The sequence below is a fragment of the Caballeronia fortuita genome (assembly GCF_001544835.2).
In the GTDB taxonomy this organism is placed as follows: Bacteria; Pseudomonadota; Gammaproteobacteria; order Burkholderiales; family Burkholderiaceae; genus Caballeronia; species Caballeronia fortuita.
This window is the reverse complement of the sequence record NZ_FCNX02000007.1, coordinates 1-56,659: the sequence shown is the minus strand read 5'-3', so window position 1 is coordinate 56,659 and position 56,659 is coordinate 1. Positions and strand designations below refer to the sequence as shown.

General features: G+C 63.8%; 50 protein-coding genes, 1 other RNA gene and 1 pseudogene (1 of these 52 cut by a window edge). 34 read left to right on the top strand and 18 right to left on the bottom strand.

All coding sequences use genetic code 11. The features are described from left to right. Positions 1 to 278: the 3' portion of a hypothetical protein gene (locus AWB77_RS14770; RefSeq protein ID WP_157694815.1), read on the top strand. 91 nt of this gene lie to the left of the window's left edge; the window shows 278 of its 369 coding nt (coding positions 92–369); its start codon lies off the left edge, out of view; its stop codon occupies positions 276 to 278. A 102-nt stretch (positions 279 to 380) separates the two neighbouring features. Here AWB77_RS14770 and AWB77_RS14765 read toward each other — a convergent pair whose 3' ends face one another. The 3 genes from AWB77_RS14765 to AWB77_RS14755 all read right to left on the bottom strand — a co-directional run bounded on the left by AWB77_RS14765 (position 381) and on the right by AWB77_RS14755 (position 4,068). After that, a complete protein-coding gene (locus AWB77_RS14765; RefSeq protein WP_061135199.1) occupies positions 381 to 1,697 on the bottom strand; it encodes an MFS transporter in 1,317 nt (438 codons plus the stop codon). A 143-nt stretch (positions 1,698 to 1,840) separates the two neighbouring features. Beyond that, on the bottom strand, positions 1,841 to 2,617 hold the full coding sequence (locus AWB77_RS14760) for an SDR family oxidoreductase (protein WP_061135198.1): 777 nt from the start codon (positions 2,615 to 2,617) through the stop codon (positions 1,841 to 1,843). An 11-nt stretch (positions 2,618 to 2,628) separates the two neighbouring features. Further along, positions 2,629 to 4,068 (bottom strand): aldehyde dehydrogenase family protein, encoded by a 1,440-nt coding sequence (locus tag AWB77_RS14755; protein WP_061135197.1) that lies wholly within the window; start codon positions 4,066 to 4,068, stop codon positions 2,629 to 2,631. Between the two features lie 209 nt (positions 4,069 to 4,277). On the opposite strand from AWB77_RS14755, the gene ppa reads away from it, so the two are divergent. Next, complete coding sequence (ppa, locus tag AWB77_RS14750; RefSeq protein ID WP_061135196.1) at positions 4,278 to 4,805, top strand: inorganic diphosphatase; 528 nt, start codon at positions 4,278 to 4,280, stop codon at positions 4,803 to 4,805. A gap of 52 nt (positions 4,806 to 4,857) precedes the next feature. On the opposite strand, the gene AWB77_RS14745 is transcribed toward ppa, so the two are convergent. After that, positions 4,858 to 5,151 carry a GIY-YIG nuclease family protein gene (locus tag AWB77_RS14745; protein WP_061135195.1) on the bottom strand — a complete coding sequence of 98 codons (294 nt, stop codon included), beginning with the start codon at positions 5,149 to 5,151 and terminating at the stop codon, positions 4,858 to 4,860. 164 nt (positions 5,152 to 5,315) lie between these two features. Between AWB77_RS14745 and AWB77_RS14740 the strand changes: the two genes are divergently transcribed. The 5 genes from AWB77_RS14740 (at position 5,316) to AWB77_RS14720 (ending at position 12,549) form a co-directional block, all read left to right on the top strand. Next, complete coding sequence (locus AWB77_RS14740) at positions 5,316 to 6,458, top strand: GNAT family N-acetyltransferase (protein ID WP_061135457.1); 1,143 nt, start codon at positions 5,316 to 5,318, stop codon at positions 6,456 to 6,458. 54 nt (positions 6,459 to 6,512) lie between these two features. Continuing rightward, complete coding sequence (locus AWB77_RS14735) at positions 6,513 to 8,567, top strand: NAD(+) synthase (RefSeq protein ID WP_061135456.1); 2,055 nt, start codon at positions 6,513 to 6,515, stop codon at positions 8,565 to 8,567. 128 nt (positions 8,568 to 8,695) lie between these two features. Beyond that, positions 8,696 to 9,034, top strand: coding sequence for a P-II family nitrogen regulator (gene glnK, locus AWB77_RS14730; protein WP_008342452.1), 339 nt, complete (start codon positions 8,696 to 8,698; stop codon positions 9,032 to 9,034). Between the two features lie 191 nt (positions 9,035 to 9,225). Next, positions 9,226 to 10,983 (top strand): cation:proton antiporter, encoded by a 1,758-nt coding sequence (locus AWB77_RS14725; protein ID WP_061135194.1) that lies wholly within the window; start codon positions 9,226 to 9,228, stop codon positions 10,981 to 10,983. Between the two features lie 153 nt (positions 10,984 to 11,136). Further along, a complete protein-coding gene (locus tag AWB77_RS14720; RefSeq protein ID WP_061135193.1) occupies positions 11,137 to 12,549 on the top strand; it encodes a gamma-glutamyl-gamma-aminobutyrate hydrolase family protein in 1,413 nt (470 codons plus the stop codon). A 78-nt stretch (positions 12,550 to 12,627) separates the two neighbouring features. Here the strand turns inward: AWB77_RS14720 and AWB77_RS14715 are convergent, their stop codons facing one another. From AWB77_RS14715 to AWB77_RS14705, 3 genes are all read right to left on the bottom strand, one after another. Next, on the bottom strand, positions 12,628 to 13,380 hold the full coding sequence (locus AWB77_RS14715) for a DUF2968 domain-containing protein (protein WP_061135192.1): 753 nt from the start codon (positions 13,378 to 13,380) through the stop codon (positions 12,628 to 12,630). Positions 13,381 to 13,434: 54 nt separating this feature from the next. Beyond that, the gene (locus tag AWB77_RS14710; protein ID WP_157694814.1) at positions 13,435 to 14,532 is read right to left on the bottom strand and encodes a hypothetical protein; all 1,098 of its coding nucleotides are present in this window, start codon (positions 14,530 to 14,532) and stop codon (positions 13,435 to 13,437) included. A 184-nt stretch (positions 14,533 to 14,716) separates the two neighbouring features. Next, positions 14,717 to 15,256 carry a GNAT family N-acetyltransferase gene (locus AWB77_RS14705; protein WP_061135190.1) on the bottom strand — a complete coding sequence of 180 codons (540 nt, stop codon included), beginning with the start codon at positions 15,254 to 15,256 and terminating at the stop codon, positions 14,717 to 14,719. A 171-nt stretch (positions 15,257 to 15,427) separates the two neighbouring features. Here AWB77_RS14705 and AWB77_RS14700 point away from each other — a divergent pair, with 171 nt between their 5' ends. Continuing rightward, the gene (locus AWB77_RS14700) at positions 15,428 to 16,723 is read left to right on the top strand and encodes an MFS transporter (RefSeq protein WP_061135189.1); all 1,296 of its coding nucleotides are present in this window, start codon (positions 15,428 to 15,430) and stop codon (positions 16,721 to 16,723) included. A 47-nt stretch (positions 16,724 to 16,770) separates the two neighbouring features. Here the strand turns inward: AWB77_RS14700 and AWB77_RS14695 are convergent, their stop codons facing one another. Then, entirely contained in the window at positions 16,771 to 18,630 is a 1,860-nt protein-coding gene (locus tag AWB77_RS14695; RefSeq protein ID WP_061135188.1) for a tetratricopeptide repeat protein, read from the bottom strand. 125 nt (positions 18,631 to 18,755) lie between these two features. Here AWB77_RS14695 and AWB77_RS14690 point away from each other — a divergent pair, with 125 nt between their 5' ends. Genes AWB77_RS14690 through AWB77_RS14680 form a run of 3 tightly spaced genes read left to right on the top strand, consistent with a single transcriptional unit; the run spans position 18,756 to position 21,934 of the window. Then, a complete protein-coding gene (locus AWB77_RS14690; protein ID WP_061135187.1) occupies positions 18,756 to 19,115 on the top strand; it encodes an ArsR/SmtB family transcription factor in 360 nt (119 codons plus the stop codon). A gap of 25 nt (positions 19,116 to 19,140) precedes the next feature. Then, positions 19,141 to 20,130, top strand: coding sequence for a cation diffusion facilitator family transporter (locus tag AWB77_RS14685; RefSeq protein WP_061135186.1), 990 nt, complete (start codon positions 19,141 to 19,143; stop codon positions 20,128 to 20,130). A gap of 43 nt (positions 20,131 to 20,173) precedes the next feature. Continuing rightward, entirely contained in the window at positions 20,174 to 21,934 is a 1,761-nt protein-coding gene (locus tag AWB77_RS14680; RefSeq protein ID WP_061135185.1) for an FAD-dependent monooxygenase, read from the top strand. A 35-nt stretch (positions 21,935 to 21,969) separates the two neighbouring features. Here the strand turns inward: AWB77_RS14680 and AWB77_RS14675 are convergent, their stop codons facing one another. Genes AWB77_RS14675 through AWB77_RS14660 form a run of 4 tightly spaced genes read right to left on the bottom strand, consistent with a single transcriptional unit; the run spans position 21,970 to position 27,198 of the window. After that, complete coding sequence (locus AWB77_RS14675; protein WP_061135184.1) at positions 21,970 to 22,215, bottom strand: formate dehydrogenase subunit delta; 246 nt, start codon at positions 22,213 to 22,215, stop codon at positions 21,970 to 21,972. A 3-nt stretch (positions 22,216 to 22,218) separates the two neighbouring features. After that, complete coding sequence (fdhF, locus tag AWB77_RS14670; RefSeq protein WP_061135183.1) at positions 22,219 to 25,140, bottom strand: formate dehydrogenase subunit alpha; 2,922 nt, start codon at positions 25,138 to 25,140, stop codon at positions 22,219 to 22,221. Positions 25,141 to 25,156: 16 nt separating this feature from the next. After that, the gene (locus tag AWB77_RS14665; protein ID WP_061135182.1) at positions 25,157 to 26,713 is read right to left on the bottom strand and encodes a formate dehydrogenase beta subunit; all 1,557 of its coding nucleotides are present in this window, start codon (positions 26,711 to 26,713) and stop codon (positions 25,157 to 25,159) included. Further along, positions 26,710 to 27,198: an NAD(P)H-dependent oxidoreductase subunit E gene (locus tag AWB77_RS14660; RefSeq protein ID WP_061135181.1), complete on the bottom strand. Its 489-nt coding sequence runs from the start codon at positions 27,196 to 27,198 to the stop codon at positions 26,710 to 26,712. Before AWB77_RS14660 ends, AWB77_RS14665 begins: the two co-directional genes overlap by 4 nt. Positions 27,199 to 27,326: 128 nt before the next feature. On the opposite strand from AWB77_RS14660, the gene AWB77_RS14655 reads away from it, so the two are divergent. Both AWB77_RS14655 and AWB77_RS14650 read left to right on the top strand, forming a co-directional pair. Beyond that, positions 27,327 to 28,397, top strand: a complete 1,071-nt coding sequence (locus AWB77_RS14655; RefSeq protein WP_061135180.1) for a substrate-binding domain-containing protein — start codon at positions 27,327 to 27,329, stop codon at positions 28,395 to 28,397. Positions 28,398 to 28,519: 122 nt separating this feature from the next. Continuing rightward, the gene (locus AWB77_RS14650) at positions 28,520 to 28,792 is read left to right on the top strand and encodes a hypothetical protein (RefSeq protein ID WP_061135179.1); all 273 of its coding nucleotides are present in this window, start codon (positions 28,520 to 28,522) and stop codon (positions 28,790 to 28,792) included. A 246-nt stretch (positions 28,793 to 29,038) separates the two neighbouring features. On the opposite strand, the gene ssrA is transcribed toward AWB77_RS14650, so the two are convergent. The 4 genes from ssrA to ompA form a co-directional block, all read right to left on the bottom strand. Continuing rightward, positions 29,039 to 29,397: a transfer-messenger RNA gene (gene ssrA, locus AWB77_RS14645) on the bottom strand. A 60-nt stretch (positions 29,398 to 29,457) separates the two neighbouring features. Beyond that, positions 29,458 to 30,222 carry a phosphoglycolate phosphatase gene (gph, locus tag AWB77_RS14640; RefSeq protein WP_061135178.1) on the bottom strand — a complete coding sequence of 255 codons (765 nt, stop codon included), beginning with the start codon at positions 30,220 to 30,222 and terminating at the stop codon, positions 29,458 to 29,460. 4 nt (positions 30,223 to 30,226) lie between these two features. Beyond that, a complete protein-coding gene (gene ubiG, locus AWB77_RS14635; RefSeq protein ID WP_061135177.1) occupies positions 30,227 to 30,925 on the bottom strand; it encodes a bifunctional 2-polyprenyl-6-hydroxyphenol methylase/3-demethylubiquinol 3-O-methyltransferase UbiG in 699 nt (232 codons plus the stop codon). Between the two features lie 192 nt (positions 30,926 to 31,117). After that, complete coding sequence (gene ompA / locus AWB77_RS14630; RefSeq protein ID WP_044041477.1) at positions 31,118 to 31,780, bottom strand: outer membrane protein OmpA; 663 nt, start codon at positions 31,778 to 31,780, stop codon at positions 31,118 to 31,120. A 694-nt stretch (positions 31,781 to 32,474) separates the two neighbouring features. Here ompA and gyrA point away from each other — a divergent pair. The 16 genes from gyrA to cysM all read left to right on the top strand — a co-directional run bounded on the left by gyrA (position 32,475) and on the right by cysM (position 50,320). After that, positions 32,475 to 35,120 (top strand): DNA gyrase subunit A, encoded by a 2,646-nt coding sequence (gene gyrA, locus AWB77_RS14625; RefSeq protein ID WP_061135176.1) that lies wholly within the window; start codon positions 32,475 to 32,477, stop codon positions 35,118 to 35,120. A 149-nt stretch (positions 35,121 to 35,269) separates the two neighbouring features. Further along, entirely contained in the window at positions 35,270 to 35,884 is a 615-nt protein-coding gene (locus tag AWB77_RS14620) for a DUF2059 domain-containing protein (RefSeq protein ID WP_061135455.1), read from the top strand. 195 nt (positions 35,885 to 36,079) lie between these two features. Then, the gene (gene serC / locus AWB77_RS14615; protein ID WP_061135454.1) at positions 36,080 to 37,162 is read left to right on the top strand and encodes a 3-phosphoserine/phosphohydroxythreonine transaminase; all 1,083 of its coding nucleotides are present in this window, start codon (positions 36,080 to 36,082) and stop codon (positions 37,160 to 37,162) included. A 26-nt stretch (positions 37,163 to 37,188) separates the two neighbouring features. Next, on the top strand, positions 37,189 to 38,271 hold the full coding sequence (gene pheA / locus AWB77_RS14610) for a prephenate dehydratase (RefSeq protein WP_061135175.1): 1,083 nt from the start codon (positions 37,189 to 37,191) through the stop codon (positions 38,269 to 38,271). A 34-nt stretch (positions 38,272 to 38,305) separates the two neighbouring features. Further along, positions 38,306 to 39,226, top strand: coding sequence for a prephenate dehydrogenase (locus AWB77_RS36860; protein WP_061135174.1), 921 nt, complete (start codon positions 38,306 to 38,308; stop codon positions 39,224 to 39,226). Positions 39,227 to 39,247: 21 nt separating this feature from the next. Continuing rightward, entirely contained in the window at positions 39,248 to 40,552 is a 1,305-nt protein-coding gene (aroA, locus tag AWB77_RS36855) for a 3-phosphoshikimate 1-carboxyvinyltransferase (RefSeq protein WP_061135173.1), read from the top strand. Between the two features lie 61 nt (positions 40,553 to 40,613). Continuing rightward, positions 40,614 to 41,294 (top strand): (d)CMP kinase, encoded by a 681-nt coding sequence (gene cmk, locus AWB77_RS14595; protein WP_061135453.1) that lies wholly within the window; start codon positions 40,614 to 40,616, stop codon positions 41,292 to 41,294. Positions 41,295 to 41,399: 105 nt separating this feature from the next. Beyond that, positions 41,400 to 43,130, top strand: a complete 1,731-nt coding sequence (gene rpsA / locus AWB77_RS14590) for a 30S ribosomal protein S1 (RefSeq protein ID WP_208601521.1) — start codon at positions 41,400 to 41,402, stop codon at positions 43,128 to 43,130. A gap of 22 nt (positions 43,131 to 43,152) precedes the next feature. Beyond that, positions 43,153 to 43,482, top strand: a complete 330-nt coding sequence (locus AWB77_RS14585; RefSeq protein WP_008342376.1) for an integration host factor subunit beta — start codon at positions 43,153 to 43,155, stop codon at positions 43,480 to 43,482. 281 nt (positions 43,483 to 43,763) lie between these two features. Further along, complete coding sequence (locus AWB77_RS14580) at positions 43,764 to 44,057, top strand: LapA family protein (RefSeq protein WP_061135171.1); 294 nt, start codon at positions 43,764 to 43,766, stop codon at positions 44,055 to 44,057. Between the two features lie 42 nt (positions 44,058 to 44,099). After that, a complete protein-coding gene (gene lapB / locus AWB77_RS14575; protein WP_061135170.1) occupies positions 44,100 to 45,275 on the top strand; it encodes a lipopolysaccharide assembly protein LapB in 1,176 nt (391 codons plus the stop codon). Positions 45,276 to 45,357: 82 nt separating this feature from the next. Beyond that, a complete protein-coding gene (locus tag AWB77_RS14570) occupies positions 45,358 to 46,761 on the top strand; it encodes a UDP-glucose dehydrogenase family protein (protein ID WP_061135169.1) in 1,404 nt (467 codons plus the stop codon). Further along, positions 46,727 to 47,701 carry a D-glycero-beta-D-manno-heptose-7-phosphate kinase gene (rfaE1, locus tag AWB77_RS14565; protein WP_061135168.1) on the top strand — a complete coding sequence of 325 codons (975 nt, stop codon included), beginning with the start codon at positions 46,727 to 46,729 and terminating at the stop codon, positions 47,699 to 47,701. The genes AWB77_RS14570 and rfaE1 overlap by 35 nt, the downstream gene beginning before the upstream one ends. Positions 47,702 to 47,720: 19 nt before the next feature. Then, a complete protein-coding gene (rfaD, locus tag AWB77_RS14560) occupies positions 47,721 to 48,713 on the top strand; it encodes an ADP-glyceromanno-heptose 6-epimerase (RefSeq protein ID WP_061135167.1) in 993 nt (330 codons plus the stop codon). A gap of 75 nt (positions 48,714 to 48,788) precedes the next feature. After that, positions 48,789 to 49,163, top strand: a complete 375-nt coding sequence (locus AWB77_RS14555) for a ComEA family DNA-binding protein (RefSeq protein ID WP_061135166.1) — start codon at positions 48,789 to 48,791, stop codon at positions 49,161 to 49,163. Positions 49,164 to 49,417: 254 nt separating this feature from the next. Next, positions 49,418 to 50,320, top strand: a complete 903-nt coding sequence (gene cysM / locus AWB77_RS14550) for a cysteine synthase CysM (RefSeq protein WP_061135165.1) — start codon at positions 49,418 to 49,420, stop codon at positions 50,318 to 50,320. Positions 50,321 to 50,393: 73 nt separating this feature from the next. Here cysM and mltB read toward each other — a convergent pair whose 3' ends face one another. After that, positions 50,394 to 51,566, bottom strand: coding sequence for a lytic murein transglycosylase B (gene mltB / locus AWB77_RS14545; RefSeq protein WP_061135164.1), 1,173 nt, complete (start codon positions 51,564 to 51,566; stop codon positions 50,394 to 50,396). A gap of 308 nt (positions 51,567 to 51,874) precedes the next feature. Here mltB and AWB77_RS14540 point away from each other — a divergent pair, with 308 nt between their 5' ends. After that, on the top strand, positions 51,875 to 52,798 hold the full coding sequence (locus AWB77_RS14540; RefSeq protein WP_061135163.1) for a histone deacetylase family protein: 924 nt from the start codon (positions 51,875 to 51,877) through the stop codon (positions 52,796 to 52,798). On the opposite strand, the gene AWB77_RS14535 is transcribed toward AWB77_RS14540, so the two are convergent. Then, complete coding sequence (locus tag AWB77_RS14535; protein ID WP_061135162.1) at positions 52,795 to 53,688, bottom strand: alpha/beta hydrolase; 894 nt, start codon at positions 53,686 to 53,688, stop codon at positions 52,795 to 52,797. The genes AWB77_RS14540 and AWB77_RS14535 overlap by 4 nt on opposite strands. Before the next feature lie 166 nt (positions 53,689 to 53,854). Between AWB77_RS14535 and AWB77_RS14530 the strand changes: the two genes are divergently transcribed. From AWB77_RS14530 to AWB77_RS14515, 4 genes and pseudogenes are all read left to right on the top strand, one after another. Further along, positions 53,855 to 54,889: a methionine ABC transporter ATP-binding protein gene (locus AWB77_RS14530; protein ID WP_061135161.1), complete on the top strand. Its 1,035-nt coding sequence runs from the start codon at positions 53,855 to 53,857 to the stop codon at positions 54,887 to 54,889. Continuing rightward, positions 54,879 to 55,532: a methionine ABC transporter permease gene (locus tag AWB77_RS14525; protein ID WP_061135160.1), complete on the top strand. Its 654-nt coding sequence runs from the start codon at positions 54,879 to 54,881 to the stop codon at positions 55,530 to 55,532. Before AWB77_RS14530 ends, AWB77_RS14525 begins: the two co-directional genes overlap by 11 nt. Positions 55,533 to 55,545: 13 nt before the next feature. Then, positions 55,546 to 56,340 (top strand): MetQ/NlpA family ABC transporter substrate-binding protein, encoded by a 795-nt coding sequence (locus tag AWB77_RS14520; protein ID WP_061135159.1) that lies wholly within the window; start codon positions 55,546 to 55,548, stop codon positions 56,338 to 56,340. 176 nt (positions 56,341 to 56,516) lie between these two features. Further along, positions 56,517 to 56,659, top strand: a pseudogene (locus AWB77_RS14515) (electron transfer flavoprotein subunit beta/FixA family protein); the annotation flags it as partial.

Below are 56,659 nucleotides of genomic sequence, written 5' to 3'. Positions count from 1 at the left end.
CTTCTGAAATGCTCGCGAAGTATCCACTTCAGGAGTGGCTATCCATTTCCGGAGATGCGATGCCCATCGAAGGCGGCCCCGAAGCGCTTGCTCGCCGTCGAGCGATAGAAACGGCTAAGCTCGCTTTGGATTCGGGGCTGTCGATTGCGCCAATCGAAATCAAGAGCGAAGTGGGTTCGGTCGGCAATCCAGTCAGTTATGGATCCGAAGGCCGATCGGCATTCGTTCAGTTAAGCATCGGATGCCCGAACAGCTGCTGCGAAAAACCTGCGAACTGAGTCGGAAGGCGCAATGTTCGATGACGCAGGACATCGGGCCGACGAGGGAATTCCGCTAAGCAGCTTTTGCATAGATGGAAAGTTTCATGGCGGCCAAGCCAATCACCGATTAACCAGCCGCCCCGGCACACTAAGCACCAACACCGCCCCAAGCAAGAGAAACCCGGCAAGCATGAACATCCCGCTGGCATTGGAAGCCGTCACCTGCTTCAACCACCCTACGAGATAGGGACTCAAGAACCCCGCAAGATTCCCAAGCGAGTTGATCATCGCGATCCCCGCCGCCGCGCCCGTGCCCGCAAGAAACGCCGTCGGCAGACTCCAGAACAGCGGCAGCGTCGTGAGAATGCCCATCGTCGCGAGCGTGAGGCCAAGCATCGCCAGCGTCGTATTCGACGCCCACACGACCGACAACACGAGCCCGATCGCACCGATGAACGCCGGAATCGCGATATGCCAGCGACGCTCGCCCGACCGGTCCGCGCTGCGCGCCGCGAGCAGCATGCCGATCACCGCCGCGCCGTAAGGAATCGCGGAGAGCAGGCCGACGTGCAGCGCATCCTTGATGCCCATCGACTTGATGATCGTCGGCAGCCAGAAGCTCACGCCATACAGCCCCATCACGAACGAGAAGTAGATGATGCTCATCAGCCAGACCTTCGGGCTCGACAGAATCTTGCCGAGCGAAAGGTCTTCCTTCTCGACGTTGTCCGCCGCGATATTACGTTCGAGCAGTTCGCGTTCTTCGTGCGTGAGCCACGAAGCCTTCGCGATGCGGTCATCCAGTTTGAGAAACACGACGATGCCGACCACGATCGACGGAATGCCTTCGAGCAGCAGCAGCCATTGCCAGCCGTGCCAGCCGTTCTTCATGTGAAACGCATCCATGATCCAGCCGCTGATCGGCCCGCCGATCAGACCGGACAGCGCGATCGCCGTCATGAACAGCGTCGTGATGCGTCCTCGCCGCTGCGCCGGAAACCAGTACGTCAGATAAAGAATGATGCCGGGGAAAAAGCCCGCTTCCGCCGCGCCGAGCAGAAAGCGCATGACGTAGAACATCGTCGGCGTGGTGATGAACATCGTGAGCGCGGAAATGATGCCCCACGTGATCATGATCCGCGCGATCCACACGCGCGCGCCGACGCGATGCAAGATGATGTTCGACGGTATCTCGAAGATGAAATAGCCGAAAAAGAAAATGCCCGCGCCGAAACCATACACGGCATCCGACAGTTGCAAATCCGCGGCCATCTGCAGTTTGGCGAAGCCGACGTTCACGCGGTCCAGATACGCCACCACGTAACAAATGAGCAAAAGCGGCGCGAGGCGCCAGACGACCTTCCGGTAAGTCGCTTCCTCGAATGCTGAAGGCGTGCCCGCGCCGGGACGCGGCATGGGATTGGCGGTGCTGGCCATGTGGCGTGTCTCCTATATTTTTGTGTGCGCCACGCGCGCGGATGGGCCCGCGCGCGATTACAGACGCGTAAGGATTCTAGCCCGCCTGCCGGGACGCTAAACGCCCGTTTCTACTAGGGAAAGCACGGATGCGCGGGCATCGCTCAGACGCAGCGTCCGCCGTCCACTTCGAGCGCCACGCCGGTGATGAACTCGGCATCGTCGGAGGCGAGATAAAGCGCCGCGTTGGCGATGTCCTGCGGCGTCGAAAGTCGGCCGAGCGGAATCGTCGCGAGAAACTTGCGGCGGTTTTCGGGCGTGTCTTCCATGCCCATGAACTCCGAGAGCAGGGCGGTCTCGCCCATCACCGGATTGATGCAGTTCACACGGATGCGATCCGCGCCCAGTTCCACCGCCAGCGCCTTGCTCGCGATGATGACCGCCGCCTTGCTGCCGTTGTACCAGACGAGCCCCGGACGCGGCCGCACGCCCGCCGTCGACGCGACATTGATGAACGCCCCGCCGCCTTGCTCCCGAAAATACGGCACGAACTGCTCGACGCTCCAGTAGATGCTCTTCACGTTCACCGCATAGACGCGGTCGAACTCGGCCTCGGTTACGTCGAGCACGGGCTTGTTGCGGTGCGTCGTTCCCGCGTTGTTGACGACGATCTGCACGCTGCCGAAGTCCTGAATCGCGGCATCGAAGAGCGTTTGCCAGTCGGTGCGTTTCGTCACGTCGCCCTGAACGGCGATCGCGCGGCCATGCTTCACTTCCGCCGACGACGCCAGCGCGATCTCGCTCGCCACGCGCTCCGCGGCCGGCCCGTTCAAATCGTTGACGACGACATTCGCGCCCTCGCGCGCGAACGTCTTCGCGATGCCTTCGCCGAATCCCGAGCCGCCGCCCGTCACGATGACCGTCTTGCCTTGCAGTCGCATGATGTCTCCCGTTAACCGTGTTTGATGGCGATGGTCTTGAGCGTCGTGAAGCCGTACAGCGCCTCGAAGCCTTTCTCGCGCCCGTGTCCCGAATGCTTCACGCCGCCGAACGGCAATTCGATGCCGCCGCCCGCGCCGTAGTTGTTGATGAATACCTGCCCCGAGCGCACGCGGCGCGCGAGGCGCATCTGGCGCGCGCCGTCGCGTGTCCAGATGCCGGCGACGAGGCCGTAGTCGGTGCCGTTGGCGAGCCGGAGCGCGTCGGCTTCGTCGTCGAAAGGCATGGCGGCGAGCACCGGACCGAAGACTTCCTCGCGCGCAAGCCGATGCGTCGGCGGGACATCGCGCAGCAAAGTGGGCGCCTGATAGAAGCCCGCTTCGGGCGCATCGCCGACGACTTCGCCGTGCGCGGCCATCGGAATGCCGTCATGCTGCGCATCGGATAAGAAGTCCCACACGCGCTGCTGCTGCTTCGCGCTGATGAGCGGGCCGCAGTCGAGATCGAGCGTGCTCGGGCCGACCTTCAGCGCCGCGAACGCCTCCGAGAGCCGGTCGAGAAGCGGCTCGTACGCCGCGCGCTCGATCAGCACGCGGCTGCCCGCCGAGCACGTCTGTCCGGCGTTCTGCACGATCGCCGCGACGAGCACGGGCAGGGCGGCGTCGAAATCGGCATCGGCGAACACGATTTGCGGCGACTTGCCGCCCAGCTCCAGCGTGACGGGAACGTGATTGTCGGCGGCCATTTTCGTGACGGCGGCGCCCGTCGCGGGCGAGCCGGTGAACGAAATGTGATCGATGCCCGGATGCCGCGCGAGCGCCGCGCCCGCTTCGTGCCCGTAACCGGTGACGATGTTGAGCGCGCCATCGGGCAAACCGGCTTCCGCCGCCAGTTCCGCGATGCGCAACAGCGACAGGCACGCGTCCTCCGCCGGCTTCACCACGCACGCGTTGCCGGCGGCGAGCGCGGCGGCCACGCTGCGCCCGAAGATCTGCAGCGGATAATTCCACGGCACGATATGGCCGGTGACGCCGTGCGGCTCGCGGATCGTGAGCACGGTGTAGCCGTGCTGATAGGGCAGGGTTTCGCCGTGGAGCTTGTCGGCGGCGCCCGCGTAGAACTCGAAATAGCGCGCGATGCCGGTGACGTCGGCGCGTGCCTGCTTGAGCGGCTTGCCGGTGTCGCGCGCCTCGACCTGCGCGATGTCCTCGTGGCACGCGGCGATCAGCATCGACAGTCGCGCCAGGATGCGCCCGCGCTCGGCGGCGCTCGTCGCGCCCCAGGCGCCATCGAAGGCGGCGCGCGCGGCGGCGACGGCGCGGTCGATATCGGCGGCGGTGCCGCGCGCAATCTCCGCAAAGATCTGGCCGTCGGACGGATCGACGACGGGAATCGTCTCGTTGCCCGATGCCGCAACCCAGCGGTTATCGATGAAATGTTTCGCGTCTTCCATGCATGTCTCCTTGAATCGGTTTTCTGTCTGCAAGTCGAATCGCTGCGTGTTTCGATTATCGCGCCATCCACCGGCACGCGCCTGCCGCCGGCCGTGAGAAGGCGTTTGGCTATAATGACGTATTCACGCGCCGACACACGCGACGGGCCGCGCAACACCGTCCGCCCGTGCGCTTCCATCTCCGACCTCAACTTCTCCAGAGAGTGCTCATGAGCTTCAACAACGTACCTCCCGGCAAAGACCTCCCGCAGGATTTCAACGTCATCATCGAGATTCCCGCGCAGAGCGATCCGGTCAAATACGAAGCGGACAAGGACATGGGCCTGCTCGTCGTCGACCGCTTCGTCGGCACCGGCATGCGCTATCCGGTCAACTACGGCTTCATCCCGCAGACGCTCTCCGGCGACGGCGACCCGGTCGACGTGCTCGTCATCACGCCGTTTCCGCTGCTGGCCGGCTCGGTCGTGCGTTCGCGCGCGCTCGGCATGTTGCAGATGACCGATGAATCGGGCGTCGACGCGAAGCTGCTCGCCGTGCCGCACGACAAGGTTTGCCCGATGACGGCGAACATCAAGTCGATCGACGACGTGCCCGAATTTCTGAAAGACCAGATCAAGCACTTCTTCGAGAACTACAAGGCGCTCGAAAAGGGCAAGTGGGTGAAGGTCGAGGGTTGGGCCGGCATCGACGCCGCCCACAAGGAAATTTCGGAAGGTATCGCTAACTTCAAGAAGTAAGCGCCTTTCTCCGACGAAACGCCGCCGCACGCAACCCGCGCGGCGGCGTTTTTCATTCTTCCTCGCTCGCTGCCGTCTGGGGCAACAGCGATTCCAATGTCCGCTCGCCCGCAATCAACGCGCGCTTTTGCTGCGCGGTCAATTGCTTCACGCGATACTCAGCGCGCAACGCCTCCGATCTCCCCGCCAATTCGAACGACGCCAGCACGCGCAACGGTTTCTTCGCCCGCGTATAACGCGCGCCCTTGCCGCTCGCGTGGGCGGTGAAGCGCGCCTCGACGTCCGTCGCGATGCCCGTGTACAGGCTGCCGTCGGCGCATTCGATCAGGTACAGAAACCAGGGCATGAGAGAACGATGGAAGATTTGCCGCGCATTATCGCCGAAAGCGCCGCGCCGGACGTTTTGTCCGCTTCGGCGTGCGGCTGCGAGTTGCGCGAGAATAGCCGCTTTCGGGCGCGTATTGCGTGGTATCGGGCGCGCTCGTCGATTTCTCACAGCGAGGTAGCCTGTTGAATCGCGAGGTCGAAATTCATGTGGTCGATGCGCTCGCCGACATCGCCGCCGACGACTGGAACCGGCTCGCCGGCGATAACCCGTTCGTGCGGCACGCGTTTCTCGCGGCGCTGCAAGAGACGGAATGCGCGGTGAAACGCACTGGCTGGCGCGCGCATCATCTGATTCTGACGCGCGGCGGCGAGTTCGCCGGCGCGATGCCGCTCTATCTCAAGTCGCATTCGCGCGGCGAGTACGTGTTCGATCACGCCTGGGCCGATGCCTTCGAGCGTCACGGTCTGCGTTACTACCCGAAGGCGTTGTCGGCCGTGCCGTTCTCGCCGGTCACCGGCCCGCGCCTCATCGCCGCGCATCACGAGGATCGCGTGCTGCTCGCGCGCGGCGCGATCGAACTGACGCGGCGGCTCGAATTGTCGTCGCTGCATGTGCTGTTTCCGCACGCACAGGATGTCGAGGCGCTCACCGACGCGGGCTACATGCTGCGCGAAGGCGTGCAGTTCCACTGGGAGAACCTGCCCGGCGATGGCTACGAAAGCTTCGACGCCTTCCTCGCGACGATGAGCCACGACAAGCGCAAGAAGGTGAAGCAGGACCGCCGGCGCGTGGCGGACGCGGGCGTCTCGTACACGTGGCTGCGCGGCGCGCAGATCGACGAAGCCGCGCTCGACTTCTTCTACGACTGCTACGACAACACGTACCGCGAGCATTGGAACGCGCCGTATCTCTCGCGCGAGTTCTTCGGCCGGATTCACGCCGATGCGCCCGAGTCGATGCTGCTCGTCATCGCCGAAGCGGACGGCGCGCGGCTCGCGTGCGCGCTCAACATGATCGGCGGCGACACGATGTACGGCCGCTACTGGGGCACGCGCGAATTCATCTCGGGCCTGCACTTCGAGACGTGCTACATGCAGGGCATCGCGTATTGCATCGAGCACAAGCTCGCGCGCTTCGAAGGCGGCGCGCAGGGCGTGCACAAGATGTCGCGCGGACTGTTGCCGACACCGACGTGGTCCGCGCACTGGATCGCCGATCGGCGTTTCGCGCACGCGATCGCCGAGTTTCTCGACGCCGAAACGCAGGCGATGGATCAGCATATCGAGAAACTCGAAGCGCACACGCCGTTCAGGAAGAAAACCTGAGATGCGATAATCGATCAGACTCTTCGCCGCAACGCGCGCACATCCATGTCGACCATGAGCAGAAACTTCTTCAACCTGTATAGCCACGACTTCGCGCGCGTCGCGGTCGGTGTTCCGTCCTGCAAGGTCGCCGATCCCGCGTTCAACGCGGCGCAGACGATCGCACTCGCGAACGAGGCCGCCGCGCGCGGCGCGGTGCTCGTCGCGTTTCCCGAGCTCGGCATCTCCGCCTATACCTGCGACGACCTTTTTCATCAGCGCGCTTTGCTCGATGCCTGCGAAGACGCGCTGCAAAGCATTGTCGACGCATCGAAGACGCTCGATATCGCGATGATCGTCGGCGCGCCGGTTCGCGCCGAGCACAAGCTCTTCAATTGCGCGATCGTCGTCGCGGGCGGCTTCATTCGCGGTGTCGTGCCGAAGAGTTATCTGCCGAACTATGGCGAGTTCTACGAAGCGCGTCAGTTCAGCCCCGCCGATGCCGCCGCCACGAACACCGTCACGCTATGCGGTCAGGACGTGCCGTTCGGCGCGTCGCTGCTGTTCCAGATCAGGAATCTTCCGCTCTTGCGGTTCCACCTCGAGATCTGCGAGGACGTCTGGGTGCCGATTCCGCCTTCGTCGTTCGCGGCGCTCGCGGGCGCGACCGTGCTCGTGAATCTGTCGGCGTCGAATATCGTCGTGGGGAAGTCGGCGTATCGGCATCAGCTCGTCGGGCAGCAGTCGGCGCGTTGTGTCGCGGCCTATCTGTACACGTCGGCGGGCAACGGCGAATCGTCGACCGATCTCGCGTGGGACGGGCAAGGTCTCATCTACGAGAACGGCGAGCTGCTCGCGGAATCCGAGCGTTTCTCGGACCGCTCGCATCTCATCTTCGCCGATGTCGATCTCGAACGGCTCTCGCGCGAGCGCATGCGGCAAACCACGTTCGGCCGCTCGACGCATCGGCATGCGGAGGAAGTCGCACAATTCGACGTAATCGAGTTTCCGCTGCCGATTCCCGTCGACGGCAAGCTGCCGCTCGAACGCCGCGTCGCGCGCTTTCCGTACGTGCCCGCCGATGCCGCGCGCCGCGACGAACGCTGCAACGAGGTCTACAACATTCAGGTGCAGGCGTTGCTGCAACGGCTGCAATCGTCGGGAATGTCGAAGGTGGTCATCGGCATATCGGGCGGACTCGATTCGACGCATGCACTGCTCGTGTGCGCGAAAGCGATGGACCGGCTCGGGCTGCCGCGCTCGAACATCCTCGCCTATACGATGCCCGGTTTCGCAACCAGTGACCGCACGCTCAAGCAGGCGCGCGAACTGATGGAAGTCGTCGGCTGCACGGCGAGCGAAATCGACATTCGTCCGAGTTGCGCGCAGATGCTCGCGGACATCGGTCATCCGCACAGCACGGGCGCCGAGCAATACGACATCACGTACGAGAACGTGCAGGCCGGCGAGCGCACGAGTCATCTCTTCCGGCTCGCCAACTTCAACAACGCGATCGTCATCGGCACGGGCGATCTAAGCGAGCTCGCACTCGGCTGGTGCACCTACGGCGTGGGCGATCACATGTCGCACTACAACGTCAACGCGAGCGTGCCGAAGACGCTGATCACGCATCTGGTGCGCTGGGTCGCGGAGTCGGGGCAGATCGGCGGCAATGGCAGCGATGTGCTCGAAAACATCCTCTCCACCGACATCAGCCCGGAGCTCATTCCCGGCAAGACGAGCGGCGTCGTCGAGCAGAAGACGGAGAGCGTCATCGGGCCGTACGAGTTGCAGGACTTCAATCTGTATTACACGCTGCGCTTCGGCTTCGCGCCGACGAAGGTCGCGTTCCTCGCGCTGCACGCGTGGCGCGATCGCGATGCGGGCGCGTGGCCGGAAGGTCCGAACGTCCCGCGCAATCAATACGACATCGGTGAGATCCGCAAGAATCTGCGCATCTTTCTAGACCGCTTTTTCCGCACGAGCCAGTTCAAGCGCTCGTGCATTCCGAATGCGCCGAAGGTCGGCTCGGGCGGTTCGCTTTCGCCGCGCGGCGACTGGCGCGCGCCGAGCGACGGCCAGGCGACGGTGTGGCTCGCGGACCTCGAACGCGTGCCGGCGAAAGAGTGATATCCGGCGCACGCGCGCATTTACGGACCGCCTGCTCGATGAAACGCGGCTAGAATCGAAGACATCTGTCCCGCGCGGGACACGACCTTTTTCGAACCCCTTGAATCGATCCTTACGCGAGGCACGCCATGAAACGCATCACCGCCATCATCAAACCGTTCAAGCTCGACGAAGTTCGCGAGGCGCTAGCCGAAGTGGGCCTCACGGGCCTGACGGTCACGGAAGTGAAGGGCTTCGGCCGCCAGAAGGGACATACCGAGCTCTATCGTGGTGCAGAGTATGTCGTCGATTTCCTGCCGAAGGTGAAGATCGAAGTCGTCGTCGCGAACGATCAAACCGATCAGGTCATCGATGCAATCATCGGCGCGGCGCGCACCGGCAAGATCGGCGACGGCAAGATCTTCGTCGCCGATGTCGAGCGCGTGATCCGCATCCGCACCGGCGAGGAAAACGAAGCGGCGGTTTGAGCGCCGCCGTCTTCATCGCTGTCCGAAGCCCGCCGTTCGTGCGGGCATTTTTCTTGACGCGCGCATGCACCAGCGCGATGCGCGCCGTCGTTCCTGATTTTTTCTCCGTTCTATTTCTTGCCTGAGGGCAGGATTGACGCGTGCGTGCGGTAACATCGAATTCCGGTTACATCTTTGTAAGGAATCGTTTGATGCATCACGCGATCGGCTTCATTCAGGATCTCGCGGTGATCATGGCCATCGCGGGCGTCGTAACGGTGCTGTTTCACCGTCTGCGGCAGCCGGTCGTCCTGGGCTATATCGCCGCGGGAGTGATCATCGGGCCATACACGCCGCCGTTCAACCTCATCCACGACGAAGCGACGATCCAGACGCTCGGCGAACTCGGCGTCGTCTTTCTGATGTTTTCGCTCGGGCTCGAATTCAGTCTGCGCAAGCTCTTCAAGGTCGGCGCGACGGCGTTCGTCGCCGCGCTCTCGGAGATCGTGCTGATGATCTGGGTCGGCTACGAGATCGGCCGATGGTTCGGCTGGAGTTCGATGGACTCGCTGTTTCTCGGCGCGATGCTCGCTATTTCGTCGACGACCATCATCGTGAAGGCGCTGTCCGAACTCGGCATGAAAGGCGAGCACTTCGCGCAGATCGTGTTCGGCATTCTCATCGTCGAGGACATACTCGCCATCGCGATGCTCGTGCTGCTTTCGGGCATCGCGCAGACGGGCTCGGTGAGCGCGGGCGTTGCAGTCGTGACGCTCGGCAAGCTTTTGCTCTTCATGACGGTATCGCTGGTCGTCGGCATTCTGACGGTGCCGCGCGCGCTCAATTACGTCGCGAAGGCGAAGAGCGACGAGATGCTGCTCGTCACCGTGCTCGGCTTCTGCTTCGGCTTCTGCCTGCTCGTCGTGAAGCTCGACTATTCGATCGCGCTCGGCGCGTTTCTCATCGGCGCGATCATGGCGGAGTCGCGGCATCTCGCGCGCATCGAGCATCTGATCGCGCCGGTGCGCGACATGTTCTCGGCGATCTTCTTCGTGACCATCGGCCTGCTGTTGAATCCGACGGTGCTCGTCGACTATGCATGGCCGATCGCCGTCATCACGATCGCGGTCGTGCTCGGCAAGATCGTGTCGTGCGGGCTCGGCGCGTTTCTCGCGGGCAAGGACGGACGCACGTCGATGCGCGTCGGCATGAGCGTCTCGCAGATCGGCGAGTTCTCGTTCATCATCGCGTCGCTCGGGTTGTCGTTGAAAGTCACGAGCAGCTTCCTGTATCCGATCGCGGTGGCCGTGTCCGCGCTGACGACGCTCTTCACGCCGTATCTGATTCGCGCCGCCGATCCGCTCACCATGCGCCTCTCCCGCGCGATGCCCGCGCCGCTCGCGCACACGTTCGGCCTGTATTCGCAGTGGCTCGCGAGCCTCACGCCGGCGTCCGGCGGCCCGACGCTCTTCTCGATGACGCGGCGCATCGTCGTGCAGATCGCGGTGAATCTCGCGCTCGTCGCGGCAATTTTCCTGTGCGCTTCGTATGCGGCGCCGTTCGCGTCGGGCTATCTCGCGCGCTGGCTCGACACCGACAACGCGCGGCGCGTCGTGCTGTGGAGCGCGGCACTCGTGATCGCGCTGCCGTTTCTGGTCGCGGTGTATCGCAAGCTCGAATCGCTCGCGCTCCTGCTCGCGGAAGTGAGCGTGCAGCCCGCCAAGGCGGGGCGCTTCACCAGCGCGATCCGCTCGGCCATTTCCGGGCTCATTCCGATCGTCGCGATGTTCGGCGTCTTTCTGCTCGTCGCGGCGCTCTCGGGCGGCATCCTGCCGCCGTTCGGGTTGATGGTCGGCGTGCTCGTGTGCGTCGCGCTCCTGCTGACGGTGCTGTGGCGCTGGTGCGTGAAAATCCACGCGACGATGCAGATCGCGTTGCGCGAGACTTTCGAAGAGCCGCGCGATCATTGACGGCTCTCTTCACAGAGCTAGTTCCGGCGCCGAAGCGCACCGGGTTCCCGCGATTATGTGAGCAAATGTGTGCTGGTTTGCGGCGTGCTGTTCCGAGGCGGATAATCGGCATGTGTCCATCCTCCCTATGGCGTTCGAGCGCCTGAATCAGGAATGAGCGATAACAAAACGTCCAACGACGCAAGCAGCACCGACGCGCGCCGAAGCGGCGCCGATTCCCAGGCTGCGCCACGCAGCGCGAATCCCACGGCGCCGCCCGAAGCGGCGGCAGCGGCCTCCGCGCCCGGGCCGAAAGCGAGCGCGACGGAGCGGGCATCGACGGATGCGCCTTCGAGCGCATCGAACGTCGAACCGGTGGACGTTGCCCAGGCGCGGCGCGACGACGCGCTGGAAGACGCCCGCGAAGCGCGCGCATCGGCGGCGAGCGCCACGGCCGCTCAGGAAGCGTCGGTGCGTGGACAGCAGCGCGCATCGACGCCTGCGAAGCCCAGGCCAAGTCTCGCGGAGAATTTCGAAGCCGCGACGGACGCCGAAGCCGCCAGCACGGCCAACGCGCAATCCGCCTCGTCCGATTCCCCGACGGGCCGCGCCACCGTCCTGCCGCCCGAATTCACCGAAGCGCCCGATTTCGGCAAGCTCAATCCGCCGCCGCTGCCATCGACCGAGCAGGCGAGCGCGCAGGCGCAGCCCGCGTATCTCAGGCAATCCGATTCGGCCTGGTCCGTGTTCGGCCGCGTGATCGCGGCGCGCGCGCGGCAGATTTTCGATCGCGCGGGACAGCGGATGACGCAGCGCACGTTGCGCATCGGCGTATCGGCGCGGATCTTTCATCCGGAGCCGGGCGCGAAGGGCTTGCGCGGCAAGACGCTGCAATACCTGGAGGAATCGATCGCGCATTGGGTGATGTCGCGCGACGTGCTCGTGTTCATGATTCCGACGGTTGGCAATCAGGGCATGCTGCACACGAGCAACATCCGTCTGCGCGATTACGCGAAGCATCTCGACGGGCTTCTGCTGCAAGGCGGCGCGGATGTCTCGCCGCAGTCCTACGAGGAAGCCACGACGCGTCCGGAATGGCCTGGCGACCGCGTGCGCGACATGTACGAGCTCGAGCTGCTGCACGAGTTCGTCGAATCGGGCAAGCCTGTGCTCGGCGTGTGCCGCGGCTGTCAGCTCATCAACGTGGCGTTCGGCGGCACGCTCTACGGCGACATCGCCACTGACGTTCCCACGGCGGGCATCCACGTCAACGAGCAATACGACCAGCATCGCCACTCGATCCGTTTCCCCGACGGCTCCACGCTCATCAACATGTTCCCGAATCAGCGCGAGGCGATCGTCAACTCGATCCACCATCAGGCGGTGAAGACGATCGGGCGCGATCTGAACATCGAGGCGGTGTCGGCGTCGGACGGGATCATCGAGGCGGTGCGTTACCGCAAGGCGCCGTTCGTCGTGGGCGTGCAGTGGCATCCGGAGTTTCATCGCGCGGGCGGCGCGGAGTTGCTCGATTGCACGCCGCTGCTCGATACCTTCCTGCGCGTCGCGCGCGAGACGCGCTTCTGACCGAAGCGTTTTAGCGCGTCATAGGCGTCGTAAAACAAGAAGGCCCGCTCGATTCGAGCGGGCCTTCTTCGTATCGGCTTAGCGCGATGGCGTTGCGCTTATCGGCGCGAGCCCGGCTTCCGTCTGCTTCTGAAGCTGTTCCACCTGCAACTGCAACGCGCGCAGCTTGCGTTCTGCTTCGAGCTTGTCCGTTTGCAGCACTGCCGATTCTGCCTGCAACTGCTGCTGACGTTGCGTGACCTGCGAATCCTGCTGCTGCGCGAGTTCGAGATCGGCGGTGAGGCGGTTCGCCCGATCCGCCGATTTCGCGATCACGCGTTCCAGCAGCGCCTTTTGCGCCTGCAATTGCGTGCGGCGAATTTCGCCATCGGCGAGTTCGAAACTCTTTCGCGAGAACTGCGAATAGATCGATTCGGCGCGGGCCGCATCCTGCGTCTTCACGACGCGCCACCAGCGCGCATCCTGCGACAGCGCGACGTAGTAGCACATTTCCTGCGCGAGGAAGAAGAGCCGCGCGCCGTAGCTGCCGTTGCGCGTCGCGCGCAGTTCCGTGAGGCTTCCCGCCTGCACGAGATTCTGCAATTCGGCGATGTTGCCTTCGACGCGCGGCGCGTTCGAATCGGCGTTCAGGTCGGACAGGTCTTCGGGCGCGGATTGCGCCGGTTGTGCGGCTTGCGCGGCTTGCGCCGGCGCGGGCTGGGCCGCGGCCTTCGCCGTCGCGGGCGCGGGCGCGGCGAACGCGCTCTTCATCGGCGCAAGAGGGCCGACGAAGCCGCAGAAGGACAGGGCGAGTGAGAGCGTCGCGTAACGGAGATAACGTAGTTGCTTCATGTTGGCGTCGTGGCCGGAATGGTTGATCGGGCTGGCGGTGTGCGTCACGCGGAGTTAGCGCGCGCTTTTCGTAGCGCCACGGCCGGACGAGGCCGCGTTGCTGTCGAGCGTCGGTGAATGCTGGAGCATGGAATAGAGCGTCGTCGGGTCCATCGACGGAAGCGGACTCGTCAGCCGGCTTGCGGCGCGATCGATCGGTGTTGCGTTCCTGCGACTCCCGATCTCGCGTTTCTCGCGATGCTCACGAATCGCGACGCGCTCGTTCGCCGGGCGAGCGCGCTGAAGAACTGGCTTCGCGTGCGGCTGTGCCACGGCTTCGATGTGACCGTTGTGCCTTCTATCCGCGGCAACCGCGATGGAACGCTTCGCCGACTTGGCCGACGCAGCCGACTTCGCCAGTTTGGCCGGTTCAGCCGGTTTGGCCGACTCGGCCGATTCAACCGGCATCACTGCGGCTTGCACAACCGGCGCGGCACGCACGGCCTCGATTCCCTTCGCCGCGGCGTCGTTGGCGGTTGCGATCTCCATCGCGTCGGTTGGCGGCGTCGTCGGCGCCGGCAGCAGCGGCTCGACGCTCGCGGATCGATCCGGCGCGGGCGCGTCGCCAGGCGTGAGCGCGGTCGTCGTGGTCGTCGCCGGCGGGGGTTCGGACGGCTGCATCGGCATCGCGGCTTGCCCTGCCGGTGCAACGCGCGTTTCATGCTGTGAGGCGGATTCGCGTCCCAGTAATAGCCACACGATGAGCATGCCGCACGCTGCCGCAACGGCGGTGGCGACCGGCTTGCTGAAGCGCAGCGTGCGCGCGCCAGCGGGCTCGGCGACCGACAGAGGGATGGGTTCGGCGCGCGCCTCGTCCGCGTCATCCGAAGCGTGCGCGTCATCGATGCGCAGCATCGCGCGCGGAATCTCTTCCTTGGCGAACACCGCCCACAGGCTCGCCGCGCGATAGGGCGAGTCGAGGTCGGACAGGCCAAGCGCCGGCACATAGGCCGTAGCGAAGCGTGCCGCGAGCAGCGCGAATTCGGATGGCGACTGAACGGGCCGCGAGCGAGCGGGCGACCACCGGAAACCGTAATTCAAGGACGGATCCGGCAGCGCGCGCAGCGTCGGCAGACGCAGATTGCCTTCCACTACGATCAGGGGTTCGGACATGAAGATTCCACTTGCATGAGCCCGGGCACGGGCAACGAGATGGCCCGCCCGGACCATCGTGGCGCTCGAAGACTGCGCCGCGGGTTCGGCGCGATATTGGCCGAAATTTCGACCCGCGATCATACGAAACGGTTACGCGCCCCGCGACCAGAAGATTCCTATTGTCGATTTTTGACAGGAATGCTTATTGACCGAGTTGGTCTTTTTGTGTTTGGTCGAGTGGGTAGAGGTAACGCAGAGAGAAGAGATCGATGCCCGCCATGTGGTCCGCTTCGCGTGCGGCGCGTCGCCATCCGCGCGATTCGTAGAAGCCGATCGCCGCCGTGTTCTGTTCGAGGACGAAAAGATGCAGTTGCCGTGCACCGCGCGCGCGGGCCCAGCGCGCCGCCTCGTCGAGCATGACGGTGCCGGTGCCGAGGCCGCGATGGCCAGGCAGCGCGTGCAGATTGTCGACGAGCACGCTGCCCGCTTCGTCCGGCTCGACGAGACACATGAATCCGACCGGCTGCCCCGCATGTTCCGCGATGAAAACGCTCGCCGCGCCGCTCGCGACATCCTTCATGCGCTCGGCCCAGTGCGCGGCGCGTTCGGCGTTCAGATCGTCATTGAGATAAGCGTTTGGCAGGATGCCGCGATACGCCGACGCCCAACTTTGCGCGTGCATCGACGCGATGAGCGCCGTGTCGTCTGGTGTTGCTGCGCGCAGCGCGATTTTCGAGTTCATGTTCGATGACCGTCGGCTAAAAGATAGGCGCGTGTAATGGAAACTAAAGGTACTTTAAACGATATTGAACGAAGTTCCGTGCAGTGTTGCAGGATGCGGCGTTAAGATTGAGGGCACGCATCAATGCTGCGCGTAGAACGCAAGTGCGCCCATCGCTCCTTTGAGAAAGTCATGTCCACAGCCCACGTAGCGCTCCCCAACGAATCAAAGTTCAAGACCGTGTTCCGCGTCGTCAGCGGAAACTTCCTGGAAATGTACGACTTCATGGTCTACGGCTATTACGCCTCGGCCATTGCCAAGACCTATTTCCCGAGCGGCAACGAGTTCGCGTCGCTGATGCTCGCGCTGTCCGTCTTCGGCGCGGGCTTTCTGATGCGGCCGGTCGGCGCGATCGTGCTCGGCGCGTACATCGACCATCATGGGCGGCGCAAGGGCCTGATCCTCACGCTGGCGCTGATGGCGGTCGGCACCGCGTGCGTCGCGCTCGTGCCAGGCTACGCGACTATCGGTGCGCTTGCGCCGATCATCGTGCTGGGCGGGCGGCTGCTGCAAGGCTTCTCGGCCGGCGTGGAGCTGGGCGGCGTCTCGGTATATCTGTCTGAAATCGCGACCAAAGGCAACAAGGGCTTTTATTGCGCGTGGCAGTCGGGCAGCCAGCAGGTCGCGGTCGTGTTCGCTGCGCTGATCGGCGTCATCATGAATCGCCTTCTGCCGCCCGAGCAGATGACCGCGTGGGGCTGGCGTGTGCCGTTCCTGATCGGTTGCCTGATCGTGCCGTTCCTTTTCATCATCCGCCGGTCGCTGCGTGAGACCGATGAGTTTCTCGCAAGAAAGCATCGGCCGGGCATGGGCGAGATCGCGCGCTCGATCGCGCAGAACTGGGGCGTCGTGCTGGCCGGCATGGGCATGGTCATCATGACGACGGTCTCGTTCTACATGATCACCGCGTACACGCCGACCTTCGGCAAGGAAGTGCTGAAGCTCTCCGCGATCGACGCGCTCGTCGTGACCGTGTGCGTCGGCATCTCGAATCTGGTGTGGTTGCCGCTGATGGGCGCAGTGTCGGATCGCGTCGGGCGCCGTCCGGTGCTGCTCGTGTTCACGATTCTCACCATTCTGACGTCGTATCCGGTGGTGCAGTGGCTCGTCGCGGAGCCGTCGTTCGTGCGCCTGCTCATGTGCGAGCTGTGGCTGTCGTTCCTGTACGGCAGCTACAACGGCGCGATGGTGGTCGCGCTGACCGAAGTCATGCCCGTCGATGTGCGCACGACCGGCTTCTCGATGGCCTATAGCCTCGCGACGACCATCGGCGGTTTCACGCCCGCGATCTCGACCTATCTGATTCACGTGACCGGCAACAAGGCGGCGCCCGGCCTGTGGATGGGGCTTGCCGCGATCTGCGGCCTGATCGCGACGCTCGTGCTGTATCGCTCGCCGGAAGCGCGCAATCAGTACAAGACGGCCTGACATAGCAGCGCGGCCAAAAAAAATCCCCTGTCTTGCAGGGGATTTTTTCATGCGGGGAGCGAAACGAGCGCGGCGGCCGCGTCTTCGATGACCTCGCGCCATCGGCCCGGCGCGCGCTGGCGCAGGAGCCGCGCGCCCGGATACCACGCGCTTTCGGCGGAATCCGCGCCCCAGCGCCAGTCGGCGGCGAAGGGCAGCAACACCTGAAGCGGCTTGCCGAGCGCGCCGGCCAGATGCGCGACGGAGGTATCGACCGATACGACGGCGTCCATCCGGTCGACGATCGCGCCCGTATCCGCGAAGTTTTCGAGGCGACTCTCGAGCAGATGTATCGACTTCGCGTTCGGATGCGCGCGCAGCACGTCGCGCTCACGGTCGGTGAGAAACGGCTGAAGCACGATCCAGTCGATGCCTTCCAGCGCGAACAGCGGCGCAAGTTCGTCGACGGGCACCGAGCGCGTCTCGCCGGGCTGCATCCGTCCCGACCACGCAATGCCGATCTTGCACCGCGCCTGGCCGCCGATCGAGCCGCGCCACTTGCGCCGGTACCCGGCGGGCACGACGAGATACGGCGCGCGCACCGGAATCGCATCGAGCGACGTCATGCCGAGCGCGAGCGGCAGGCTGAGCAGCGGGCAGAACGCGTCCGCCTGCACCGGCGTGCCGTCCGACTTGCTTCTCAACTCGACGCGCGCGGCGCGCGCCGCCGGTTCGAGCAGCGGCACGAGCGCGGGCTGGACGTCGAGCACGAGTTTGCCGACGCGTTTCGCCGCGAACGGCACGAAACGCGCGAACTGCAAGGTGTCGCCGAACCCCTGCTCGGCGCGCACGAGCAGCGTGCCGTTCGGCATCGGCTCGCCGTTCCAGCGGGGCAGACGCGGAGGCGGTTCGCTGCCGGGCGTCTGCAGACGCCATTCGTACGCCGCGAGACCGCGCGCGTAATCGCCGGTCGTGAGCAATGCGAGCGCGCGATTCAGATGCGCCGCGGGCATCGACGGATCGATGCGCAAGGCTTCGTCGAATGCACGCAGCGCCGCACGATGCGCGCCGAGCGCGAGATGCGCGTTGCCGAGGCAAAGCCACGCGACGCCGTATTTCGGATCGAGCCCGACCGCGCGTTCGAAGTGCGACACGGCGTTTTCGTGACGGCCGAGCTTCGCCAGCGCGTGACCGAGGCCGAAATAGCCTGGCGCGAAACGCGGCTGCAACGCGACGGCCTTTTTCAGCACGGGCAGTGCGTCTTCGGGATGGCCGTTTGTATCAAGCAGATTACCGAGATTGAAGTGCGCGGCGGCGTAGTTCGGCTCGGCATCGAGCGCGGCGCGGAAATGCGAGATCGCGCCGAGCGTGTCGCCGAGCGCGTTCAGCGCCATGCCGAGATTGTTGTGCGCGCCGGCGTGGCGCGGACGCAGCGCGAGCGCGCGCTTGAACGCTTGAGCGGCGTCCTTGAAGCGGCGCAGCGCGGAGAGCGAATTGCCGAAGTTGTTCCACGCGGCCGGATCGTCTGGCTGCAGACGCAGCGCCTTTTCGAAGGCATCGGCAGCATCTTCGTGTCGGCCCGCCGCCGTGTAGGCGTTGCCGAGGTTGTACTGCGCGAGCGGAAAACCCGGCGCGAGCGTGAGCGCGTTGCGAAAGCGCTCGATCGCGTCGTCGAGACGGCCGAGCGCCTTCAGCGCGTTGCCGAGATTGAGCTGCAGGCCGGCATCGGTCGGGCGCAGATCGACGGCGCGGCGCACGAGGTCGGCCGCTTCCGCGTGCTGACCCTGTTGATGGCGCAGCACGCCCAGATAATGCAATGCGTCGACGTGATGAGGTTCGGCGGCGAGCGCGGCCTGATAGTCGCGCTCCGCGTCGGTCAGGCGACCGTCACGATGGGCCGCGAAACCGCGGGCGAATACGGTGTCCATGACGGGGGAAGAACTTCGGTCCCGAGAAAGCAAACCCCGCATTTTCCCACACCGCGGCGCACGGCCCGCGAATGCCGGATTGACATGTTGCGGCGATGGCACTTAACATATGAACACCTATTCATATGTTGTCGATATCCGTGTCATCCGAACCATCCACCGCTACTTTTCCGGTCACCTCCGACGATCGCGTCGTGCCGCTCGCCGACCTGTTTCGTCTGCTCGGCGATCCGACGCGCCTGCGCATCGTGCTTGCGTGCGTCGAACAGAAACGCGCGGTCGGGGCGATTGCGGAACTGCTCGGGCTGTCCGCGTCGCTGGTGAGCCATCATCTGCGGCTTCTGCGCGCGGCGCGGATCGTGCGCGCCGAGCGTCAGGGCAAGCAGGTGTTCTACGTGGCGGCGGATCGCCATATCAGCGCGATGCTGGGCGAGTTGCTGGAGCACGTTGCGGAGCCGCAAGTCGACGGCGCGGATATCGAATGAAATCCACCGAACCACGAGTACGCCGATGAGCACGCATCAGCACGAAGAACACGATCACAGCGATCACCACGAGCATCACGAAGGACATGCGCACGCGCATGGCGGACATGGCCATCATCATCATCACGCGCCGCAGGAAGGGCAGGGCCGCACGTTCGCGCTCGCGGTCGGGCTGAACGTGCTGATCGTGGTCGTGCAGGGCGTCTACGGCTTCCTCGCGCATTCGACCGCGCTGCTCGCCGATGCCGGCCACAATCTCTCCGACGTGCTCGGCCTTCTGCTCGCGTGGGCCGCCGTGTGGCTCGGCAAGCGCAAGCCGAACGCGCGCTATACCTTCGGCCTCGGCAGCTCGTCGATTCTCGCGTCGCTCGCCAATGCCGCGCTTTTGCTCTTCGCGTGCGGTGCGATCGTGCTCGAGGCGATCCAGCGCCTTCTCGATCCTGCGCCCGTCGCGGGATTCGACGTGTTCGTCGTCGCGACGCTCGGCATGATCGTGAACGGCTTCTCCGCGTGGCTCTTCATGCGCGGCAGCAAGGAAGACCTCAACGTGCGCGGCGCGTTCCTGCACATGGCCGCCGATGCGGCCATCTCCGCCGCCGTCGCGGTGAGCGGTCTCATCATCATGTTCACGGGCGCGAGCTGGCTCGATCCGCTGATGAGCCTGATCGTCGTGTCGGTGATCGTCTACGGCACGTGGGGACTCGGGCGCGACGCGATGCGCCTCGCGATGGCCGCCGTCCCGCCTTCGGTCGACATGTCGCGCATCGAGCGATATCTGACGCAGCTTCCCGGCGTGCGCGACGTCCACGATCTGCACGTGTGGGCGCTATCGACGACCGAGAACGCGCTCACCGTGCATCTCGTGATGCCGCAAGGCCATCCAGGCGATGCGTTCGTGCAGGGCGTCGTCACGACGCTGCGCCGCGACTACTCGATGCATCACGCGACCGTGCAGGTCGAATTCGGCGCGGCGTGCCAGGCGTGCGTGCTGAACGAGCGCGGGCACGCGCACTGAGCGGCGTACACTAGCAGGCGTGACTTTCGGGAGGAACGACCGCATGTTCGCGCCAAAGCTGAATCCGAACGACAAGCTGGACGTGGCGCCCGTTCTGATCGTCGGCGCCGGTCCGACGGGCCTCGTCGCCGCGATGAGTCTCTCGCGCGCGCACATTCCGGTGCGGCTCGTGGACCGCGCGCGCGAGCCGTCGCCGTATTCGCGCGCGATCGGCATTCAGGCGCGCACGCTCGAACTCTTCGAGCAGCATCGCGTCGTCAAGCCGTTTCTCGAACTCGGTCATCGCGCGCGCGTCGCAAATCTCTACTCGAACGGGCAGCGCCTCGCGCGCCTCGACTTCGATCCCTTGCAGACGCGTTATCCGTATCTGCTCTTTCTCGATCAATCGCAGACCGAACGCCTGCTCGCCGAACATCTGGCGGGCTATCACGTCGACATCGAGCGCGGCGTCGAAGTGGTCGATGTCTCGCAGGGTTCCGCGGGCTTGCAAGCGACGCTGCGCCATCCGAACGGACGCGACGAGCTCTTGCGGCCTTCGTATCTGATCGCGGCGGACGGCGCGCATAGCTTCGTGCGGCATCGGCTCGGCATCGGCTTCGACGGCAAGACGTTCGATCAAACGTATCTGCTCGCCGATCTAGAGGCCGACTCCGACTGGCCCGACGACGAGTTTCACATCTTCGCTTCAGGTGAAGGGCTGGCCGCGCTCTTTCCGATGGGCAACGACCGCGCGCGCCTGATCGCGGACCTGCCGGCGCCGGTCGCGAGCGCGGCTGGCGCGACGGAATCGAAGGCCGACCCGAAAGTGGACCCGAAAGCCGGCCCGACGCTCGACGAATGCCGCGCGCTCGTCGAGCGGCGTGTGCATCACAAGATCGCGCTGTCGAATCTGACGTGGTCGTCGTACTTTCATCTGAATAGCCGCATGGTCGACAGGCTGCGCGTGGAGCGCGTGTTTCTCGCGGGCGATTCGGCGCACGTGCACAGCCCGGCGGGCGCGCAGGGCATGAACACCGGCATTCAGGAAGCGTTCAATCTCGGCTGGAAGATTGCGCGCATGCTCGCGGGCGGCGCGCCGGAGCGGCTGCTCGACAGCTATCACGCGGAACGGCATCCGATCGAGCGCGACGTGCTGCGGCAGACCAGCATGCTGACGCAGATGGCCGGCGCCGAGCACGGTCCGATGAAGCTGATGCGCGAGCACGTGATGCCCGCGCTCGCCGCGATCGGCCCGTTGCGCGATGCGATGCGGCGCACGGTAAGCGAGTTGTCGATCAACTATCGCAAGAGCCCGCTCACGCTGGAGCGTCTGCTCGATGGCGGGCCGCGCGCGGGCGAGCGCGCACCCGATGCGCGCGTGCACGTCGTCGACGGGCCGCTCGGGCGTCTGCCGGGCGTCGGCTGTCTCTACGATCTGCACGATCCCGGCTGCTTCTCGCTCTTTCTGCTCGTGAATCCGTCAGGCGAAGACGACATCGCGCTCGCGCCCGCGACGATCACCGTCGCCCATGCGATGCGCGATCCGGATCTCGACGGCCTTGCGCAGTCCGTCGAAGCGATCCTGCCGAACGCGGTGCGCGTGTGGCGCATCACCGATACGCACGGCGACGGCGCGAATTCGCTCACCGACAACTACGGCCGCACGCGTCCCGCGTTCTATCTCGTGCGTCCCGATGGATATATCGCGGCGCGCGGCCGGGCGCCATCGGATGTGCATGCGCTCTTGCGTCACTGCGAGACGTGGTTCGGCGCGCACGACGAGAGCGCGGAGCGGCAGCCGGAGCGGGAGTATCGGGAGGATTGAAAAAAGCCCTGCATTGCAGGGCTTTTCCGACTGCCTCAAGCCGTCGCCGCCTTCGGCGTCAGATCCGCGCGATGCAGACCGAGCGACTCACGCACGATCGGCTCCATCGCCGCGCTCGCCTCCGGGTTGTCGAGCGCGGAGAGAATCGCGAGACGCATGCGCGGTTCCCAGAAGCGGCGGATATGATCCGCAACGCTATCGACGGCTTCGGCGCGGTCCGGCATCGAATCGAAAAATTCGCCGATGCGGTTCGCCATCTCGATCAGGTTATCGACATCCATCGTTCATTTTCCTGAAGAAGTCGTGGCGAGGTTGAGCAGCTCGAGCTGTTGGGTGTTGAAGCGCGAATACTCCTTCTGCCATTGCGACGGCTGCTCGACCGGCATCACCTGCACTGCCGTCACCTTGTACTCGGGACAGTTCGTCGCCCAGTCTGACGAGTCCGTCGTGATGACGTTCGCGCCCGACTCGGGAAAGTGGAACGTCGTATAGACGACGCCCGGCTGCATGCGCTCGGAAATCTTCGCGCGCAGCACCGTCTGCCCCGCGCGCGATTCGATGCCGACCCAGTCGTCCATCTTGATGCCGCGATCTTCCGCATCGACCGGATGAATCTCGAGCCGGTCCTCGTCGTGCCAGCGCGAATTCTCCGTGCGCCGCGTCTGCGCCCCGACGTTGTACTGCGACAGGATGCGCCCCGTCGTCAGCAGCAGCGGATACTTGCGCGTGACCTTCTCCGGCGTCGCGATGAACTTCGTGATGACGAAGCGTCCCTTGCCGCGCACGAATTCGTCGATGTGCATCGTCGGCGTGCCGTCGGGCGCGCGCTCGTTGCACGGCCATTGAATGCTGCCGAGCTCGTCGAGTCGTTCGTACGAAACGCCGTGGAACGTCGGCGTGAGACGCGCGATCTCGTCCATGATCTCCGAGGGATTCGCGTAGTTCATCTCGTAGCCAAGGGCGCGCGAGAGCTTGATCGTCACTTCCCAGTCGGAGTAGCCCGCGAGCGGCGGCATCACCTTGCGCACGCGCGAGATGCGGCGCTCGGCGTTCGTGAACGTGCCGTCCTTTTCGAGGAACGTCGAGCCCGGCAACAGCACGTGCGCGTACTTCGCGGTTTCGTTCAGAAAGATGTCCTGCACGACGATGCATTCCATCGACGAGAGCGCATCGGCCACGTGCTGCGTGTTCGGGTCCGACTGAACGATGTCCTCGCCCTGGCAATACAGGCCCATGAAGGTGCCGTGCATCGCGGCATCGAACATGTTGGGAATGCGCAGGCCCGGCTCGGGCTGCAGCTTCACGTCCCACGCTTCTTCGAAGAGCGAGCGCGTCGCCGCATCGCCGATATGCCGATAGCCCGGCAGCTCGTGCGGGAACGATCCCATGTCGCACGAACCCTGCACGTTGTTCTGGCCGCGCAGCGGATTCACGCCGACGCCTTCGCGGCCGATGTTGCCCGTCGCCATCGCGAGGTTCGCGATGCCCATGACCGTCGTCGAGCCTTGCGCGTGCTCGGTGACGCCGAGGCCGTAGTAGATCGCGCCGTTGCCGCCCGTCGCGTAGACGCGCGCGGCTTCGCGCACCAGCTTCGCCTGCACGCCGGTGATGCTTTCCATCGCTTCGGGCGAGTTCTCTTCCCTGGCGACGAAATCGCGCCACTGACCGAACGCGGGCTCTTCACAGCGCTCGGCGATGAAGTCTTCCTTCAGCAAGCCTTCCGTGACGATCACGTGCGCCAGCGAATTGACCATCGCGACGTTCGTGCCGGGGCGCAATTGGAGGTGATATTCCGCCTTCACATGCGCTGCATCGACGATATCGATGCGGCGCGGATCGATCACGATCAGCTTCGCGCCTTCACGCACGCGGCGCTTCAGACGCGAGCCGAAGACCGGATGGCCGTCGCTGGGATTCGCGCCCATCACGACGATGACATCCGACTGCTCCACCGATGCGAACGTCTGCGTGCCCGCCGATTCGCCGAGCGTCGTCTTGAGGCCGTAGCCGGTCGGCGAGTGGCAGACGCGCGCGCAGGTATCGACGTTGTTGTTGCCGAAGGCCGCGCGCACGAGTTTCTGCACGAGATACGTTTCTTCGTTCGTACAGCGCGACGACGTGATGCCGCCGATCGAATCGCGTCCGTACTTGTCCTGAATGCGGCGGAACTCGCTCGCCGCATAGTTGAGCGCTTCTTCCCACGACACTTCGCGCCACGGATCGGTGATCTTCGCGCGGATCATCGGCTTCTTGATGCGGTCCTTGTGTGTCGCGTAGCCCCACGCGAAGCGGCCCTTCACGCACGCGTGACCTTCGTTCGCCTGGCCGTTCTTGTTCGGCGTCATGCGCACGACGGTGTTGCCCTTCATCTCCGCCTTGAGCGAGCAGCCGACGCCGCAATACGCGCACGTCGTGATCGCGGAATGCTCCGCCTGGCCGAGCATGATGACGGTCTTTTCCTGCAAGGTCGCGGTCGGGCACGCGGCGACGCACGCGCCGCACGACACGCATTCGCTCTCCATGAACGGCACGTTCTCGCTCGCGGCGACGCGCGATTCGAAGCCGCGTCCGGCGATGGTCAGCGCGAACGTGCCTTGCGTTTCCTCGCACGCGCGCACGCATCGATTGCAGACGATGCACTTCGACGGATCGTAGGTGAAGTACGGATTCGACTCGTCCTTCTTGTCCTTCAGATGGTTCGCGCCTTCGTATCCATAACGCACTTCACGCAAGCCGACGACGCCCGCCATGTCCTGCAGTTCGCAATCGCCGTTGGCGGGGCAGGTGAGGCAGTCGAGCGGGTGATCGGAGATGTAGAGCTCCATCACGTTCTTGCGCAGCGATTGCAGCTTGTCGCTCTGCGTACGCACTTTCATGCCGGCTTCGACGGGCGTCGTGCACGACGCCGGATAGCCGCGCTTGCCTTCGATCTCGACGAGGCACAGACGGCACGAACCCCACGGTTCGAGCGAATCGGTGGCGCAGAGCTTCGGCACGTTGACGCCGGCTTCGATCGCCGCGCGCATGACGGATGTGCCGGCCGGAACCGTCACGCTTTCGCCGTCGATTTCGAGCGTGACGTCGACATCGGCATGACGCAGCGGCGTGCCGTAATCGGTTTCGTCGAACGGATCGCGCCGTTGCACCGACGCCGCGCTCTTGCACGCGCAGTTGCCGGAGCCGCAGCCGTTGATGGTGTTGGACATGTTTGTCTCCTGTTCTTTACGCCGCCTTCTGCGCGGGCGTGCGGGGCAAGCCGAAATCTTCGGGGAAGTGATCGAGCGCGGACATCACCGGAAACGGCGTCATGCCGCCCATCGCGCAGAGCGAGCCGGATACCATCGTGTCGCAGAGTTCGCGCAAAAGCGTGATCTGCTTGACCGATGTATCGCCCTCGCGAATCTTCGCGATGACTTCCTCGCCGCGCGTCGAACCGATGCGGCACGGCGTGCACTTGCCGCACGATTCGAGCGCGCAGAAGTGCATCGCGTATTGCGCGAGCTCGGCGAGATTCGATGTATCGTCGTGAACGACCAGCCCGCCGTGGCCGACCACCGCGCCCACCTTCGCGTATTCCTCGTAATCGAGCGGAATGTCCCACTGGCTCTCGGGCAGATACGTGCCGAGCGGTCCGCCCACTTGCACCGCGCGTGCCGGACGTCCGCTCGCGGTGCCGTCGCCGTAGGTGTAGATGAGTTCGCGCAGCGTCACGCCGAACGCGAGCTCGACGAGTCCGCCTTGCTTCACGTTGCCCGCGATCTGGAAGGGCAGCGTGCCGCGCGAACGGCCCATGCCGAAGTCGCGATAGAACGCCGCGCCTTTCGCGAAGATGATCGGCACCGTCGCGAGCGTGATGACGTTGTTGATGACCGTCGGTTTGCCGTAGAGACCCGTGAGCGCCGGAACCGGCGGCTTCGCGCGCACGATGCCGCGCTTGCCTTCGAGCGATTCGAGCAGCGCCGTTTCCTCGCCGCAGACATACGCGCCCGCGCCCTTCGCGACATACAGCTCGAATTCATGCGACGTACCGAGCACGCTCGCGCCGAGCCAGCCCGCGTCGCGCGCCTTGTCGATCGCGCGATCGAGGGTCTCGATCGAATGCGGATACTCGCTGCGCACGTAGATGTAGCCCCGCGTCGCGCCGACCGCCACGCCCGCGATGATCATGCCTTCGATCAGCATGTACGGATCGCTTTCCATCACGAGCCGGTCGGAGAAGGTGCCGGAATCGCCTTCGTCGGCATTGCAGACGATGTACTTCTGGTCCGCCAGCGCGCCGCGCACGGTTTTCCATTTGATGCCCGCGGGGAACGCCGCGCCGCCGCGTCCGCGCAGGCCGGAATCGAGCAGCGCTTCGCAGACGGCATCGCCGTTCATGTCGAGCACGTTGCGCAGACCCTGAAGTCCGCCGAGCGCGACGTAATCGTCGATCGACAGCGGATCCGTGATGCCGATGCGCGCGAACGTCAAACGCTGCTGGTTCTTGAGATACGGAATCTCGTCGACGATGCCGACGTTCTTCTCGTGCGGCTTGCCTTCGTGAAACCCCGCATCGAACAGAGCGGCGACGTCTTCCGCTTCGACGTTCGAATAGCCGATGCGGCCTTCCGGCGTCTCGACTTCGACGAGCGGTTCCAGATAGAAGAGGCCGCGCGAGCCGTTGCGCACGAGTTGCACGTCGAGGCCGCGCTTCTGCGCTTCCTGCGCGATGGCGACAGCGACGTCCTCCGCGCCGAGCGAGAGCGCGGCGGAATCGATGGGTACGTAGATGCGCGTCATGCCGTCACCTCCGCGACCTTCGTTTGCGCAGCGGCATAGAGACGGTCGAATTTCGCGGGCGTCACGCGCGCGTGCAGTTCGCCGTTGATCATCATCGACGGAGACAGCGCGCATTGACCCAGGCAGAACACGGTTTCGAGCTCGGTTTCTTCTGCATGACCGCTGTCGAAACGGCAACCCGTGTGTCCCTCGATATGGTCTTTCAGCGCTTCCGTGCCCATGCTGCGGCACGCTTCCGCGCGGCAAAGCTGCACGGTCACGCGCGCCGGCGGGGCGGAGCGGAAATGATGGTAATAGGTGATGACGCCATGCACCTCGGCGCGCGACAGCGAAAGCGTCTGCGCCAGCGGCGCGATCGTCGTGTCCGGCACGTAGCCGATTTCGTCCTGGATGGCGTGAAGAATGGTCATCAACGTCGCGCCCTGTACGGCATGGCGACGCACGAGATCAACGGATGCAGCGGCGGAAAGCTGCGGATGTGTCATGGGGCTCCTCCAACACTCGGCATATGTTTTGTTGGTACATATTTGGATCGCTATAATTACGGGTGCCGAGCCTGTACAAGAACAATAGGCGTCGTGATATATCTTGGCAATAGGAAGAGGGAGTGCATATGGTGGACGTGGAATGCCGGGCCGAGCTGTTCCTGCGGGACGCCGATGGCCGGGAAACCAGTCTCAGCGCGGTTGTGCCGCTTTTACAGCTCGTCGCCCAGACGGGCAGCATCGCGAATGCCGCGAGCGCTAAGGGTTTGTCCTATCGGCATGCGTGGGGTTTGTTGCGCGAAATCGAAGTGCGTCTCGGCGGCGCGCTCATCACCAAATCGCGCGGGCGCGGATCGGTGTTGTCGGAACTCGGGGAGTCGGTGTTGCGCGCGCAGCGCGTGTGCGCGGAACGGCTGGAGACGCCGTTGCAGGCGGTCGCCAACGATGTCGCCAACGAGTTGAACCGGCGTCTCGCGGGCGGCATCACACAAGTGCGGATTCACGCTTCGCACGGCTATGCGGTCGCGACGCTCGTGCGCGCGCTCGGCGATCAGCGCGTGCCGGTCGACATCAAATATCGCGAGAGCGCGGAAGCGGTGAGTGCGCTCGCGCGCGGCGAGTGCGAACTGGCCGGCTTCCACTTGCCCGTTGGCGAATTCCGTTCCACTTGCGCCGACATCTATCGGCCGTTCCTGGACCGCAACAAGCATCAGCTGATCCGGCTCACGCGCCGCACGCAAGGTCTTTTTCTGCCGAAGGGTAATCCGAAGCGCATTTCCGGCTTGCGCGATCTCGCGCGCAGCGACGTGCGCTTCGTGAATCGTCAACCGGGCTCGGGCACGCGCATGCTGCTCGATTTGTCGCTGCGGCGCGTGGGTGTCGATCCCGATCAGATCAACGGATACGCGACCACCGAGCTGACGCATTCGGCGATCGCCGCGTTCGTCGCGAGCGGCATGGCCGATCTGGGCTTTGGCGTGCAGCCGGCCGCGCAGCATTTCGCGCTCGATTTCATTCCGATCATCGACGAGGACTACTTCTTTGCCTGCGAACGCGCGCGGCTCAGCGAGGCGCAGCTCGCGTCCGTGTTGCGCATCTTGCGCAGCGACGGTTTCACCGAGAGCGTCGCGCATCTCGAAGGCTACGATCCGGCGAGTTGCGGCTCGCTCGTCGACATCGACGAAGGTCTGCACGGCTGAAACAGAAATACGCGGTAAAGCGCGGGGCGAGCGTAAAACTGCCATCGACGGCGAATTGGGATAACCTAACGCTTTGCTGACGACATCACTGCACCAGGCGCGTTTTCGCGCGATATACCGCCATGAAACTCTCGTTGCTTGCTTGTTCCTCCGCCGCGCTCATCGCTGGCGCTGTCTATCTGGTTCCTGTCGCCTTCGCTCAGAATTCGCCGGGCATGCCGGGCGGCGTCCTGCAAGACCAGTTCCGTTTCAACGAGCATCCGCAGATGCAGTTCGCGGCCTCGGCGCCGTCGGACAAATTTCAGAGCGACAAGAAGTCGGCGATGCGCCGTCGCGGCGACGATGGCGATCCCAACGGCTGCAATCTCAAGTGCCCGAAGGACGGATCGAACTGAGCGAGCGCCGGCGCGCGGATCGGCCGATTCCCTGTTTCTTGACACTCGGCAACATCATTAGGACCACGCTGATACGAAGGGATCGCGTAGCCGCATATTCTCTTGGGCGTAGCAAAGGTTGTCTCTGTCCTTGCTACGTCTCTCAAGGATGTTTGCCCCGCCTCGTGCGGGGCTTTTTTTCGTCCGTCGCACGGAAAAAGAAAAACCCGCGACGCTTGCGCGATCGCGGGTTCTAGCGGGGTGTTTTGGTGGAGGCGGCGGGAATCGAACCCGCGTCCAGAAGCGCTCTACGACCAGTTCTACATACTTAGTTCTGTCATTTGATTTAACCGCAACGACGCGGACGAACACGCTGCGTTACGGCGATTCACTGAATTTTCGACTCGGGCGTCGTGACGCCACCAAAGCTTATCTGACGTATATGACCTCTCGTGGTATTGCTACCCTAACCCGTCAGCGAATTAGTGAGAGGACGGCTAGCCCTTAGGCTGCCAGTGCGAACGTATCGTCGTTTGCAGTTACGTTTTTCCCATTGATTAACGAGGTGACGGGTCCTCGGTATGCCCTGACCGCTTCACAACCCCTGTCGAAACCAGGTCGCCCCCAAAGCGGAACTGAAATTATCCCACGAAACGCCATATGAGGCGAATCGCGGGACTTTCAAGTCATGCGATGTCGCGCAGCAACTGCTGCAACTCTTCCGTCGAATCGACGACGTGATTGGCGTGCCAGCGGCGCGGCGGAATGTCGTCGCCGCAATAGCCGTAGGCGGCCGCCACGGTGATCATGCCCGCCGCGAAACCGGCCTGCACGTCGCGCAGATCGTCGCCGACATAGACGATGCGCTCCGGCGCGACATCCAGCAACTCAGCCGCGTGCAAGAGCGGCGCCGGGTGCGGCTTCGAGTGCGGCGTCGTGTCGCCACAGACGAGGCAGCCGGCGCGCGTGTCGAGCCCCAGCAAGCCGACGAGCGGCGCGGCAAGCCGCGTCACCTTGTTCGTGACGATGCCCCAGCGCACGCCGCGTGCGTCCAGTTGATCCAGTATCTCGGCGATGCCCGGAAAGAGCGTCGTCTCGATGCACAGATCCGCTTCGTAATTGGCGAGGAATTCGTCGCGCATCGACGCGAAATCGTGATGCTCCGGCCCGATCTCGAACGCCCCGCCGAGCAAACCGCGCGCGCCCGCCGACGCGTAGGGACGCAGCGATTCGAGCGGACGCATCTCGAGACCGCGGTCGTGCCGCATTTTGTTGACCGCCGCGACGAGGTCGGGCGCGGTATCGGCGATGGTGCCGTCGAGGTCGAACAGCACGGCCTGGCACAGCCCGAGGCCGTCGCCGTCGGCGAGGCGCTGGGGCAGGGGAGTCGTTTCTTCCGGAAGGGGCTTGGTATCGATGGTGCCCGTGGACAAGGGATCGTCGTTGGTCATGGTGTCAGGCTTCGCGGCGGCAAGCCATCATGTAGTTGATGCTGGTGTCGTTCGACAGGCCGAAGTGCCGGGATATCGGCCGGTACGTGATGCCCTTGATGTCGACGGGCGAAAGCGAAGTAGCGCGCGCGAACGTCGCCAGTTCGGAGGGCTTGATGAAGCGCGCGTAATCGTGCGTGCCGCGCGGCAGCATGCGCGCGATGTACTCCGCGCCGATGACCGCGAACAGATAAGCCTTCGCGTTGCGGTTCAGGGTGGAGAAGAAGACCCAGCCGCCCGGCTTCACCAGCGCGGCGCACGCGGCGACCGTGCCCGCGGGATTCGGCACGTGCTCGAGCATTTCCATGCAGGTGACGACATCGTACGAACCCGGCTCGCGCGCGGCGAGCGCTTCGGCCGATATTTCCTCGTACGCGACTTCGACGCCGCTTTCGAGACTATGCAGGTCCGCGACGCCGAGCGCACTCGACGACAGGTCGATGCCCTTCACGTTCGCGCCGCGCGTGGCCATCGACTCCGACAGAATGCCGCCGCCGCAACCGATGTCGAGAACGCGCTTGCTCATCAAATGTGCGTGCGCGTCGATCCAGTCGAGCCGTACCGGGTTCAGTTCATGCAACGGCTTGAACTCGGCGTTCGGGTCCCACCAGCGATGCGCGAGCTCGCTGAATTTCTGCAGTTCGTGGGGATCGACGTTGGTCATGTTCGGAAGTGCCTTGTTTGAGTCGTGAATCGATTAGAACCGAGTATATAGGCGCCGCAATGGGCGGGCAAAAAGCGGAACAGATGAAGCCTACCTGATGCGGCCGCTGCTTAAGCCAAAGCGCAAAAAGCGGCGGCCATAAAAAAACCCCCGCCGAAGCGGGGGTTTGATCTGCGGCAATCCAACTCGCGATTACTGCTGCGGCTGACGCGTCGTGCCGACGACTTCGACTTCCACGCGACGATCCGGTGCGAGGCAGGCGATGAGTTGCTTGCGGTTCTTCTGTTGGCACGTACCCTTCGTGACCGGGTCGCGCTTGCCCTTGCCTTCCGTGTAGATACGGTTGGCTTCGATGCCCTTGCTGACCAGGTAAGCCTTCACAGCTTGCGCACGGCGCAGCGACAGACGATCGTTGTACTTGTCCGAACCGATGCGGTCCGTGTAACCCGTTGCAACCACGACTTCGAGGTTCAGCGCGCCGATCTTCGATGCCAGATCGTCAAGCTTTTCCTTACCAGCCGGCTTCAGGACTGCCTTGTCGAAGTCGAACAGAGCGTCAGCCTGATAGGTGACCTTCTGCGACTGGATGACCGGGGGCGGCGGAGCGACCGGTGCCGGCGGCGTCGGTGCTTGCGCGACCAATGCGCCATCGCACTTCGCGTTTGCCGTAGCCGGCGTCCAGAATGCATCGCGCCAGCACAGTTCGTTCGTGCCGTTCATCCACACGTACTCGCCCGTACCGTTCACCCAGTTGTCGTTCACGGCTTGTCGCGAGGCCGGCACCGATTGTGCCGAGGCCGATGCAGCCATAACTGCGGTAGCTGCAATGAACGCGAGCTTTGAAAGTTTATTCATATTTCTCCTCTCGAAATTGAGATTACCGCAGGTTTACTGCGAGCCTGTAGACGAAGACGAGTCATACATTGCTCGAAGTATAACATTCCCTACGGAACAAAACGCTTTGTATAGACTTCGAGCAGTGTCTAAGTTTGTGCGTTGGCATTTTGCCATATCGTTCCCTTGCAACGATAAAAATATCCCCGCACGCTCTGCGCCCGCAACCTTATGTGGTGCATGCGCAACAAGAAGGGGACAGGAGGCAGTCGAGGCTAAGGAAGGCGCGAAACGTGCGCACATTACGTGCCCGAAAGCGGTTTCCTGCATATTTTCATCGCGCGTGCTTTTCGATTGGCGCAACGGCGAGGCGGCATGATAGCCCAGCGCGATGACGAATTGACGGAATACGTTCCCCGGTTTTTGTAAGTAATTGGTACTGCGTTGCGCATTGCGAATTCGGCGTGCGCATTCCGGTGCCGCTTCCCGGGACACACTGTATGTATACAGTGATGCGCCGGGCGCGAATGTCGCGCATGGTAGAATCTTTCGATGCGCTGCGTTCGCACGCATAACAAGCATGCGCTGCACACGCGGCGCGCAGCGTACGTCGGCTACGCGCCACGCCGGCGCTCGTCGCGCGGAAAGCGGACGGGTTTCGCGACATCGCCGCGCGCACTGCCGTGTCGCCGCTGCAAAGTTCAAGACACGGATAATGGATCAATTCGCCAAAGAGACTCTGCCAATCTCCCTCGAGGAGGAAATGCGCCGTTCGTATCTCGATTACGCGATGAGCGTGATCGTCGGGCGCGCGCTTCCCGATGTCCGCGATGGCCTGAAGCCTGTGCATCGTCGGGCGCTCTACTCGATGCACGAGCTTAACAACGACTGGAACCGCGCGTACAAGAAGTCGGCGCGTATCGTCGGCGACGTCATCGGTAAATACCATCCTCACGGCGACGCGTCCGTCTACGAGACGATCGTCCGCATGGCGCAGCCGTTCTCGCTGCGCTACATGCTGGTCGACGGCCAGGGCAACTTCGGTTCGGTCGACGGCGACAACGCCGCCGCGATGCGTTACACCGAAATCCGCATGGCGAAGATCGGTCACGAACTGCTGGCGGACATCGACAAGGAAACCGTCGACTTCGGTCCGAACTACGACGGCAGCGAAAACGAGCCGCTCGTTCTGCCGGCACGCATTCCCAATCTGCTGATCAATGGCTCGGCCGGCATCGCGGTCGGCATGGCGACCAATATTCCGCCGCACAACTTGCGCGAAATCGTCGACGCCTGCCTGCATCTGCTGAACACGCCCGAAGCCACCGTCGACGAACTCATCGAGATCGTGCCGGCGCCGGACTTCCCGACGGCCGGCATCATCTACGGCGTCGCGGGCGTGCGCGACGGCTATCGCACGGGGCGCGGGCGCGTCGTGATGCGCGCGGCCACGCACTTCGAGGAGATCGATCGCGGCCAGCGTCAGGCCATCATCGTCGACGAAATTCCGTATCAGGTGAACAAGCGCACGCTGCTCGAGCGCATCGCCGAACTCGTCAACGAGAAGAAGCTCGAAGGCATTTCCGATATCCGCGACGAGTCCGATAAGTCGGGCATGCGCGTCGTGATCGAGCTGAAGCGCGGCGAAGTGCCCGAAGTCATCCTGAACAACCTGTACAAGCAGACGCAACTGCAGGATACGTTCGGCATGAACCTGGTCGCGCTCGTCGACGGCCAGCCGAAGCTGCTGAACCTGAAGGAAATGCTCGAATGCTTCCTGTCGCATCGACGGGAAGTGCTGACGCGGCGCACTGTATACGAGCTGCGCAAGGCGCGCGATCGCGGGCACGTGCTCGAAGGTCTCGCGGTGGCGCTCGCGAACATCGACGAATTCATCGCGATCATCAAGGCCGCGCCGACGCCGCCGATCGCCAAGCAGGAACTGATGGCGCGTCCGTGGGACTCGTCGCTCGTGCGCGAAATGCTCACGCGCACCGAGACCGAGGCTTCGGGCGGGCGCGCGGCGTATCGTCCGGAAGGGCTGAACCCGGCGTACGGGCTGCAGGAAGACGGGCTTTACAAGCTGTCCGACGTCCAGGCGCAGGAAATCCTGCAAATGCGTCTGCAACGCCTGACCGGTCTCGAGCAGGACAAGATCGTCGGCGAGTATCGCGAAGTGATGGCGCAGATCGCCGATCTGCTCGACATCCTCGCGCGGCCGGAGCGGATTCGCCAGATCATCGTCGAAGAGCTGGGCCAGATTCGCGCCGAGTTCGGCGACGACCGCCGCTCGCGCATCGAGATGAATGCGACGGAGCTGAACACCGAAGACCTCATCACGCCGACGGACATGGTCGTCACCATGTCGCACTCGGGCTACGTGAAGTCGCAGCCGCTCTCCGAATATCGCGCGCAGAAGCGCGGCGGGCGCGGCAAGCAGGCGACGCAGATGAAGGAAGACGACTGGATCGACACGCTCTTCATCGCGAACACGCACGATCACATGCTGTGCTTCTCGAACCGTGGCCGCGTCTACTGGATCAAGGTGTACGAAGTGCCGCAGGGCTCGCGCAATTCGCGTGGCCGCCCGATCGTCAACATGTTCCCGCTGCAGGACGGCGAGAAGATCAACGTCGTTCTGCCGATCAAGGAGTTTTCGGCGGACAAGTACGTGTTCATGACGACCGCGCTCGGCACTGTCAAGAAGACGCCGCTCGAGGCGTTCAGCCGTCCGATGAAGAAGGGCATCATCGCGGTGGGTCTGGATGATGGCGACTATCTCATCGGCGCGGCGATCACCGACGGCGAGCACGACGTCATGCTGTTCTCCGACGCGGGCAAGGCCGTGCGTTTCGACGAGAACGACGTGCGCGCGATGGGCCGCGAGGCGCGCGGCGTGCGCGGCATGCAACTCGAAGACGGGCAGCAGGTCATCGCGATGCTGGTCGCGGGCGGCGAGAACCAGTCGGTGCTGACGGCGACCGAGAACGGCTTCGGCAAGCGCACGCCGATCAACGAGTACACGCGTCACGGCCGCGGCACGAAGGGTATGATCGCGATCCAGACGTCGGAGCGTAATGGCCGCGTCGTCGCGGCGACGCTCGTCGAGCCGGAAAGCGAGATCATGCTGATCACGACTTCGGGCGTGCTTATCCGCACGCGCGTCTCGGAAATCCGCGAAATGGGCCGCGCAACTCAAGGTGTTACACTCATCAGCCTTGACGAGGGAACGAAGTTGTCGGGACTGCAGCATATCGCCGAGGCGGAAGCCGAGGCCGAACTCGAAGCAGACGCCGGCCCGGAAGACGCGGCGGCCAAACCCGAAGACGCGCAAAACGATGAAGGCGGACAGGACGCCTGATATTTTTTGTGTCGAAGGTCTCTTGTTATCGCTTTTGAAAGCTCGGATTAGTTAAGCTGCGCGACGTGACATGAGCCGGTGCCGGCATCGGAAACACCGGCAAGGCTCGTCGCCAGTGCTGAACTGGATATTTTTTACAGGGAGTAATGATGCAAGGACGTTTCAAGCAGTGGATGTTGCTGGCCGCTTTCGTGCCGACTTTCGCGATGGCTCAGTCGCTTCAGAATCAGGCGCCCGCACAGTCGGCCGCACCGGCGGCCGCAGCAGCACCGGTTGATCCGGCCAAGCAAGCCGCGATCAAGGACCTGCTCGACGCGATCGACGCTCAGAAGCTGGTCGGCGCGATCGGCAACAGCGCGCAGATGCAATCGAAGCAACTCGTGCCGGCGATCCTCTCGGACGCGCTGTCCGAGAACAAGACGATGAACGACAAGCAGAAGCAAGCCGCCGTGCCGTCGCTGCAAAAGAACGCAGTGCCGAAGCTCGTCGATTCCGCTGGCCAGGTCTTCGCGACCGACGCGTTCCGCAAGGACGCGATGCAGGCTCAGTACGACGCGTACGCGAAGTACTACTCGACCGACGAGATCAAGGACCTGACCAACTTCTACAAGAGCACGACGGGCCGCAAGTTCATCCAGGTTCAGGACCAGGTTGGCCGCGACGTCGTGAACGGCCTGATGCAAAAGTACATGCCGCAAGCCATCAAGGCGACGCGCACGCAAGCCGATCAGGAAGTGGCGAGCGTCAAGCCGAGCGCGAAGTAAGTTCGGCGACTGCCTGACAATTCCGTCCACGCGAGGCTTGCCGCCTCGCGCATTGGCGGGTTTTCAGGACAGTGCGATAATGGCTGTTTGCGCGTGAGCGCAAGCAGCCATTTCTTTTTCGGGCACGAGAAACACGGCGTTCGTTGCATCGGCCGTCGATCCGCGCCTGCCCAGTCGGAATTCCGGGATCTCCAGATGCGCGTGTTCAATTTCTCCGCCGGCCCAGCCGCCATGCCAGAAGAAGTCCTGAGGCAAGCAGCCGATGAAATGCTCGACTGGCAAGGCAGCGGGATGAGCGTGATGGAAATGAGCCACCGCGGCGCGGAGTTCATGTCGATTCACGAAGCGGCGCTCACCGATCTGCGCGACCTCCTCAACGTCCCGGCATCGCATCGTATTCTGTTTCTGCAGGGCGGCGGCATCGGCGAAAACGCCATCGTGCCGATGAATCTGCTCGGCGCGAAGCAGACCGCCGACTTCGTCGTGACCGGTTCATGGTCGACGAAATCGTTCAAGGAAGCGCAGAAGTACGGCACGCCGCATCTCGCGGCAAGCGGCAAGACCGAAGCCGGCTTCACACGCGTGCCGGGCTTCGACGAGTGGAAGCTCTCGGACGATCCGGCTTACGTGCATCTGTGCAGCAACGAGACCATCGACGGCGTCGAAGCCTTCGAGATTCCCGATCTCGGCGACATCCCGCTCGTCGCGGATGCATCGTCGCATATCCTGTCGCGCCCGATGGATATCGCCAAATACGGCGTGCTCTTCGGCGGCGCGCAGAAGAACATCGGCATGGCGGGCGTGACGGTCGTGATCGTGCGCGAAGATCTGCTCGACCGCGCGCTGCCCATTTGCCCGTCGGCGTTCGAGTGGAAGACGGTCGCCGAGAACAACTCGATGTACAACACGCCGCCCACGTACGCGATCTACATCGCCGGGCTCGTCTTCAAGTGGCTGAAGAAGCAGGGCGGTCTCGACGCAATCGAGAAGCGCAACGTCGAGAAGGCGAAGCTGCTTTACGACACCATCGATTCCAGCGGTTTCTACGTCAACAAGGTCGAGCGTCAGAACCGTTCGCGCATGAACGTGCCGTTCTTCCTCGCCGACGAATCGCGCAATACCGATTTTCTGGCCGGCGCGAAGGCGCGCGGGCTGTTGCAACTGAAGGGCCACAAGTCCGTCGGCGGCATGCGGGCATCGATCTACAACGCGGTGCCGATCGAGGGCGTGAAAGCCCTCGTCGATTACATGAAGGAATTCGAGCGCGAAAGCGCTTAAACCCGGCTTCAAACATCAAGCACCGCATGGACGACGATCTCAATTCAAGACTCAAACCGCTGCGAGAGCGCATCGATGCGCTCGACGCGCAGCTCATCGCGCTGTTGAATCAGCGTGCTTCCGTCGCGCTCGAAGTCGGCGAGGTGAAGAAGCATTTCAACGCGCCCGTGTTTCGTCCGGAGCGCGAGATGCAGGTCATCGCGCGTCTGCAACAGATGAGCAACGGGCCGCTCGCAGCCGAGCATATCGCGTCGATCTGGCGCGAGATCATGGCCGCGAGCCGCGCGCTCGAGCAGACCATCAGCGCCGCGTTCCTCGGCCCGGTCGGCACGTACAGCGAACAGGCGATGTTCGAATACTTTGGGCATTCGATTCAGGGCGTGCCGTGCCCGTCGATCGACGAAGTGTTCCGCGCAGTGGAGGCGGGCGCCGCGCAGTACGGCGTCGTGCCGGTCGAAAATTCGGCGGAAGGCGCGGTGTCGCGCACGCTCGATTTGTTGCTGCAGACGTCGCTTTCGATAGGCGGCGAACTCGCGCTGCCGATCCATCACAATCTGCTGACCGCGTCTGGCACGCTCGACGGCGTGAAGCGCGTGTGCGCGCATCCGCAGGCGCTCGCGCAGTGCCAGCGCTGGCTGTCGGCGAACGTGCCGCATCTGGAGCGGCAAGCGGTATCGAGCAATGCGGAAGCCGCGCGCATGGCGCTCGAGGATCCGACGGTCGCGGCCATCGCCGGCGATCGCGCCGCCACGCATTACGGCCTGGGTGTCGTGTTCTCGATGATCCAGGACGATCCGCACAATCGCACACGCTTCGTGATCATCGGCAAGCAGCCGACGGATTCCAGCGGCCACGATCAGACTTCGCTCATCGTCACGGTGAAGAATGAATCCGGCGCGGTGTTCAAGCTGCTGGAGCCGCTCGCGAAGCACGGCGTATCGATGACGCGTTTCGAGTCGCGTCCCGCGCGCTCGGGCGCGTGGGAGTACTACTTCTATATCGATATCGAAGGCCATCGCGACGATGCCGCGGTCGCCGCCGCGCTCGAAGAACTCGGCGCCAAGTCCGCGTTCCTCAAGATCCTCGGTTCGTATCCGCGGGCGCGCTGAGCGGCCGTTTCGTTTTCCGCTTCAGGCTGCATCGATGTTCTCTTTCAACAAACTGGTTATTTTCGGCGTCGGGCTGATCGGCGGGTCGCTCGCGCGCGCGTTGCGTGAGCGCGCGGGACTCGCGGGGCGCGTCGTCGGCGTGGGGCGAACGGCCGCGTCGGTCGCGCGCGCGCTCGAACTCGGCGTGATCGACGAAGCCGCCGCGCTCGACGACGACATCGCGCTGTCGAACGCGCTGAAGGGCGCCGACGTCGTGCTGCTCGCCGCGCCCGTCGCGCAGACGGAGCCGCTGCTCGCGCGCATCGCGCCGTTTCTCGACGCGCGAACTATCGTCACCGACGCCGGCAGCACGAAAACCGATGTCGTCGCGGCGGCAAGGCGCGCGCTCGGTGCGCGTGCCGCGCAGTTCGTGCCCGGCCATCCGATCGCCGGGCGCGAGTCGAGCGGCGTCGATGCGGCGTTGCCCGACCTGTACGTCGATCGCAATGTCGTGCTGTGTCCGCTGCCTGAAAATGCAACGGATGATGTCGAACGCATCGCGTCGATGTGGCGCGCGACCGGCGCGTGCGTGCGCGAGATGAGCGAGGCGCAGCACGATCGCGTGTTCGCGTCGGTGAGTCATCTGCCGCACGTGCTGTCGTTCGCGCTCGTCGACCAGATTCTCGACACGCCCGACGCCGATCTAAAATTCTCGTTCGCTGCGGGCGGATTCCGCGATTTCACGCGCATCGCGGCGTCGAGCCCGGAAATGTGGCGCGACATCTGTCTTGCGAACCGCGCCGCGCTGCTCGCCGAACTCGACGACTACACCGCCGTGCTCGCGCGTTTTCGTGCGGCGATCGACGCATCGGATGGCGCGGCGCTCGAAGCGGCGTTCGCGCGTTCTCGCGTCGCGCGCAAGGAGTGGCAGGAACGCGGCGGCATCAAGCCGTCGAACGATATCGCCGCGAAATAAGCTGTGACCCAAGGAAACAACATGGAACATCTCGATCTCGGACCTTTCTCCCGCGCGTCCGGTACGGTGCGCCTGCCCGGTTCGAAGAGCATTTCGAACCGCGTGCTGTTGCTCGCGGCGTTGTCGAACGGCGAGACGTCGATCACCAATCTGCTCGATTCCGACGACACGCGCGTCATGCTCGATGCGCTCAGGACGCTCGGCGTCGATGTGCGCGAGGACGCCGACCGCGTGATCGTCGGCGGCACGGGCGGCGCGTTTCCGTCGAAATCGGCGGAACTGTTTCTCGGCAACGCGGGCACGGCGGTTCGTCCGCTGACCGCGGCGCTGGCGGTGAACGGCGGCGAATATCGGGTACACGGCGTGCCGCGCATGCACGAGCGGCCGATCGGCGATCTCGTCGACGGGCTGCGCCAGATCAACGCCGCGATCGACTACGAACTCAACGACGGCTTTCCGCCGCTCAGGATTCATCCCGCGAAAATCGCGATCGACCGTCCGATCCGCGTGCGCGGCGACGTGTCGAGCCAGTTTCTCACCGCGCTCCTGATGAGCCTGCCGGTCGTCGAGGGCCGTGACGGTCCCGTGACGATCGAGATCGAAGGTGAACTCATCTCGAAGCCGTACATCGAAATCACGATTCGTCTGATGGCGCGCTTCGGCGTGAACGTCGAACGCGACGGCTGGGGGCGCTTCACCGTGCCCGCAGGCGTGAGCTACACATCGCCGGGCGCGATCATGGTGGAAGGCGACGCGTCGTCGGCGTCGTATTTTCTGGCGGCGGGCGCGATCGGTCACGGCCCGGTGCGCGTGGAAGGCGTCGGACGTTCGAGCATCCAGGGCGATGTCGGTTTCGCGGATGCGCTGAATCGCATGGGCGCGAACGTGATGATGGGCGAGGACTGGATCGAAGTGCGCGGCGTGGAATCGGACGATGGCAGGCTCGCGCCCATCGACATGGACTTCAACCTGATCCCCGATGCCGCGATGACGATCGCCGTGGCCGCGCTTTTCGCGAGCGGCACGACGACGCTGCGCAATATCGCGAGCTGGCGCGTGAAGGAAACCGACCGCATCGCCGCGATGGCGACCGAACTGCGCAAGGTCGGCGCGACGGTGGAAGAGGGCGCGGACTATCTGGTCGTCACGCCTCCTGACGCGTTGACGCCGAACGCCGCGATCGACACCTACGACGATCACCGCATGGCAATGTGCTTTTCGCTCGTGAGCCTCGGCCGCGTGCCGGTGCGCATCAACGATCCGAAATGCGTGAACAAGACTTTCCCCGATTATTTCGATCGCTTCTCGACGCTCGTGAAGGTGTGACGTGAAACGCGATGCCATCGATTTCGACAACCGCAACAACGGGCCAGAACGGCCAGACTCAATGAAACCGACCCGTCCATTCGACCCTACTCCAGTGATCACCATCGACGGGCCGACGGCGTCGGGCAAGGGCACGGTCGCGGCGGTCGTCGCGGCGACGCTCGGCTTTCACCTGCTCGACAGCGGCGCGCTGTACCGGCTCGCCGCGCTTGCGAGCATCCGCTACGAGGTGGGGAAGGACGACGCGCCCGGCCTTGCAAAACTCGTCGAAGCGCTCCATATCACCTTCCGCGAAGGTTGCGCGCAGCTCGACGGCGTGGATGTCTCGGGCGAAATCCGGCGCGAGGAAGTCGGCAACCGCGCCTCCGCGATCGCCGTTCACCCCGAAGTGCGCCAGGCGCTCGTCGCGCGCCAGCGGGCCTTTCGCAAGCGCCCGGGCCTCGTCGCCGACGGCCGCGACATGGGCACCGTCATCTTCCCCGACGCCACGCTGAAGGTATTTTTGACTGCGAGCGCCGAGGCGCGCGCGGCCAGACGGCATAAGCAATTGATGCAAAAAGGTTTTTCTGCTAATATGGATGACTTGCTGCGAGATTTGCGCGCGCGCGACGACCGGGACATGAACCGGAGCGCCGCGCCGCTCAAGCCCGCGGCGGATGCGAAGACGCTGGACACCTCCGGTTTGTCGATCGACCAAGCGGTCGAACAGATCATCGGCTGGTACAGCGCAATTCGCGTGTAGTGCCGTAAGGTGCTTCGCCGGGAGGCGAAGCGTGTGTTAAACCACTTAACCCCGTATGGCGTTGCGCCTCACCGGTCTCAATACCGAGACCACCGCGCAAAGGCCGTGCAAATACAGATTTTTATGTCCGACCTGCAAACCTCCACCCCGAATACCGAATCCTTTGCGGCTCTGTTCGAAGAGTCGCTGACCAAGCAGGACATGCGCGCCGGCGAAGTGATCTCCGCCGAAGTCGTGCGTGTCGACCACAACTTCGTGGTCGTGAACGCTGGTCTCAAGTCCGAAGCCTATATTCCGCTCGAAGAATTCCTGAACGACGCGGGTGAAGTGGAAGTGCAGGCGGGCGACTTCGTTTCCGTCGCGATCGACGCGCTGGAAAACGGCTATGGCGACACCATCCTGTCGCGCGACAAGGCGAAGCGTCTGGCTTCGTGGCTGTCGCTGGAAAAGGCGCTGGACAACAACGAACTCGTGACCGGCACGATCACGGGCAAGGTCAAGGGCGGCATGACCGTCATGGTCAATGGCATCCGCGCGTTCCTGCCGGGTTCGCTCGTCGACACGCGTCCGGTCAAGGACACGACGCCGTACGAAGGCAAGACGCTGGAATTCCGTGTCATCAAGCTCGACCGCAAGCGTAACAACGTCGTGCTGTCGCGCCGCGCTGTCATCGAAGCGACGCAAGGCGAAGAGCGCGCAAAGCTGCTCGAGACGCTGAAGGAAGGCGCGATCGTCGAAGGCGTGGTCAAGAACATCACCGACTACGGCGCGTTCGTGGACCTCGGCGGCATCGACGGCCTGCTGCACATCACCGACATCGCATGGCGCCGTGTGCGTCACCCGTCGGAAGTGCTGTCGGTCGGCCAGGAAGTCACGGCCAAGATCCTCAAGTTCGACCAAGAGAAGAACCGCGTTTCGCTCGGCATCAAGCAACTCGGCGACGATCCCTGGGAAGGCATCTCGCGCCGTTACCCGTCGGGCACGCGCCTGTTCGGCAAGGTCACGAACATCACCGACTACGGCGCATTCGTCGAAGTGGAATCGGGCATCGAAGGCCTGGTCCACGTGTCGGAAATGGACTGGACCAACAAGAACGTCGCGCCGTCGAAGGTCGTGCAACTGGGCGACGAAGTCGAAGTCATGGTTCTCGAAATCGACGAAGACCGCCGCCGTATCTCCCTCGGCATGAAGCAGTGCAAGCCGAATCCGTGGGATGACTTCAGCCGCAACTTCAAGAAGGGCGACAAGATCAGCGGCGCCATCAAGTCGATCACCGACTTCGGCGTGTTCATCGGTCTGCCTGGCGGCATCGACGGTCTGGTTCACCTGTCGGATCTGTCGTGGTCGGAAACCGGCGAAGAAGCCGTCCGCAAGTACAAGAAGGGCGACGAAGTCGAAGCCGTGGTTCTGGGCATCGACGTGGACAAGGAACGCATCTCGCTCGGTATCAAGCAGCTCGAAGGCGATCCGTTCAACAACTTCGTGGCGATCAACGACAAGGGCGCGATCGTCGACGGCGTTGTGAAGTCGGTCGATCCGAAGGGTGCGGTCGTCACGCTGTCCGGCGAAGTCGAAGGCTACCTGCGTGCTTCGGAAATCGCACAAGACCGCGTGGAAGATGCGCGCAACGTGCTGAAGGAAGGCGACAAGGTCAACGCGATGATCATCAACATCGATCGCAAGTCGCGTGGCATCAACCTGTCGATCAAGGCGAAGGATTCGGCCGAACAGCAGGAAGCCATGCGCAGCCTGCAGGGCGACACGAACGCCGCCGCGACCGGCACGACCAACCTCGGCGCGCTGCTCAAGGCCAAGCTCGACGGCCAGAACAGCTAAGCCCTCAACGGCAAGCTGAAGTATGACCAAATCGGAATTGGTCGCCCAGTTGGCGTCGCGATTTCCGCAACTTGTTCTCAAGGATGCGGATTTCGCGGTGAAGACGATGCTCGATGCGATGTCGGAGGCTCTGGCCAACGGTCACCGCATCGAGATTCGCGGCTTCGGCAGCTTCGGGCTCAATCGTCGTCCGTCGCGCGTCGGGCGTAATCCCAAGTCGGGCGAGAAGGTGCTGGTACCGGAGAAATTCGTGCCGCACTTCAAGCCGGGCAAGGAATTGCGCGAACGCGTCGATGGCCGTGCGGGCGAGCCGCTGAAAGCGTCGAATGACGACGATGCGGACGATCTCTGATCGGCGCGCATCCGCGGACTTCCCGGACCGCGGCTTCCGCCACGAGGCAATCGACCAGAAAAAGCACCCTGCGGGGTGCTTTTTTTTTATGCCTCGCGTCATGCGCGCGGCGCGGTTGCGGTGACGGGTGCGGCACTTGCTCGAATCGGGTGGGAGCGGGCATGTGTCTGCGCTCCTGAGCATCAATTACAATACCGGTCACTTTGACCTGAGTGTTCAACCGCGAAGGCCCGGCCGTAAAGCACGGGCCGTCTGGTGCAACCGCTCTTGCGAGACCCTACATGAAATTCATCGTCTGGCTGATCCGCGTTCTGGTGTTCGTGCTTTTGCTGGTGCTGGCGCTCGCCAATACCCAGCCCGCGACGCTGAACTTCCTCGCGGGCTACGCGTGGCAGGCGCCGCTGATCCTGATCGGCCTCGCGTTTTTCGTCGTCGGATTGCTGGCGGGACTCGTCTCCGCCGTGCCGGCGATGGTGCGCCTGCGCATGGAGAATGGGCGCCTGAAGCGCGAACTGCGCGTCGCGCGCGAAACGCCGGTGGTCAAGGAAGAACCGCCGATGCCGCCACTCATCTGAGCCGCCGCGCAAGCAGACACCCAACATTGAACGACTAATCGCATGGATCTCGACTTCTGGTGGCTGCTCGTCATCCCCGTAGCTTTCGCGCTAGGTTGGATCGCGTCCCGCTACGACCTGAAAACGCTGCTTTCCGAGAATGCGAATCTGCCGCGCTCGTACTTTCGCGGCCTCAATTTTCTGCTCAATGAGCAACACGACAAGGCGATCGATGCGTTCATCGAAGTCGCCAAGCTCGATCCCGAAACCATCGAATTGCATTTTGCGCTCGGCAACCTGTTTCGTCGCCGTGGCGAAACTGATCGCGCGATCCGCGTGCATCAGAATCTGTTGAGCCGCGCCGACTTGCCCGTCGCCGAGCGTGACCACGCGCTGTATGAACTCGGGCAGGACTTCCTGAAGGCGGGCCTGCTGGATCGCGCGGAGGAAACGTTCAAGTCGCTGAACGCAGGCGAGTATTCGCTTGGTGCGCAGCGCGCGCTTCTGACCATCTACGAAATCGAGAAGGACTGGCCGAAGTCGATCGCGACGGCCGAGCAGATCGAAAAGATGGGCGCGCCGTCGCTGCATATGGAGATCGCGCATTTTCACTGCGAACTTGCGCAGGAAGCGTTGCAGCGCAAGAATCCCGATGGCGCGCGCGCCGAACTGAAGCTCGCGCTGGCATCGAATCCGGACAACGTGCGCGCGACGATCCTCGCGGGCGATGTCGAAGCAGCCGCTGGCAATGTCGATGCCGCGATCGCGCACTGGAAGCGCGTCGAGGCGCAGAACGAGGCGTATCTGCCGCTCGTCGCCGAGAAGCTGATGAAGGCGTACGCCGCGCTCGGGCGCAAGGAAGAGGGCGTCGATCTGCTGATCGACTACGCGACGCGGTATCCGTCGAATGATCTGCTCGATGTCGCCTACAAGCACGTGCAGGACTTGCGCGGACTGGACGCCGCCCACGAACTCGCGCGGCGGCAGATGCAGAGCGCGCCGAATCTCGCGGGCATGACGCGCCTGCTCGAAGCGCAGGAAGCGACGGCCGACGAGCCGCGCCGCGGCGAGCTCGAACTGATGCGTAATCTCGTGAAACAGCGCACTAAGAATCTGCCGCGCTATACGTGTCAAACTTGCGGCTTCCGCGCACGGCTATTCTATTGGCAATGTCCCGGCTGCAGCGGCTGGGAAACCTACGCGCCGCGCCGCGTCGAGCCGATCACCAGTTCGGCCTGAGCCCGCGCGGCGAGTCTGACATCTGGCGGCGCACGAGCGCGCCGCTTCCGCCACCGGCATTTCAAAAGCAACCGGAAAGCGTATGAAAGTGACCATCGTCGGCACGGGTTACGTCGGTCTTGTGACCGGCGCGTGTCTTGCCGAAATCGGCAATGACGTGTTTTGCGTGGATGTCGATCCGCGCAAGATCGAAATTCTCAACAGTGGCGGCGTGCCTATCCACGAGCCGGGCCTACAGGAAATGCTGAGGCGCACGCGCGCGGCGGGCCGCATCCAGTTTTCCACCGACGTGAAAGCGAGCGTCGAGCACGGCGATATTCAATTCATCGCGGTCGGCACGCCGCCCGACGAAGACGGTTCCGCCGACTTGCAGTACGTGCTCGCCGCCGCGCGCAATATCGGCAAGTATTCGAACGGCTTCAAGGTGATCGTCGATAAATCGACGGTGCCGGTCGGCACGGCGCTGCAGGTGAAGCGCGCCGTCGACGAAGAGCTGAAGGCGCGCGGGCTCGAGGGCTCGGAGAAGCACGGTTTCTCGGTCGTGTCGAATCCTGAGTTCCTGAAGGAGGGCGCCGCCGTCGACGACTTCATGCGGCCGGATCGCATCGTGATCGGCATCGACGACGACCGCGCGGGCGACCTCGCGCGCGAGAAGATGAAGCGCCTCTACACGCCGTTCAACCGCAATCACGAGCGCACGCTGTACATGGACGTGCGTTCGGCGGAATTCACGAAGTACGCCGCCAACGCGATGCTCGCGACGCGCATCTCGTTCATGAACGATCTGTCGAATCTCGCGGATACCGTCGGCGCCGATATCGAATCGGTGCGGCGCGGCATGGGCTCGGACCCGCGCATCGGCTATCACTTCCTGTACGCGGGCTGCGGTTACGGCGGCTCGTGCTTCCCGAAGGACGTGCAGGCGCTCGCGCAGACCGCGCGCGAGAACGGTCACACGCTGCGCGTGCTCGAAGCGGTCGAAGCGGTCAATAACGATCAGAAGAGCGTGCTCGTCAACAAGATCGTGAAGCGCATGGGCGAGGACTTGCGCGGGCGCACGTTCGCCGTGTGGGGGCTCGCGTTCAAGCCCAATACCGACGACATGCGCGAGGCGTCGAGCCGGCGCATCATCGAGGCGCTGCTGGCGCGCGGCGCGACGGTGCGCGGCTACGATCCCGTCGCGCGCGACGAAGCTCAGCGCGTCTTCGCGCTCGATCTTGCCGACCGCCCGGACGATCTGAAGCGCCTGCATCTCGTGAACACGCAACAGGATGCGCTGACGGGCGCGGATGCGCTCGTCATCGTGACCGAATGGAAGGAATTCAAGAGCCCGGATTTCTGGCACTTGAAGAGCGCATTGAAGACGCCGGTGATCTTCGATGGCCGCAATCTGTATGAACCGGAATCGATGGCCGAAATGGGCATCGACTATTTTGCAATAGGACGTCCCCATGTCGAACTCGACCGCCACGGCAGCAGCAACTAAGCCCGAGATTCCTGTCGTGCCGCTCGCGCGCGTCTGCGCGGCGCGCGTGCTCGTCGTCGGGGACGTGATGCTGGACCGCTACTGGTTCGGCGACGTGAACCGTATTTCGCCCGAAGCGCCGGTGCCGGTCGTGCACGTGCAGAAAAAGGAAGACCGGCTGGGCGGCGCGGCGAACGTCGCGCGCAACGCGGCGGCCCTCGGCGCGCAGGCGGGCCTGCTCTGCGTGGTCGGGCATGACGAGCCGGGCGAGCGCATTGTCGAACTGCTCGGCGAGAGCAAGGTCGCCGCGCATCTCGAACGCGATCCCGAACTCTTGACGACGATCAAGCTGCGCGTGCTGTCGCGTCAGCAGCAACTGCTGCGCGTCGATTTCGAGAACACGCCGAATCACGAAGTGCTGCGCGCGTGTCTCGAACGCTTCGCGGAAATTCTGCCGCAGCACGACGTGATTCTCATGTCCGATTACGCGAAGGGCGGCCTCACGCACGTCACGCAGATGATCGCGGACGCGAAGCGCGCCGGTAAGCCGGTGCTCGTCGATCCGAAGGGCGACGACTGGGACCGATATCGCGGCGCGACGCTCATCACGCCGAACCGCGCCGAACTGCGCGAAGTGATCGGGCAATGGAAATCCGAGGAAGACCTGCAAGCGCGCGTGACGAAGCTGCGCGCCGATCTCGATCTCTCCGCGCTCCTGCTCACGCGCTCGGAAGAGGGCATGACGCTCTTCACGGAGGACCGCGTGCTGCACACGTCGGCGGAAGCACGCGAAGTGTATGATGTCTCGGGCGCCGGCGACACCGTCATCGCAACGGTCGCGACCATGCTGGGCGCGGGCGTGCCGCTCGTCGACTCGATCGTCTATGCGAACCGCGCGGCGGGCATCGTCGTGGGCAAGCTCGGTACGGCGACCGTCGACTACAACGAACTCTTCGCCTGACCTTACCTGAACCTTCGCCATGACCATCATCGTTACCGGTGCTGCCGGATTCATCGGCAGCAATATCGTCAAGGCGCTCAACGAGCGCGGCGAGAACCGCGTGATCGCGGTCGACAATCTCACGCGCGCCGACAAGTTCAAGAATCTCGTCGATTGCGAGATCGACGATTACCTCGATAAAATCGAGTTCGTCGAACGCTTCAAGCGCGGCGATTTCGGCCGCGTGCGCGCGGTCTTCCATGAAGGCGCCTGTTCGGACACGATGGAGACCGACGGCCGCTACATGATGGACAACAACTTCCGCTACAGCCGCGACGTGATGGACACGTGCCTCGAGCAGGGCGCGCAGTTCCTGTACGCGTCGTCGGCGGCGACGTACGGCGGATCGAGCCGCTTCGTCGAAGAGCGCGAAGTCGAGAAGCCGCTCAACGTCTACGGCTATTCGAAGTTCCTCTTCGATCAGATCGTGCGGCAAGTGCTGCCGAAGGCGGGGAGCCAGATCGTCGGCTTTCGCTATTTCAACGTCTACGGCCCGCGCGAGACGCACAAGGGGCGCATGGCGTCGGTCGCGTTCCACAACTTCAACCAGTTCCGCTCGGAAGGCAAGGTCAAGCTCTTCGGCGAATACAACGGCTATGCGGCCGGCGAGCAGACGCGCGACTTCATTTCGGTCGAAGACGTCGTGAAGGTGAACCTGTTTTTCTTCGATCATCCGGAGAAATCGGGCATCTTCAATCTCGGCACCGGACGCGCGCAGCCGTTCAACGACATCGCATCGACCGTTGTGAACTCGCTTCGCGCGATGAACGGCGAAGCGGCGCTGTCGCTCGCGGAACTCGTGCAGCGCGGGCTGATCGAGTACGTGCCGTTTCCGGACGCGCTGCGCGGCAAGTATCAATGCTTCACGCAAGCGGATCAGTCGAAGCTGCGCGCGGCGGGCTATGACGCCTCTTTTCTCACGGTTCAGGAAGGCGTCGACCGCTACGTGCGTTGGCTATTCGGCCAGCTATAAACGCGTTTCGAGCGTCATTAAACTGGGTCTCACGGTTGGCGCTGGTGCCGGCCGGTTCCTCACGGAGACTCAGTCATGTTCAAGCAAGCACTCTCGTCGATCGCCGCATTCGCGCTCCTTTTTTCCATCGGCAGCGCGTGGGCGGCCGTCGACGTCAACACCGCGAATGCCGACGCGCTGCGGGGCATCAAGGGCATCGGTCCGGCGAAGGCGAAAGCCATCCTCGATGAACGTCAGGCGCACGGTCCCTTCAAGGACGCGGGCGACCTCAGCACGCGCGTGAAAGGCATGGGCGGCAAGACGGTCCAGCGTCTCGAAGCCGAAGGGCTGACCATCGGCGCAACCAGCAAGACCGCGGCGCTTGCCGCACCGCCGGGCGCGGCAAATTCGGCGGTCGCGACGCAGGTGTCCGCGTCGGCGGCGGCCAAACCGGTCATCGTGAAGAAGTAGCCGGATTCGCGGCGCGCGCCATGGTGAAGCGCGCGCCCACGATCTCCTTCAGCCTTCGGATGTTTTAGGCTCCCCCGCGGACGACCTCCCCGTGGGGTTTTTGCGTGCGCGGGCGGCGCGCGCGAACGGCATTCCATCCGCGCGAGAGGGGTGCGCCGGCATCGGCGGGACCGGTGGGCTACAATCGACGCATCCCTATATCGAAATTCCCGCGCACAGACGTGTCGTCGGCGGGGAATGAATCCGCTCCGCATATGGCTTACATGACTATCGAAGACACGATCGGCAACACGCCGCTCGTGCAACTCGTCCGCGTCGTGGACGATGAAATCCGCAGCCGCAACAACGTCGTGCTGGGCAAGCTCGAAGGCAACAATCCGGCGGGTTCGGTGAAGGACCGCCCGGCTTTGTCGATGATCAGGAAAGCTGAAGAGCGCGGCCGCATCAAGCCGGGCGATACACTGATCGAAGCGACGAGCGGCAATACCGGGATCGCGCTCGCGATGGCCGCCGCGATGCGCGGCTACAAGATGGTGCTGCTGATGCCGGAAGATCTGTCGATCGAACGTCGTCAGAGCATGGCGGCATACGGCGCGGAAATCGTGCTGACGCCCGTGACGGGCGGCATGGAATACGCGCGCGATCTCGCCGATCAGATGCAGCGCGACGGACGCGGCATCATCCTCGATCAGTTCGCGAACCCCGACAACCCGCTTGCGCATTACGAAGCCACCGGTCCCGAACTGTGGCGTCAGACCGAAGGCCGCCTCACGCACTTCGTCTCGTCGATGGGCACGACCGGCACGATCATGGGCGTCTCGAAGTATCTGAAGGAGCAGAACCAGAAGATCGAGATCATCGGTGCGCAGCCGGAAGAGGGCTCGCGCATTCCGGGCATCCGTAAATGGCCGGAAGCGTATCTGCCGAAGATTTTCGATCGCAGCCGTGTGGATCGCGTGGAGAACGTGAGTCAGGCGGCGTCCGAAGCGATGGCGCGGCGCCTCGCATCGGTCGAGGGCATTTTCGCGGGCATTTCGTCGGGCGGCGCGTGCGAAGTCGCGCTGCGCGTCGCGCGTCAGGTCGAGAACGCGACGATCGTGTTCATCGTCTGCGATCGCGGCGACCGTTATCTGTCGACGGGCGTGTTCCCGGCCTGAAACGGCGATTGTCGTTCGTTCGATAAAAAACCCCGGCGCGCCGGGGTTTTTTTACGTCAGGCGTCGCGCGCGATCACGCGCCGGGATCGCCCGCGATCATGCGCGCTTTCACCGCCTCGCCGAGTTGATACACCGCGAGCGCGTAGAAGAAGCTGCGGTTATAGCGCGTGAGCACATAGAAGTTCTTCAGGCCCAGCGTGTATTCGGTCGCGCGGCCAGGCGTCGGCAGATCGACGACGGTGAGCGGCGTCGCCGCTGCTGCATCGATATTCAGACCCGGTTCGTTGAGCAGCATACCGGCCTTAGTCAGTTGCGCGAGCGACCACTTCGGTTCCGGCGAGCCGTCCGCGGCGGCCTGCGCGATGCCCTGGCTGCCGGGATCGCCGGCGATGCGCCACACGACCGGACGGCCCGGTTCCCAGCCGTTCTGCTTCAGATAGTTCGCAACGCTGCCGATGGCGTCCGCCGGGCTCGTGCGCAGATCGATGCGGCTGTTGCCGTCGTAATCGACCGCGTATTGCACGATGCTGCTAGGCAGGAACTGCGGAATGCCGATAGCGCCGGTGTACGAACCGAGCACGGTCGTCGGGTCGATCTGCGAATCGCGCGTCCACACGAGCAGGTCTTCGAGATTCTTGCGGAAGGTCGCCATGCGCTCGGCGCGATTCGGCGTGTTCGGATAATCGAACGTGAGCGTGGTCAGCGCGTCGAGCGCGCGGAAGTTGCCCATGTACTTCCCGTAGATCGTCTCCACGCCGATGATGCCGACGATCACCTCCGGCGGCACGCCGAATTGCTCGGACGCGCGCTGCAGCGTCGCTTGATTGGCGCGCCAGAACTTCACGCCGGCATTGATGCGGATCGGCTCGATGAAGCGCGACTGATACGCGCGCCAGTTTTTGGCCTGCGGCGTCGGCGACGGAAGTACGAGCTTCGCCGCCGTCGCGGAATAACTCACGTGAGCGAACAGATCGTGCAGCGCGGACGAATCGAAGTCGTAGCGCGCGACCATGTCGTTGATAAACGCCTCGACATTCGGATTGTTCGCGTAGCGCTGCGGCACGATCTCTTCTTCGAACACCTGCCCTTGCGGCGTCGCGGCCTGCGGCTGCTGCGACTGCTGCGACTGCGCAAGGGCACTGTTGCCTGAGAGAAAGCCGAGCGCGCAGACGAAGGAAGCGACGAGTGCGCGCTTTGCCGGCTTGAACGAAGCCGTGAAGTCGAACGGAGCAAACTGGAAAGTCATAGTGTGCGTGGTTGGGGGCGGTAGGGGCGATGCCGGATGCGCGAGCGGCCAAAACGCCTGAGAAGTTGAATCGATCTGCAACGATTCTCAACGGAACGCAACAGCCTGCAACATGCCGCGCGCATTCGCTTGGCCGGCAAGGCGTCGGGGCAGTATAACCGACGCCTTGCGCCCATATCGGCCATACGTCCGGACGGAGCCGGACGTGTTCAACGGTGTGGTAACTTAACGTCAAATGCGCGCCGCGTGGTCGCGTATGACGAAAAAACACGAGACGAGAGCCGACGTGAGCGGCATTGCGAGACATCATGGCCACCGGCTTTTACTCCCATCCCGACTGCCTCCAGCACGACAACGGCCAATGGCATCCCGAATGTCCGGCGCGCCTTCAGGCGATCGAAGATCAACTGATCGCGAGCCGCATCGATTCGCTCATCGAGCGTGAGGAAGCGCCGCTCGCGGAGGAAACCGAGCTCGCCCGCGTGCATACGCAGGCGCATATCGATTACATCAAGAGCCGCACGCCGGAGTCGGGTAGAAGCGAACTCGATCCAGATACGTCGATGTGCCCCGCGTCGTATCGGGCCGCGTTGCGCGCGGCGGGCGCGGCGATCGCGGCAACGGATGCCGTCATCGAAGGGCGCTACGACAACGCCTTCTGCAGCATCCGGCCGCCGGGCCATCATGCGGAACCCGCGCGCGCGATGGGTTTCTGCCTTTTCAACAACGTCGCGATCGCCGCGCGTCATGCGCTCGAAGTGCACGGCCTGCAGCGCGTCGCGATCGTCGATTTCGACGTGCATCACGGCAACGGCACCGAGGCCGCGTTCAGCGGCGACTCGCGCGTGCTGATGTGCAGCATTTTCCAGCATCCGTTCTATCCGTTCTCCGGCGCCGACAATCACGCGTCCAACATGGTCAACGTGCCGCTGCCCGCGCGCACGAAGGGCATGCAGGTGCGCGAGGTCGTCGACATGATGTGGCTGCCGCGGCTCGACGAATTCAAGCCGCAGATGATCTTCGTGTCGGCGGGCTTCGACGCGCACCGCGAAGACGACATGGCCAACATGGGCCTCGTCGAGGACGATTACGCGTGGATCACCGAGCAGATTCGCGCGGTGGCGAAGCGCCATGCGCAAGGGCGCATCGTGAGCTGTCTGGAAGGCGGCTACAACCTGTCGGCGCTGGGGCGCAGCGTGGTCGCGCATCTGCGCGTGCTCGCCGAGATCTAGCCACGCGCGTGCGTGCGCGCGTAATCGGCGCGCACCAGCGTCCAGTCGATCAGTTCGCGGATCACGCGCTCGCGGTCGAGGTCGTTGAGTGTTTCGTGCGCGCTGCCTTCGTGAATTGCGAGCGTGCTGTCGGTCGATCCCGCGTGCGCTTCGAACTCGCGGCTGCCGGCGGGATCGCAGATTGCATCGGCGCTGCCGTGGAAGACGAGAATCGGCAGTTTGATATCGCCGCGACTGGCCGCCACGCGCGCCATGCCGGCGAGAATCTGCGCGGCGGTGCGCGCCGGAACCGCGCCGTGAAACACGAGCGGATCACGCTTATACGCTTCGACGACGCCAGGCGCGCGCGACAGCAGCGCGGGATCGATGCTGAACGCGGCCACGCGCGGCGCGACCGTCCCGACGATGCGGCTCAGTTTCGCCTTCCAGCGCGGCGTGCCCGCGCCGATCTTCAGCGCCGGACTGGACAGAATCAGCCCGGCCAGGTTTTTCTCCTGCGCGCGCTCGGCGGCGTACAACGCCGCGACCGTTCCGCCCATGCTGTGGCCCATCAGAAATAGCGGCGTTCCGGCGGGCGGCGTCGCGGTGCAGGCTTCGAGCAGCACGTCGGCGTCGCGCAGATAGTCGGTGAAGACGCGAACCCATGCGCGCTCGCCCGACGATTTGCCGTGCCCGCGCAGATCGATCGCGATCAGTTCGATGCCGGCCGCGTTCAGCGCGACCGCGAGCGCGTCGTAGCGTCCCGCGTGCTCGCCCAGACCGTGAATGAGCGCGATGCGGGCGTGCGGCGCGTCGCGTTCGGCATCCGCTACAGGCTGCCAGCGATGCAGGAACAACTCGACGCCGTGCCGCGTCGTAACCGCGCTCGTCGAATAAGTAGTGCGTGACATGAGCCAGTAAATATCTCCACGTTATTAGCCGATCTGAATTCATTATTAAACAGAATGTAACGGGTCCTGTAAAATCGCGGGCTACGGTACAAAAACAGCTAACAACGAGCGGCGGCCGGCTGCACGGGTGCGTTCACCCGGCGAGCCTTCCGCCGTTTGCATTTTCATGATCGAAATACGCAACCTTTCGCAGCGCTTCGCGGGACCCAGAGGCTGGGTCGAAGCGCTGCACAACGTCAATCTGACGATTCCCGCCGGCGAAGTGTTCGGCATCATCGGGCGCAGCGGCGCGGGCAAGAGCACGCTGGTGCGCACCATCAACCTGCTGACGCGGCCGAGCGAAGGCAACGTGATCGTCGACGGACGCGATCTCACGACGCTCGGCAAGGACGACCTACGCGCAGCGCGCCGCGACATCGGCATGATCTTTCAGCATTTCAATTTGCTGAGTTCGCGCACGGTGTACGACAACGTCGCGCTGCCGCTCGAACTCGCCGGCAAGAAGCGCGCGGAGATCGAAGCGGCCGTGCTGCCGCTGCTCGATCTCGTTGGCCTCACGACGCACAAGGACAAGTATCCCGCGCAGATCAGCGGCGGGCAGAAGCAGCGCGTGGGCATCGCGCGGGCGCTCGCGAGCCAGCCGAAGGTGCTGCTTTCCGACGAAGCCACCTCCGCGCTCGATCCCGAAACCACGCGCGCGATTCTCGATCTGCTGCGCAAGATCAATCGCGAGCTCGGTCTCACGATCGTCCTCATCACGCATCAGATGGAGGTCATCAAGCAGGTGTGCGATCGCGTCGCGGTGCTCGACGCGGGGCGCGTGGTCGAAGAGGGCAAGGTCGTCGATGTCTTCATGCAGCCGCATCACGAAGTCACGCGCGCGCTGATCGGCGATGTGATCGCGCACGAACTGCCGCCCGCGTTGAAGGCGCGCGTCGTCGAACGGTTGAAGACGGGCAGCGGCCATCTGCTGCGCCTCGCGTTCACCGGTTCGGGCGTCGATCAGCCGATTCTCTCCGAGACGATCCGCCGCTACGAGCTCGATTTCAACATCCTGCACGGCCAGATCGACGAGATCCAGGGGCAGGCGTTCGGCTCGCTCGCGGTGCTCGCGGGCGGCCAGCCGGTGAAGATCGCCGAGGCGATCGAATATTTGCGCTCGCAAGGCGTCGTGGTGGAGGAGTTGTCCCATGTTGAGTGAAATGTTCGACATGTTCGTCCAGTCGTTCTGGGAAACGCTGATCATGGTCGGCATTTCGGGACTCGTCGGCGCGGCGGTCGGTCTGCCGCTCGGCGTGCTGCTCTATCTGACCGATCGCGATGGCGTACTGCAGAACATCGGCGTGAATCGCGTGCTCGGCGGCGTCGTCAATGCGGTGCGCTCGACGCCCTTCATCATCCTTCTTGTCGCGGTGATTCCGTTCACGCGGCTCGTCGTCGGCTCGTCGATCGGCACCGCGGCCGCGGTCGTGCCGCTGACCATCGCCGCTGCGCCGTTCATCGCGCGGCTCGTGGAAACGGCGCTGCGAGAAGTGGACCGCGGGCTCATCGAAGCTGCGCAGGCGATGGGCGCGACGACATCGCAGATCGTCTTCAAGGTGCTGTTGCCGGAATCGCTGCCGGGCGTCGTCGCCGGTCTGACGATCACGTTCGTCTCGCTCGTCGGCTATTCGGCGATGGCCGGTGCGATCGGCGGCGGCGGTCTCGGCGATCTCGGCATCCGCTACGGTTATCAGCGCTTTCTGCCCGAAGTGATGGTTACCGTCGTCGTGATTCTCATCGTGTTCGTGCAACTCGTGCAGTCGTTCGGCGACTGGCTCGTCCGTCGTCTCAGCCACAAATAAACAATCGGAAATCATGCAACGTCGATTCATTCTGAAGTTCGCCGCCGCGCTCCTGAGCGCAACGCTGTTCAACGGCTTCGCGCACGCCGACGAAGCCATCAAGATCGGCGTGACCGGCGGCCCGCACGCGCAGATCATGGACGTGGTGAAGCAGGTCGCCGCGAAAAACGGCCTGAAGATCACCGTCGTCGAGTTCTCGGACTACGTGCAGCCGAATGCCGCGCTCGCCGCCGGCGATCTCGATGCCAACAGCTATCAGCATCTGCCGTATCTCGACGCGCAGGTGAAGGATCGCGGCTACAAGCTCGCGAGAGTCGCCGATACCGTGACGTTCCCGATGGGCATCTACTCGAAGAAGCTCAAGTCGCTGTCGGCGCTGCCCAACGGCGCGCGCATCGCGGTGCCGAACGATCCGACCAACGGCGGCCGCGCGTTGCTGCTGCTGCAGAAACAAGGTCTCATCAAGCTGCGCGCCGACGCGGGCTTGAAAGCGACGCCGATCGATATCGTCGAAAATCCGAAGAAGCTGAAGATCGTCGAACTCGATGCGGCGCAGATTCCGCGCTCGCTCGACGACGTCGATGCCGCCGCCATCAACACGAACTTCGCGATGGAAGCGGGTCTGAAGCCGAAGTCGGACGCGATCGCGATCGAGGAGCCGCGCGGCCCGTACGTGAACATCATCGCGATCCGCGCAGCCGACAAGGACAAGCCGTGGGTCGCAAAGCTCGTCGCGGCGTATCACTCGCCGGAAGTGAAACAGTTCGTAGAAGGAAAATACGCGGGTGCGGTGATCACGGCGTGGTAATCGTTTTCACGGCCGTCTTCGGGTTTTCGTGGATATAAATAGAACGATCGTTCGATAAAATTTGGCTCATTCCTGATGCACGACGACCCGACCCCACCCGGTTTTGGAGGGGTGATCCGACGCGTCGCTCGTATAATGACGCTGGGTTGACGTAATCGTAACTTTGGAGCGTGTGCATGAAAATTCTGGTGCCAGTCAAGCGCGTGGTCGACTACAACGTGAAGGTCCGGGTCAAGTCGGATAACACGGGCGTCGATATCGCCAACGTGAAGATGTCGATGAATCCGTTCGATGAAATCGCCGTGGAAGAAGCGGTGCG

Excerpts from the sequence above, each read along its gene's own strand:
- AWB77_RS14765 (WP_061135199.1), bottom strand. The coding sequence starts at position 1,697 with ATGGCCAGCACCGCCAATCCCATGCCGCGTCCCGGCGCGGGCACGCCT.
- AWB77_RS14760 (WP_061135198.1), bottom strand. The coding sequence starts at position 2,617 with ATGCGACTGCAAGGCAAGACGGTCATCGTGACGGGCGGCGGCTCGGGA.
- AWB77_RS14755 (WP_061135197.1), bottom strand. The coding sequence starts at position 4,068 with ATGGAAGACGCGAAACATTTCATCGATAACCGCTGGGTTGCGGCATCG.
- ppa (WP_061135196.1), top strand. The coding sequence starts at position 4,278 with ATGAGCTTCAACAACGTACCTCCCGGCAAAGACCTCCCGCAGGATTTC.
- AWB77_RS14745 (WP_061135195.1), bottom strand. The coding sequence starts at position 5,151 with ATGCCCTGGTTTCTGTACCTGATCGAATGCGCCGACGGCAGCCTGTAC.
- AWB77_RS14735 (WP_061135456.1), top strand. The coding sequence starts at position 6,513 with ATGAGCAGAAACTTCTTCAACCTGTATAGCCACGACTTCGCGCGCGTC.
- glnK (WP_008342452.1), top strand. The coding sequence starts at position 8,696 with ATGAAACGCATCACCGCCATCATCAAACCGTTCAAGCTCGACGAAGTT.
- AWB77_RS14725 (WP_061135194.1), top strand. The coding sequence starts at position 9,226 with ATGCATCACGCGATCGGCTTCATTCAGGATCTCGCGGTGATCATGGCC.
- AWB77_RS14720 (WP_061135193.1), top strand. The coding sequence starts at position 11,137 with ATGAGCGATAACAAAACGTCCAACGACGCAAGCAGCACCGACGCGCGC.
- AWB77_RS14715 (WP_061135192.1), bottom strand. The coding sequence starts at position 13,380 with ATGAAGCAACTACGTTATCTCCGTTACGCGACGCTCTCACTCGCCCTG.
- AWB77_RS14710 (WP_157694814.1), bottom strand. The coding sequence starts at position 14,532 with ATGTCCGAACCCCTGATCGTAGTGGAAGGCAATCTGCGTCTGCCGACG.
- AWB77_RS14705 (WP_061135190.1), bottom strand. The coding sequence starts at position 15,256 with ATGAACTCGAAAATCGCGCTGCGCGCAGCAACACCAGACGACACGGCG.
- AWB77_RS14700 (WP_061135189.1), top strand. The coding sequence starts at position 15,428 with ATGTCCACAGCCCACGTAGCGCTCCCCAACGAATCAAAGTTCAAGACC.
- AWB77_RS14695 (WP_061135188.1), bottom strand. The coding sequence starts at position 18,630 with ATGGACACCGTATTCGCCCGCGGTTTCGCGGCCCATCGTGACGGTCGC.
- AWB77_RS14690 (WP_061135187.1), top strand. The coding sequence starts at position 18,756 with ATGTTGTCGATATCCGTGTCATCCGAACCATCCACCGCTACTTTTCCG.
- AWB77_RS14685 (WP_061135186.1), top strand. The coding sequence starts at position 19,141 with ATGAGCACGCATCAGCACGAAGAACACGATCACAGCGATCACCACGAG.
- AWB77_RS14680 (WP_061135185.1), top strand. The coding sequence starts at position 20,174 with ATGTTCGCGCCAAAGCTGAATCCGAACGACAAGCTGGACGTGGCGCCC.
- AWB77_RS14675 (WP_061135184.1), bottom strand. The coding sequence starts at position 22,215 with ATGGATGTCGATAACCTGATCGAGATGGCGAACCGCATCGGCGAATTT.
- fdhF (WP_061135183.1), bottom strand. The coding sequence starts at position 25,140 with ATGTCCAACACCATCAACGGCTGCGGCTCCGGCAACTGCGCGTGCAAG.
- AWB77_RS14665 (WP_061135182.1), bottom strand. The coding sequence starts at position 26,713 with ATGACGCGCATCTACGTACCCATCGATTCCGCCGCGCTCTCGCTCGGC.
- AWB77_RS14660 (WP_061135181.1), bottom strand. The coding sequence starts at position 27,198 with ATGACACATCCGCAGCTTTCCGCCGCTGCATCCGTTGATCTCGTGCGT.
- AWB77_RS14655 (WP_061135180.1), top strand. The coding sequence starts at position 27,327 with ATGGTGGACGTGGAATGCCGGGCCGAGCTGTTCCTGCGGGACGCCGAT.
- AWB77_RS14650 (WP_061135179.1), top strand. The coding sequence starts at position 28,520 with ATGAAACTCTCGTTGCTTGCTTGTTCCTCCGCCGCGCTCATCGCTGGC.
- gph (WP_061135178.1), bottom strand. The coding sequence starts at position 30,222 with ATGACCAACGACGATCCCTTGTCCACGGGCACCATCGATACCAAGCCC.
- ubiG (WP_061135177.1), bottom strand. The coding sequence starts at position 30,925 with ATGACCAACGTCGATCCCCACGAACTGCAGAAATTCAGCGAGCTCGCG.
- ompA (WP_044041477.1), bottom strand. The coding sequence starts at position 31,780 with ATGAATAAACTTTCAAAGCTCGCGTTCATTGCAGCTACCGCAGTTATG.
- gyrA (WP_061135176.1), top strand. The coding sequence starts at position 32,475 with ATGGATCAATTCGCCAAAGAGACTCTGCCAATCTCCCTCGAGGAGGAA.
- AWB77_RS14620 (WP_061135455.1), top strand. The coding sequence starts at position 35,270 with ATGCAAGGACGTTTCAAGCAGTGGATGTTGCTGGCCGCTTTCGTGCCG.
- serC (WP_061135454.1), top strand. The coding sequence starts at position 36,080 with ATGCGCGTGTTCAATTTCTCCGCCGGCCCAGCCGCCATGCCAGAAGAA.
- pheA (WP_061135175.1), top strand. The coding sequence starts at position 37,189 with ATGGACGACGATCTCAATTCAAGACTCAAACCGCTGCGAGAGCGCATC.
- AWB77_RS36860 (WP_061135174.1), top strand. The coding sequence starts at position 38,306 with ATGTTCTCTTTCAACAAACTGGTTATTTTCGGCGTCGGGCTGATCGGC.
- aroA (WP_061135173.1), top strand. The coding sequence starts at position 39,248 with ATGGAACATCTCGATCTCGGACCTTTCTCCCGCGCGTCCGGTACGGTG.
- cmk (WP_061135453.1), top strand. The coding sequence starts at position 40,614 with ATGAAACCGACCCGTCCATTCGACCCTACTCCAGTGATCACCATCGAC.
- AWB77_RS14585 (WP_008342376.1), top strand. The coding sequence starts at position 43,153 with ATGACCAAATCGGAATTGGTCGCCCAGTTGGCGTCGCGATTTCCGCAA.
- AWB77_RS14580 (WP_061135171.1), top strand. The coding sequence starts at position 43,764 with ATGAAATTCATCGTCTGGCTGATCCGCGTTCTGGTGTTCGTGCTTTTG.
- lapB (WP_061135170.1), top strand. The coding sequence starts at position 44,100 with ATGGATCTCGACTTCTGGTGGCTGCTCGTCATCCCCGTAGCTTTCGCG.
- AWB77_RS14570 (WP_061135169.1), top strand. The coding sequence starts at position 45,358 with ATGAAAGTGACCATCGTCGGCACGGGTTACGTCGGTCTTGTGACCGGC.
- rfaE1 (WP_061135168.1), top strand. The coding sequence starts at position 46,727 with ATGTCGAACTCGACCGCCACGGCAGCAGCAACTAAGCCCGAGATTCCT.
- rfaD (WP_061135167.1), top strand. The coding sequence starts at position 47,721 with ATGACCATCATCGTTACCGGTGCTGCCGGATTCATCGGCAGCAATATC.
- AWB77_RS14555 (WP_061135166.1), top strand. The coding sequence starts at position 48,789 with ATGTTCAAGCAAGCACTCTCGTCGATCGCCGCATTCGCGCTCCTTTTT.
- cysM (WP_061135165.1), top strand. The coding sequence starts at position 49,418 with ATGGCTTACATGACTATCGAAGACACGATCGGCAACACGCCGCTCGTG.
- mltB (WP_061135164.1), bottom strand. The coding sequence starts at position 51,566 with ATGACTTTCCAGTTTGCTCCGTTCGACTTCACGGCTTCGTTCAAGCCG.
- AWB77_RS14540 (WP_061135163.1), top strand. The coding sequence starts at position 51,875 with ATGGCCACCGGCTTTTACTCCCATCCCGACTGCCTCCAGCACGACAAC.
- AWB77_RS14535 (WP_061135162.1), bottom strand. The coding sequence starts at position 53,688 with ATGTCACGCACTACTTATTCGACGAGCGCGGTTACGACGCGGCACGGC.
- AWB77_RS14530 (WP_061135161.1), top strand. The coding sequence starts at position 53,855 with ATGATCGAAATACGCAACCTTTCGCAGCGCTTCGCGGGACCCAGAGGC.
- AWB77_RS14525 (WP_061135160.1), top strand. The coding sequence starts at position 54,879 with ATGTTGAGTGAAATGTTCGACATGTTCGTCCAGTCGTTCTGGGAAACG.
- AWB77_RS14520 (WP_061135159.1), top strand. The coding sequence starts at position 55,546 with ATGCAACGTCGATTCATTCTGAAGTTCGCCGCCGCGCTCCTGAGCGCA.